Raw genomic sequence first — 57,671 nt, forward strand, 5'->3', positions numbered from 1 at the left:
TGCGCTGAATTTCAATTGGATCTAATACCTCAGATACAGTGGATTCAGAGACTGTCACATTAGGATACTTAACAGGAGAAGTACCATTTACAGCAGCAGAATTCTTTGTAGTTTCAGATACATAAACATCTGATACCTCTGAATTGCTCTGAACTGCATAGTTCATGGGCTGAACACTTGCAACTGGAGCATATGTATTTAATCCACTAATAGGTGCAATAGCCATACTCTACCTCCCGAATGTAAGTCCATGATATCATGAATCCATCTTGGAAGGCCAAAAATCACAGATAATTCAGAGAGATACAAAATGTGCAAATTGGAGATTAAGACTCTAGTGTTTCTTTCATATTAAATGTTTATTCATCAAATATTATTACAACTTCAACTTCTTCAAATACCGTAAATAATCCTCAGCATAAGGATTTATGCATTTGGTGTTATCCCAGATAGCGATGTAGTCAGATGTGAAACTAAGTTTATAGGTGACATGACTTTTGGAGTCTAATAGGGAGCTAAATGCATTGGCGATAGTAAAGCACCTGCCTGAACGAAGGAAAAGCTCTACAGAATCCATGCTGTCTAAATACATGATTTCCACAGGCATGTCACCTATAGTAGCTTTTAAATTAGAAAAATATTTCTCTTTTAAGGTATTAGGCAAATTCTTTGGGAGAAAAAGGGTAGTGTCCTTTATTTTTTGTAAATTTATGTGCCCATTTTCAAAGCCTGGATGAGTGTTTTTTGCCACAAGATAGTAAGGGGTAGGATTTGCGGTAAGTTGAAGAGAAGAGTAACCTGTTATTTTTTCTGCAAACTCCTTCTGACACACCACAACCTCGCCATTTTCAAGGGCTTTCACGAAATCTGTGGCCTCAATAAAATTGGTGAAATGATGAAAATTAGGGTGAGATTCCATGTAGCTTGCAGTCGCTTCAACTATAACATCTGGTATTCTTATACCTCGCATAAAGTTGATAATGAGAGGCTTTTCGGCTGATTTTATATTAATTGAAGCCAGAGTATCCTCATAGATTTTTTTACATTTTATAAGACCATCATAATAGCTCTTACCTGTATCGGTGAGAGTTATTTTTCTTTTTACAGAGCGGTCGAAAAGCTTGAAGCCAAGCTCTGCCTCCAATGAATTAATATGTCTGGTGACAGCAGGCTGAGAGATGAAAAGCTCCTCTGCTGTTTTTGTATAGTTAAGAGTCTCTGCCAGAATTAGAAAGCAGGTTATGTCTTGTATAGTCATTTTTAAAACCTCATAGTTTGATATAACAAAAACATTATAACAGATTCATTATCGGTATTGGAATACAAATATCCACTCCACATATAATAAACATAGTTGATACGAAATCTAAGGAGGATATTTATTATGTCAAGAGAGGAACTTATAAAGAACTTAATCCAGTATGCAGCACTTGCTTTCAAGGTAGATGCTTCAACACTTACAGAGGATACAAACTTAAATGAACTTGGTACATCATCTGTTCAACGTGTGGCTATGTCTGCAGCTATCGAAAATGAGTACGATGTTATGATTCCAGTTGCTCGTTTTGGAAACTTTGAAACTATCTCAAAGCTTGCAGATTTTGTAATGGATGAGGCAGAGTAATTACAACACTATTAAAGGGGAAATTATAATGGTACACAATGTAAAATTGGGAAAAAACATGAGAAGTGTTTCCATCGTCGGAATCGGTGCTACACCTTTCATGAACACTATAAAAAATGATACCTATCATGGCATTACAAATGGTGAGCTTTTTGGCCATGCAGCTTTAGATGCCATGAAAGATGCTCACGTAGAGCCAAGGGATGTACAGTATTTCTTCCATGGTTCGGCCAATCCACATGTTATGTTTCATGCAATCACTCCAAACCTTCAGGTAGCTGACTGGTTTGGTATGAGAGGAAAGGGGTCAATCTCTCATTCAGAAGGTTGCTGTACAGGTTATATCGCACTTGAGGAAGCAGTATTTGCAGTTGCTTCAGGTGCATACGACATCGTTCTTACCGGTGCCTGCGACATGGGTACTGGTATGCCAGATGGCAATACACCAGACCACATGCGTGTAGAGCTTTCAACAGAAGTCCTCTTCCCTGATTTGGATTCTATTTTTGATAGAGCTTACGGTCGCTACTTGGGTGGGGGGCCAGGTATGAACCATGATGATTGGATTAACCTCTACGCTCATGAGAATAATCTTACACCAGATCAGATTGACGATGTGTTAAATCACCAGTCATATCACATGAGACGTGCAGGCGCTCTTTGCCCACGTGCAATCCGTAGAACTACATTTGACGATATGGCAAAAGAGGCTGGATATGATGATGTTTGGGAGTACATGAAGAGCCCACACAATCCAAAAATGACCCAGTACTTAAGAACAAGCTCTGATTCCTGCGTTGCCGATGGTGCAGCAGCATGTATCGTAGTTCCTACAGAAATTGCTCATCAGTTTACAGATAAGCCTATCGAGGTTCTTGCAACAGGTGCATCTGTACTTGATGCTATTGTTCCACACCTTGAGAAAAAGGCCACTGCGGAGGCAGCCCGTCAGGTATTTGAGGCAACAGGTCTTACAGCTGATGACATGGATCTTGTAATGGTAAATGACTTTATTGGTTCATCTGCATTCCTTGCAGCAGAAGAAATCGGATACCTTCCAAAGGGTGAGGGCTGGAAATACGTTCTTGAAGGACGTACAGCTTTTGATGGCGACAAGCCAATTAATACAAACGGCGGACGTACATCCTATGGTCACGCTTTCGGTGCTTCTGGTCTTGCGGATGTATTTGAGGCTGTTACTCAGATGAGAGGTGAAGCAGGTCTTCGCCAGGTTAAGAAGCTTCCAAAGCACGTATTTTTACGCGGATTTGGTGGCGCTCAAAATGTACGTGCAACAATTCTTAGGGCAGGATTTTAAGGAGGAGCAAAATGGAAAATCAAAATACAATTAAGACAGAAGACTTCTGGAATCCTGAACACATTGTTGAGAAATTCTGGAATGGTCTTGCAGAAGGAAAGGTTTTAGCAAGAAAGTGTAAGGAATGTGGTGCTATCGAATTTCCTCCACATCTTGCATGTAATGAATGTGGATATCATGAGACAGAGTGGGTAGAGCTTAGTGGAAAAGGTACTCTGAAAAGTTTTGTATTCACAGGTATCTTAAATGCCAGACTGGAGCTTGAGGACAAAGGTCTTAAGTACGTGTGTGGAGAGGTTCAGCTTGAGGAAGGACCTTCAATCAACGCTGTAATCCTTGGAATTTCTAAAAAGAAGGGTCGCGAAATTGAGCCAAAACTCCCTCTTCCAGTGAAGCCGGTATTCTACGATATGGGTAGATACACTACACTATTTTTTGAACTGGATGAATAAGAGACATGAGTAAAAAAGTAAGATTATATATATCGATAGCGTCAATCTCTTTGATTCAGGGATTGCAGATAGCAATGTCCCCCATGATTGGCGCCATCGGAACTCACTATTCAAATATTGATGTGAGTTTGGTGCAGATGCTTATTACAATTCCTGCATTTGTATGTGTGATATCATCCATTGTTTCAGGATGGCTTGTGTTAAAGGTCAGCAAGAAAAATCTTCTGCTTTTTTCATGTGCCATCGCTGGAATAGCAGGCTTGCTACCGCTTGTTGCAGATGATTTTTACCTGTTATTTGCGATGCGTGCTATTTATGGAATTCCACTTGGAATCTGTACTGCACTTAATACAGCTGTAGTATCAGAATTCTTTGAGGGTGATGAGAGAGTATCAGCTATGGGCTTTCAGGCCGCCAGCGTAGGTGCTGGAATGATGGTGCTTTCAGCTATAACAGGTTGGCTTGGTAAAACATATTTTGCAAATTCATATTATGTAAATATAGCAGCTTTTATATCACTGGTAGCCATACTTGTTTGTCTTCCAGACACAGGAAAAGCTGTTGAAACTGAAAATGAAAAGGTAGCCCTTAATTCCAAGGTGGTTCCTGTATATATCTTTGCATTCTTGGAGATGTTCTTTTTAATTACGTTCTCTACCAACATTGCAATGCATATCGGTGGAAGCCTTGCCGGGGACAGTGCAGTTTCAGGAATGCTTACAAGTGTTTTTGCAGGAGCTCAGATTATAGTGGGACTTATCCTTGGAGTAATCACAAAAATTACAAAAAAGATGGTGCTACCTACAGCCATGCTGAGCTTTGCCATCGGAGCAGCACTTCTTGTAATGTTCCCTGAAAACTATGGGATGCTTATTGTAGCTGCTTTATTTTGCGGTTTTTCGCAGGGAATATATATGCCATCAGGATTTGTTGAGGTAAGTAATGCAGTGCCTCCTGTTGCAGTTGCTCTTGCCAGTGCAGGCTTTACAGCAGCGGCAAACTTTGGTCAGACCGTATCACCATATATCACAAATACTTTGTCAAAGGTATTGTTTGGAGATGCAACCACAACTGGCGTCTATATTATTTCCGCTATAGGAATGACATCGTCTGCAATCGCTTATGCTTTCGTAAAGAAAAAATTAAATTAAAAATGAAGAGGGTTCTCAAAATGAGAGCCCTTTTGACGTATTAGGACATTTGAAGAATTATTTTGTCAGGGAGTTTTTATGGGAAAAATCAATATTCCTTCAAGAGAAAAGAAAATACTGTCCCTATTGAATTCTAAGCATGGGATAGTCACGGGAAAGGAGCTTTCAACACTAATAGGTGTCAGTGAGCGTACCATTCGAAGTGATGTAAGTCATATCAACACTGCACTTAGCCAGGCAGGTGTACAGGTGGTGGCTGTTCATGGCAAGGGCTACACCATCCAGGTGGATGACAGGAATGTTCTGCTTCAGATTTTTTCAGAGGATCAAAACTACATCACCAAGGAAGACAGGTTAAATACACTACTTCTAAAGCTACTGCGATATGATGGCTGGTATGATTTGGGAATTTTAGAGGATGAAATGTATATCAGTAATACCACTCTTGAGAAGGATATCAAGATTCTTGGAAAAATGATATTTTCACAGCATCCTTATTTGAAAATTGAGCGAAAGGACAATTCTATTCGTCTGGCAGATGAAGAAAAAAAGAAACGTGATTTATTTGCCAGATTTTATGCAAAAAACTGGGATTACGATTCCAAGGAAGGTATCGTTTTAAAGCATGAAGAGTTCAAAGAGGATTTGCTTAGAGATATTCAAAAGCAGGTAAAAAATACGCTTTTTGAGTCTGGCACACATCTAGATGACTATGCCTTTATTTATCTTACTTTGGCTATTGCTGTCATGCTTTTTAGGGTAAAGAACGGACATACTATAGATAATTACGATGATGATGTTCAAATAGACCCAGATATAAAAATAGTTTTAGATACTCTGGCATCTGCGCAGAATATAGTTTTATCCCAAGGTGAATATTATTATCTGTCTCAAATAAAGCAGCAGCTGGAATTCCTTTGTCTTAAGACTTATTCTAAAAACTATGTTTTAAATAATACGGATATACGATGTCACGGAATAGTAAATGATTTGCTTGCTGAGTTGTATCGTATATACGGTATTGATTTCATGGAGGATGACAAGCTTTTTGTGGATCTGACTCGTCATGTTCAGGCACTTGTCAGTGGTATTGTGGCACCTCATTTACAGAATCACGTTTTGGGCGATGAGCTAAGAAAGAAGAATCCATTTTTAGGTGATATAGCCCATTACATGGGTAACTATCTTTCAGAAAAATGCCAAATTGCTCTTGGAAAAGAAGAGGAGGATTATCTGCTGCCATTTATCATGCTTTCCGAGGAAGCACGCTACAATAAAAAACGAGGGCAGGGAATACCTACAGCTGTAATCAGCCATTACAACGAAAGCATGACCCACTATCTGATGGAAGAATTGCGTCGCTACTATGGTGGAGTACTGGATCTGCATGGACCATATTCGATGCACAGTAAAGAGCAGATTGAAAAGGATAGTATTCAGTTTGTACTTACTACAGTAAAGATGGATGATTTCAGAAAATATTTTAACACCCCTGTTTTGACAGTATCACCAATTCTTTCGGAAGATGACAGGGCAGGAATTGAGTTGTATCTGACCAGCTTGAAAATAAAATATTTATACCAGGAACCAAAGCTTCAGATGGACAAATATTTCCTGCCAGAGCTTTGCTACAGACTGCCTGATAAGAGTAATCTAAATACTGCTTTTTTCTATATAGAGAAAACATTAAAAGAACAGACAGGAATAACTAGCCTTAAATCTTTTGATTTAGACGAGGATTACTACTGTAGCTTGAATAATGGATTTTTATTTTGCTATCAGGTTTGCAATGAGATAAAGCAAACTGTGGTCAGCCTGGTAGATTTGGGAAAGGATTTGTCTTGCAAACAGCGTAGAAATATAAAGACAGTGATGTACGTGCTGATGCCAGCAAAGGAAATGCACAGCCTTGGTCGATTCTATTACATGGCCATGGCCTTCGCCCAGTACCAAAAAGAATTGAAATCTCTATTTGACGGGACTTCCATTGAGGATTTGACTTTTAATATTAGCAGAGGATTGGAATAAAATAATTAATGCCCCCATTAAGGACAACATCTTTAACGGGGGCAAATATATTTTATGAATAGATTTTAAAGCAAAGCCTTTGGGTTTACCATACTGCGATTCTGTCAGCAGGTGCAATATACATTCCGTCAGTGGCTGTGATTCCGTAGGTATTTAGGAATTCGTCATACTGAGCCAGAACAAGGTTTGTACGCAGGTAAGAAAGAGGATGAGGATCCTGTGACATACGATATAACTCATTTTCTGATGTCATTAATCGACGCCACATTACTGCATAATTGGTGAAGAATTTATTGTAGTCAAAGTTTGGTTCTTTTGCAGCAAGGCTAAGCATACATTTTACACCAGCCATGTCAGCGATAGCTTCGCCGCTTAACATTACACCATTGCAGTTGCCCATTGTATCGCTTACTTTGAGATTATCAAAATAAGTAGTTAATTTCGAAACTCTGCCATTGAACGCAGCTTTGTCTTCAGCTGTCCACCAGTCAGCCAGTGCACCAGAGGCATCAAACTGTCCGCCTCTTGAATCAAAGGCATGAGAGATTTCATGGCCTATAACCGCACCAATGCCGCCGTAAATTTCTTCTTTTGTCATATTCTCATTGTAGAACACTCCACCACAGATACCAGGAATAATATTGATTGAGTTATCTGTGAAGCTGTAGTATGAGTTAACCATATACATGATGCTGTAATCCCAGTAATTACGGTCTTTTGTTGTTTTATATTTTTTATAATTGTCCTGACACCAATATCTCATGGCTATTAATGAAGCTACAACAAGGTTGCCACCTTCAGATTTTGGTATTAACACTAAACCGCTGTGGTCTATGAGTTTATCAGGCTTTACTGCATGTATAACCATAGAATCTAGCTTGTGTATAGCGGCATCTTTTGTTTCCTGAGACATCCACTCCTCATTTGCAAGCATTGTTCGGTAGTAGGCGATAGAATCCTTGATGACGCCCTCAATATCTTTTTTCATCTTGTCAGATGTGAAATTGTTAATGTAAACGTTATCAATAACTGTAGAAAGGTTATTTTCAGCTGTGTCTAAATAGTACTGATCATCAGATTTCATACCAGACACACCAAAGGCGTCATTTTGTATTTTTTGTGTTGTCTCATAGGTCTCCCTGTCCAAAATATCACTAAAGTAGACAACAGTATGAACTATAAAATAATTCTTCATGAGAGATAAGTTCTTTTTGTTGTAAAGCTTGCCTACAGAAGCCAAATATTTTGGGTTTTCGGCTACGACATTGTCTATATCTGTAAAGCCTACACTATTAAGAATACCCTCAATAGGGTAATTTCCCAGGAGTGCTTTAGCATCAGCTAAAGGGATAACGTTGTTGATTTTTTCATAATAGTCAAGTGCGTTCTGGTCGTCTTGGGTATACATGTTTTTGGCAAGAAGGGCTTCATAAGCAAAACAGTCCTTTATGATTTTCTTTGTTTCCCTTGACGAGTATCCCATACGCTTTAGCATATAGCTGGCTATATCAGTGTACATATCCTTATAGATGGAACCTAAATCGGACAGTGTAGTATAGTCGTTTGCATCAGGTAAAAATAATACACCTTCAGAAATGTTTAAAGCATATTTCGTTGGATCATCAAAGGAAACAGTGCTGTAGTAGCTAACTATTCCGTTTTCAAGTACGTTTGCATCGGGATTTACAAGAAATTTGTTCATCTCATCCAGGGAAGAAATGTTGCGGATAGAATCAATAAAAGGGATTATTGGTGCATATCCTAAAGCATTTCTTGTATCCCAGTCAGAGAGAAATTCATAATAGGTATGAAAAAGCTGTTGGTCTAAATCGTCTGAATCAGACTTTTTCATTATTTCAATTAAATTTGCATCATTTTGCTCCTGAAGAATACCAAACTCTCCATAGTTGTCTTTGCCGGCAGGAATTGCAGTCGATGTAAGCCAATCGTGATTTACTGTAGTGTAGAAATCATCCTTGATATTGTAGGCTTCGGTTACTGATACACTTCCCATCTGAGATGGATCCTTCCAGGCATCAGGGGCTGCTAAGGCTGTAACACTGGATTGCAATGCCAGCGCTAAAGCAATAGCAATAGAACAGGTCGCTCTAAAGTATTTTTTGATTAGCATGTATGTAGTCTCCTTTGTAGTTTATTAATAGACTTTATCAAAAATCTGTGAATTAAATATGAAATAAGTGTGAATGGGTGAACAGCTGAAGGGACATACTTTAAAAATTAAGGCTTTAATTTTAATTAAAAAACACAAAAGGTGTCCCAAATCTGAGGGGCACCTTTTGTGTTTAGAAACTCGCTATCGTATTCTGAAGTCTTGCCAAATCACCATCCAAATGCTTATACATTTCGATATAGTAAGGATATAGCTTGTCATAAGCTTCTTCCCACTCAGGGATAGGCTCTATGACTTCTTTTATTTTAACCATTTTTTTAACAGCTTCTGAAAGGTCAGGATATATTCCTACAGCGTGACCTGCTAAAAGAATATCTCCGAAAGGAACATCTCCTGAAATATCATCTAGCACATACACCGGCATGTGAAGCATGGAAGCTTTTATTTTGTTCCAGGTTTTAGACTTAGAGCCACCACCTGTAATACGTAGGTTTTCAGCTACACCACCTGCATCTTTGATGGAATCCATTACATGGCGAAGTGCAAATGCAGTGCCTTCAAAAATAGCGCGAATGATGTGAGCTCTATCTGTTGTGAGATTAAGTCCGATAAACATTCCTCTGGCGTGAGAGTTCCAAAGTGGCGCCCGCTCGCCACCAGCCATATACGGGTAGAAGAACAATCCGTCTGAGCCTGGATTCACTTTCATTGCAACTTTATTCATATAATCGTAGATGTTTTTTCCTGCTTCGATGGAGCTTGCTACATCGGCCTCACCCATTTGCTCCACGTACCACCTGATGGCAGCGCCAGTAGTTCCGATAGGACCATCATAGACGAATGGCATAGTCTCAAGGCCAACAGGTCTGGTGACAACAGGAACATCGCAGGCACTAGCATTTGGAGCGCTGGCAAATATAAGTGAGGAAGTGCCTGCACTTTCGCCAGCATCACCAAGCTTTGAAAGGCCGATAGCATACATGGATGCCATGGCATCGGAACAACCAGCCACCACAGGAGTGCCTTCTGCAAGACCAGTTTGTGATGCAGCTTCCCTTGTAACATACCCAATTATCTCAGTACAGTTTTTGACTGGTGGCATAATATCAGAAAGTGAAACTCCGATAGCGTCACCCACTTCATCTGCCCAGTCAAGGGTGGTTAAATTCATAAGCTGAGTTCGGGATGCAGTATCTACATCGATAGTAAGCTCCCCCGTGAGCTTATAGTTAAGGTAGCTGTTGGCCTGCATGATGGTGGCAGTTCTTTCAAATTCCTCTGGCAGATTTCTCTTGAACCAGAGAATTTTTCCAGGAAGAAATGCTACGCTTGGCTGTCCGCCAACGATTTTAACGAAATTATCATATCCAATTTTTTCAGTAACCTCATTTGTTTCTGTCACTGAACGGCCATCGGCATAAATGATGGCATTGTGAACAGGTTCACCATTTTCATCAAGTGGTAGAAGAGTAGGACACTGCGAGCTGATAGAAATTCCTTTGATATTGTTTACCACATCGTCCCCTGCCAATGCAGTCATATATTTAAGGATTGCAATGGTGCTGCTCCACCATTTATCAGGATCCTGTTCAATCATGTTTTGTCCTGGAAAAATTTTCCCAAGTCTGCGAGATGCAGTAGCAATTAAATTGCCATCAGTATCCATAATATTGCCCTTGACATTAGTAGTTCCAAGGTCAATACCTAAAAGATAATTCTTTTCTGAATTCATTCCCATTCCTCCCAATTATTACTTTCTCCTAAGGGTAATTTATCACTGTCAATCACAACGGTTCAATTTCACGATTTCCGCCAACGAGCGGAAATAATAAAATTGCGTGGGAGTTTTTTCGTGGGTAAAGTGAGTACATAAAATAAATTGTCAGCGAGTGCGGCTTCATAACCTTGGCAAGCGCGAGGAGGGGGGCCCCATACCGAGTGAGGACCCACTGGACCGCAGCGAAAGTATGGGAGGTGACCTCCGGGAGCATGAAATACTTGGAGGCCGCACATCTATAGGGAGGTATATATGTCAACACGATACCCAGGTAAGGATCTATATCCAAACTTATTTAAGTCTATAAGAGTAGGAAATTTAAAACTCAAGAACCGAATCATCGCGGCTCCAACCAGTCCAAGCATGATTACAACAGAGGGTCTGTTTACCCCAGAGATGGCAGCCTACCTAGAGGAAAAGGCTTTAGGTGGTAGCGCAGTTGTTACCTATGGTGAGGCAATTCCTCATTCTAAAACAGGAAAGAGCCATAACAAGCAGCTTCAGCTAGATGCCTTTGGTGTGCGTCAGGGACTGACTGAGTCTACTAGAATGATTCACAATGCAGGAGCACTTGCAAATATTCAGCTTTCTCACGGTGGAATGTATGGTGGCCTTGCTTCTGTTGGTGGGGATATCGGAAAAACTGAAAAAGCCTATGGTCCAAGTGAAATGGACATGCCAGCAGGTCACGTATATGAAATGCCAAAGGAGCTTATATATGAAATCATCGAATCCTATGGAAAGGCTGCAAAGCTTTGCAAGGATGTAGGGTATGACATGGTTCAGGTTCATGCAGCCCATGGATGGCTTTTCAACCAGTTCCTTTCTCCGATTTTCAATCACAGAACCGATGAGTTTGGTGGCTCTTTAGAAAATCGTGCAAGATTTTTATCACTTACTCTTGATGAGGTAAGAAAGAATCTTGGTCCTACAGTTGCAATCGAGCTTCGTATGAATGGTGATGATTTCCAGGAGGGTGGACTTACACTTTCTGATTATGTGGAAATTGCAAAGATGGTTGAGGATAAGGTTGATATGTTCAACATCTCTTGTGGAAATCATGAGGATCCTGCAATGTTCTGCCGCACTCATCCAAACTCATTCTTCCCAAGGGGCGTAAATGTTTATCTTGCAGCTGAAATTAAAAAGCATGTGAATAAACCTGTTGCCTGTGTTGGTTCTTTGAACGACCCAGCTCAAATGGAGGAAATCATCGCAAGCGGTCAGGCTGACATGGTGGAAATCGCACGCGCTCTTGTGGCAGATCCTTACTTGCCAAAAAAGGCTCTAGAGGGTAGAGCAGATGATATCAGCCCATGCTTGAGATGCTATGAATGCTTTGGGGCAACAGGCCAGCTTGAAATGATTAAATGTACTGTAAACCCAACTCAGGGTCAACAGCTTGAAGAAAAATACGGTGTTCCAGCACCTGAATTTAAAAAGAAAATTCTTGTTGTGGGCGGTGGACCAGCAGGTATGGAGGCCGCTATCACTGCAGCAAATCGAGGACATGATGTCACTCTTGTAGAGAAGGATTCTCGTCTTGGTGGAAATCTTCATCCAGCAGGAAGTGCATTCTTCAAAGAGGATATCAAAAAGCTTTGTGGCTGCTTAGAACGCAGAGTTGAAAGAGCCGGTGTAAAAGTGGTCTTAAATACAACAGTAGATGTGGATTATGTAAAGAAATTTGCACCAGATACACTTTTCGTAGCAATCGGCTCAAACGAGCTTAAGCCACCAATCAAAGGCATTGACGGTGATAACGTAATCATGGCCATCGATGCTGAGCTTCATCCTGAAAAATTGGGCAAGAAGGTTGCCATTATGGGTGGTGGACTTGTAGGTGCTGAGGCAGCATGCTCATTCAAGGCTGAAGGCCATGAAGTTTCAATCATCGAAATGAAGCCAGATGTAGCAATGGAGGTTAACTCATTCTATCGTGGTGGTCTTATGCCTCACGTACATGAGAGCGCAACCTGCTACGTAAATACGAAGGTAACAGAAATCACAGACAAGGGCGTTATGGTTGAGAACGCAGATGGTAGCTTCCTTGTAGAGGCTGACAGCGTAGTGTGTGCATTTGGTTTTAGACCTAAGACAGCAGAAGTAGACGCACTTTGTGATTGCGTAGATGAGTACTACGTAATAGGCGACTGCAACAAGGTTGCCATGATTTACCAGGCAATGGATGCAGGATATCACGCAGCTAGAAGAGTGTAGTCTTTGTAGATAAATTTTTAAATCAAGTCTATGACTGCTCAATCCAAGTCTCTTTAATTGAGATATGGATTGGGCGGTCTTTTTTTGTGTGTGACACTATTGTGATGAGTAAACTATTAATATTTGCCATGTAAAAAAACAAGTGCTTGGAAAACGTTGATGAAGTTACATAGGGTAACTGAGAAAAGGAGTAAAGAATTATGAAGAATAGAATGAATCATGTAAGAGTATTAGCAGGTGGTCTTGCAGCCATTATCACAATGTCTAGTATGTCATCAATTGCATTCGCAGCTGAAGCTGAACACCTGGAGCAGCCTGTGGAACAGATTGTGGAGAGCTCAAGTGAAACACCAATTGAAACACCAACCGAAGAGATAATGACAAATGCAGTGGATACTGAAAATAGTGACACTATTGAAAAGATAGCAAAGGCTAGGACTGTTGAAAATAGTAATGATGAGGTGGTAGCTGAAGCTGGTTCAGAGCAGGAAGCTGGTTCAGAGCAGGAAGCTGCAAAGGCTAAGACTGCTGAGACTATAATGATGGAGCTGAATGAGGATGCTTCAGAGCCAGAGGCTGTAATTGTTGAGAGTGATGAGACTGCTGAGAATATCAATAATGAGGTTGTAACTGAAGATTCAATTGAAGATGTAGTTGAAGAGGCAGTTGAAAAGGTAGCTGAAGAAACAGTTGAAGAAACTGCAGAAAAAAATGAAGTAGCACCAGAAGTTACTGCAGAGAAGTCCTGGGATGAGCTTGTAAAAAAGCTAGATAATATTTTTCCTTCAAAAGAAGATTACACATTCACAAATGAAGAAGAAAGTGATGGCGTATTAGTTAAGTATTACAAGGACGCTAGTAACAGAACAATTGCAAGAACTTATTACGCTGATGGAAGCTTTTTTGAGAAGGTATATAGCCCAGAAATGCATGTGGAAGCACCTACTGTTTATGGGGCAACAAGTTCAATTGGAACAATCGTACAGCCAGAGTGGATCTATGAGACTATGTCCTGTGATGCAGATGGAAACTGGAAATCAACTGTGTATGGAATATGCAATCAGGTAGAGTCAGAAACAACCTATACATCTGTAGAATTGGAAAAGAAGCATAAGGATGCAGATAGAGAAAAGAAGCTTTTAGAAGAAGCAAAGAACATAGAGGAAAACGCAACTTTAGACGATATCCTTGACTTTTTCAATAAAATGGATACAGAACCAGAGGCAACTAAGGCCTATGGCGAGTCTGGTGCAACTGAAAAGGTTGAAATGGATAAGGTTAATGGTGAGGTGCCAGAAATCATTAAGTTTGCCTATGATAAGGCTTTAGATAAAGCGTTAAAGACACTCCCAGGTTCATCAATCTACGCAGATAAGGCTAAAGGTCTTATTATGAAGGCTATGGGATTGGATAGTAAATCAACAGATATAGCCAAGACAATTAAAGACAGAATTGACGAATCTGACGCTAAGACAGGTACTCTGATTGCATCTGTAAAGAGACTTGAGCCAGTAGTGGATGCTTTAAATAGTATAGGTCATGATTTCGATGAATTTACAAACAGTACTATGTTGGCAGCTACTTTGATGAATTCATGGGTAGAAGATACAAAGGTTAGTGCTACGAAGAAGCTCATCGAAATGGCATCAGTAATTGGTACAGGTAGCGATTGGCGTGCTGGTAATTCTAGCATCTTTAAGGACATGAACAATGCGGCACTAGCTCTTAGATCTAAGAATGGAGATGGTCCGCAGGCATCTATCGACTGCAAGAATCTTTATGAATTGTTCTATGATTATCATAAGGAAACCTCTATGTTTTCCGGAGAGGCAATCGATAAAGCAGCAGCAGACATCCAAAAGAGAGTTCAGAATTTTGCTGAAAACTGCAGTCTAGTGCTTGATATTCTTAAATTACAGGATCAGGTTGTAAAGCTTTCAGATGAAGAGGTGGCTTCTTTAGACAAGACTACAAGATCAAAGTATGAAAAGATTATGGAGGACAAAGATTACATTCAGTCATACAAGAAGAGTGTTGCCACTATTTTCACAGGCGATAAAAATTCAAACGTTGAGAAGTGTAAATATGGTGTTATTCAGGCAGTTAAGGATTACTCAACAAAAAACAGACTCGTGTTCTTAGAGCAATCTGAAAATGGAATTAGCGAGACAAAGCTTAAGGCGCAATTGTATACTCAGAAATCTGAGGTTGCAAAGCAGAGCACTCTCAAGTCACATTCAGCATTAACAGAAAAGCAGATTTGTAAGCTCCAGGAGCATGTAAATAGCATGGATATGACTATGCAGGATTATCTGGAGAAGATGGGGTTTGATATGACACCTCTCAAAAACACAGATAGAACTGGATACTTATCAACTCTTAAGGTAAGCACATATTCGATGCATTCTGGAAAGAATGGCGGCGGAACTAATAGTAAAGATTACACAGCCATCAACATGACACAGAAAAATGCCAAAGAGGAATCAAAGGAATCATACTATCATTACAAGCATCACTGGTTCTGGGAAAAGGATGTTGATAGAGTAAATAGAGATGGACTCCTTGTTGTTCTACAGAAGGCAAAATAATAATCAGTGTAAAACAGATCCAGGTCAGAGTGGCTTGGGTCTGTTTTTTTTGCTATAGGTTTCCGAATGCAGATTATCTTCCTGAAGCTTTTGAAGAGGCAAGGCAGCTTATCGAGAAGGCAAAAGAGCGGAAGGGTTATATTTGATTTTTATTACATGTGGGGTTATAATGTTCTCAACCGACAGGGTGTCGGTAACAAAATGGACCTTTAATATGAGAACAGTTAAGACAGCGGAAGAGAGAAAAAACGAAATACTGGATGTGGCGGAGGAGCTCTTTGTTGAGAAGGGTTACGATAGTGCCAGCACCAACGATATTATAGCCAGGATTGGCATTGCAAGAGGCACACTATATCATCATTTCAGTTCCAAGGAAGAGATTCTTGATGCCATCATAGACAGGATGACCAGAGATTCCATTGGAGCAGCACGAGTAATAGTACATGATAAGAAAAGACCTATTCTCGAACGGCTGACCCTAGCTATGGTGGCGTTGAATTCTGTAGGCAGCGCAAAGGATGTTGTGATGGAGCAGATGCACAAGCCACAGAATGCCCTCCTTAATCAGAAGATGCAGGACAAGCTCATAAGCGGAGTTGTACCGATTTTTGCAGAGCTTATAGAGGAGGGAAACAAAGAGGGATTATTTGACTCCAAGTATCCTTTGGAAGCATCAGAGATGATTATGATTTACTCCAATATAGCCTTCGATGACAATGAAAACCTGACTCCAAAGCAGAAAAAAGAGAAGGGCAAAGCTTTTATTTATAACATTGAGAGGATTTTGGGAGCAAAAGAAGGTACACTAAACAAAGCACTGGCACAATTTTTTTGATAACTAGGGACCTACCGTGATAGGTGGTCCCATTAATTAAAAGCAACGACAGACAATCTGTCGGCAGGGAGACGAAATGAATACAAAAAGCAACTTTGGAAAATTCTTACTTTTATGGACTGGGGAACTTATATCATCAGTTGGTGGAGGACTAACAAGCTTTGGTCTTGGAGTGTACATCTTCAGACAGACTGGCAGTGCTGCCAGCATGGCAATGGTAACTCTCCTTGGATTTCTTCCTACATTACTGCTGTCAGTTCCAGCAGGAGCACTTGCGGACCGTTACGACAGACGACTTCTAATGATGATTGGAGATGGATGCTCTGCCCTTGGAGTAATTTATATCCTGCTTTGCATGATTAAAGGTCAGGCTACTGTCACCCAGATTTGTATAGGCGTATTTATTAGCGCATGCTTCTCGGCACTTCTGGAACCGTCATTTAGAGCGACGATTACAGATCTTCTAACAAAAGAAGAATATTCAAAGGCCAGCGGACTGTTATCTTTAGCAGGTAGTGCAAGATATCTGTTGTCGCCTATTATTGCAGGCTTCCTGCTGGCAATAAGCGATGTAAAGCTGCTCCTCATCATCGATATCTGTACATTCTTCTTAACCGTAATAAGTGCAGCAGTGGTACGCCGAGGAATAGGAGCAAAGGTAATAGAAAAGAAGGAGCCTCTTATACAGAGTATGAAGGAGGGGTGGAATATTCTCTGCGCCAGAAAAGGAGTACTTACCTTAGTTGGCATTTCTGCTCTAATAACTCTTTTTATGGGAGTATTTCAGATTTTGGCTGAGCCTCTTATTCTGGCTTTTGCAGATGCTAAGACCCTTGGTGTTGCAGAAACCCTCTGCGCCAGCGGAATGCTTGTAAGTGGAGTATTGCTTGGCATTAAAGGAATTAAGAGAAACTATGTAAAGATACTAGGAATAGCGTTGATTGTATCCGGATTAGCTATGTTGGGATTTGGCCTGTTGGAAAACATCTTTGTAATCTGCATTTTTGGATTTATGTTTTTTGCTACCTTGCCTTTTGCCAACAATTGCTTGGATTATCTGGTCCGCACCAACGTGCCAGATGATGCTCAGGGCAGAGTCTGGGGACTTATAGGTTTTATTTCACAGATGGGATATGTGTTAGCTTATGGTGTTTCCGGCGCAGCTGCAGATCTTATTGGCGAGAGAACTGGCTGTGGCGTAGGCCGAGGAGCTGCCATGGCAATTATTATTGCAGGAATTTGCTTGTCCCTGTCAGCTCTTTTAGTTTTTGTCTCAGGAGATGTAAGAGAATTGGAAAATGAGGGTAATTATGTACCAGAGACTTATTCTTAATGATTTAAAAAATAACAAGTTTACAGCCATTGCTACCTGCGTTTTTATGTCAGTTAATGCAGCCCTTTTGGGTCTTTAAGTGCTGCTGTTTGTAAGTTTATCTGGTTCCATTGACAATCTGATGAATGTGGCAAAGAGTCCAGACTTTCTTCAGATGCACACTGGGGAGATAGATGAGAAGGCTCTGTTGGATTTTGCGAATCAGCGAAGCGAAATAGATAAGATGCAAATTTGCAGATTTCTAAACATTCCAAACAGTCAGATACGAATTGGTGGGAAATGCCAGAGGATACTCTATATTCTTGATGGCCAGATAAAGGGTGAACTTAATCTTGGAAAATATCAACTGAATAAAGAGAAAGAACGAGAACAACAGGTGGCTGAATGGCTATCTTCTCTTGGCTGGTAGTGACAGTCCCAAATCTTTTTAAGGTTTGGGGCTGTTTTTTATTTCCGTTACGATGCGGCAATTTAGAAATTGATGATGTTGTCGGAAGAAGGTAAGGTTTATGTAGACAAAATTAGTAAAGAAAAAATTGGGAGGAAACATTAATGTCTTATAATTTTTTTGTACATAGTGATTTAACATTTGGTAAAGATGCAGTTCAGGCACTTCCAGGAATCATCGAGGCAGAAGGCCTTAAGAGAGTAATGGTAGTTTATGATGGTGGCGTTAAGGCTGCCGGCATAGCTCAGAAGGTTCTTCAGGAGCTTAACAAGGTATCCGGCCTTGTAGTTACAGTTTTTGATGGTGTTGAGCCAAATCCTTCAAATGAGCTTATCGAGAAGATATACGGCATCGCAAAGGCTGAGGAGGTTCAGGGCTTTGTAGCAATAGGTGGTGGTTCATCCATCGACTCAGCAAAGGCTGTCAATATTCTTATGACAAACGATGGTCCGATCGGTCAGTATGGTGGAATTGGCATGGTGAAAAACCCGGTTCTTCCACTTATCGCTATTCCTACAACAGCAGGCACATCAAGCGAGATTACAAACGTAACAGCTCTTACAGATACAAAGGCTGTTTGCAAATATGTAGTAATCGACAACAAGATTACACCTTCACATGTAATCTGTGATCCAGAGTTTACACGCACAATGCCAAAGTCTGTTACAGCAGCAACTGGTATGGATGCAATCACTCACGCTGTAGAGTCATACATTTCAAATATGTCTAACCCACTTACAAAGTACAACTCTATCGAAGGTCTTAAGATTTTCCACAAGAACCTTCAGAGAGCAGTTGAGAATGGTGAGGATATGGAAGCAAGAGAGAACATGATGCTTGGATGTATCATCACAGGCTTTGGCTTCTCTAATGCAAACCTTGGTTTTGTTCACGGGATCGCGCATACACTTTCAGCTCACTTTGGCCTTCCACACGGTATGGCAAATGCTTGCGTACTTCCATATGTAATCGCTTACAATGCACCTAGCTGCAAGAAGGAAATGATTGAGCTTGCAAAGGCAATTGACCTTCCTCTTACAGGAAATGAGGATGAGGATATTTTAGCCTTATCAAAGGAACTTCTTAACATGACAAAGGCACTTGGTATCAAGAGTCTTTCGGAACAGGGCGTCAAGGAAAGCGATTTTGACATGCTTGCAGAAGATGTACTTAAGGAGCCCGTGCTTAATTTCAACCCACGCCAAGGCATCACAAAGGAAGATATCATTTCCATATTAATGCAGGCTTTCTAAACTAAGTTCCTAAAGACTAAAAAAGTTTTCCGCTACCTAACGGCAATACCAAGTTTGTTTCCGCTAGGTGGCAAGGCTAAGATAATTATAGAAAAAGCAAAAGGAAGGTATGAAAAATGAATTACGAAAATACAAGACAGACGGTACTTGAAGCAATTCTTGAGGCTGTTGAAAAGGGACTTATAAATGGTACATCAGGAAACATCTGCATGAGAACACCTGAGGATCCAACAATCTGTTGCATCACACCATCAGGTATTTCTTATACAGGTATGACAGCAGAGGATATTGCAGTTGTAAAAATGCACGAGGACGGAAAGAACGAATGGATAGAAGGAAATTTCAAGCCATCTTCTGAGCTTCCAATGCACACAGCAGTGCTCAGAAATCGTCCAGAAGTAAATGCTACAGTTCACACACACAGCATGTATGCCACAATTTGTGCTATGGGAGAAAATCCAGAGCTTCGTCCAATTACACCACCACAGTGTGAGTTTACACCAGTAGGAATTGTTAGCTTTACAATGCCAGGTTCAGATGAGGTGGCTGACAAGGTTAAAAATACACTTGGAGATAAAGGACTTGTTTGCCTCATTAAAAACCACGGAATGTTCTCTTGTGGAAAGAGCATGAAGCAGGCAATGCATGCCACAATCTACACAGAAGAGATGGCTCAGACAACAGTTATCGCAAAGACTCTCGGCACATACGAGCCAATGTCATCTGAGGCAGAGAAAGCAATGCAGGATTTAATTGCAGCCGATCAGGCTGTGTAGCGTAAAATAAAATGGAGGTTTTTACAAAATGAGAAAATTAGCTTTATGTACAGCTCTTCCAGAGGAAGAACTTGAGAAAATAAAAAAAGAGTGTGAGGTTACCATTTGCGGTGAGTTAAAGCACGGCAAGGGTAATGTCACAGAAGATATGATACGTGAAGAATGCATTGGTGCAGAAATTGTAGTGCTTGGTGATGAGGTTGCCGGCACAGATACAATAAATGCATGGATTGAGTCAGGAATGAAATTCATCGGCGTTGCCAAGGGCACACCAGTTACTGTGGACAATGAGGCTCTCAAGGCTGCAGGTATTCCACTTACCTACACACCAGGCAGAAATGCAGTGGCAGTTGCAGAATACTGCATGGGTATGATGATTGCATCAACACGCTTCATGACAAGAGCAGTTGCAGGACTTCTCATGGGTGAACACCTTGGTGCACCTGTTGATGACATCTATGATGTTCCAGATGTAAAAAATGTTATCTGGGGACCACTTGATGAGAATCATCCATACACAGATTACGGCATCGGTTTTGAGCTTTATGGCAAAAAGCTCGGCCTTGCTGGCTATGGTGCAATAGGTCGTGAGGTTGCAAAGCGTGCTATGGCATTTGGCATGGAAATCCTTGCTTATGACCCATATCTTGATGCAAAGATTATTGAGGAGACAGGAGCTAAGGCAGTTTCACTTGATGAAATGCTAGCTGAGTCTGATATCATCAGCATCCACCTTCCAGTAGTACCTTCAACTAGGGGCATTGTAAATAAGGACTGGTTCTCAAAAATGAAGCCTACAGCCTTTGTAATCAACACAGCTCGTGCAGCAGTTATTGATCAAAGGGATTTTGTAGAGGCACTTGAGAACAAGACTATCGCAGGTGCAGCAGTTGATGTGTACTGGCAGGAGCCTGTTCCAGCAAATCATCCACTTCTCAAGATGAAAAATGTGCTTTGCTCACCTCACTTCGCAGGTCTTACAACAGACGTTGATGGATGGTCAGGCCGCAAGATGTCTGAAAACGTAAATGCGTACCTCGCAGGCGAAAAGCTACCTTATGTTTGGACAAAGTAAAAAAATAGCAGGACATTCAAAAATGTTATGAGGCTCTCACTATTAATGTGGGAGCTTTTTTATGTTCAATGCTTTTAAAGGAAAATTCTTTATTTTATCGGTGATTTTTTAACATTTAACTCTTATAATTATTATTGAGCGAAAATGTACTAGTCGAATGGAGGCAACATGAAAAAATTCAGAGATCAGCCATGGTACTCTTTAGCGGTTTCAATATCAATAGGAGTTATTCTGTTTGTAGTTTTAAGTAATATCAACCATGTTATTGATGGAATAGGAACTTTTCTGGGGTTCTTTTCCACAGTATTCTTAGGAGCAGTGATAGCCTACATCATAAATCCTCTTGCAATGCTGTATAGAAGAACGATTTTTGGAAAAATAAAAAACGAAAAGATTAGAGCCACTCTTGGTAACACATTTGGATTTATTTCTGTAATTCTATTGCTAACTTTTATAGGATTTTCCATTGTTCCACAGCTTATCGAGAGTGTTAAGACTTTTGCAGCAAACTTTAATGGCTATGTGAGAGGTTTGCAGCATACTCTCAAATTAATTGGGGTTTCCAGTTCAGTGGTGGATTTAAGTGAACTAATTGATTCCTCTAATGATTTGTTGAATCAGATACAACAGCTGGCATCGGAAAACATGGATTTAATTATGTCTACAACGGCTGATTTGGGAAAGGCTGTAGGACAGGGATTTGTAGCTATTTTATTAGCTATTTATTTCCTTGCAGAAAAGGATAGACTTAAGGATAGCGGCAAAAGATTTTTAAAGGCTGTATTTAAAAAGCAGTATAAAAAGGTGGCCTATATCATAGGTAGAAGTGATGTAATCCTTAATAGATATATAGTTTACAACCTTATTGATGCAATGATAGTAGGAGCTGTAAATGGCATATTTATGACAATCGCCGGACTTCCTTATGTAGGACTGGTATCTGTAGTTGTTGCTATTACAAACATCGTTCCAACCTTTGGTCCTGTAGTTGGTGCTGTGATTGGCGGTTTCCTTTTACTTTTGGTCGAACCTAGATATGCAGCAATATTTTTGATTTTCACCCTGATACTTCAGTTGATAGATGGCTATATGATAAAGCCAAAGCTTTTTGGAGATTCACTTGGGGTTTCAAGTCTTTGGATTTTAGTTGGAATCGTAGCAGGGGGAAAGATGTTTGGAGTAATTGGAATTTTGCTTGCCATCCCAATGGTGGCCATTATAGATATGCTTTATCATGATTTCGTACTTCCGTTTATGGAAAAAGAATAACCTGAAGGAGCAAAAAAACTAGATGGAAATTTTAGACTCAATATTAGCTATAACAAGTAATCCAACCTACAGAAAAATAATTTTTGCGTATCTTATTTGCATTAATATAGCTGGTTTTGCTGTGATGGGAATAGATAAACAAAGAGCCATCAGAGATGAATGGCGCATCCCAGAGAGAACCCTTTTTGCATACAGTCTATTCGGCGGCAGCCTAGGTACCTGGGCAGGTATGTATTTCTGGGGTCACAAGACCAGAAAGCTTCCGTTTATTATTGGCATGCCTATGATACTTGGTATTCATGCAACGCTTTTTTTTATTTTGATGGCAATGACAGCTGAATATAGGTTTTAGGAGAGCGGTGGCTCTCCTTTTTTTTGACAAAAAATAAATTTCAAATAGATATTGCTTTTTGATTCATTAATGATATATTCTTAAAATTGTTTGTTGTTATATAAAAAATACACATAGCAATAAAAATGACAAATATAACTCATTAACAGCAAATTAGTGGAATAGGAGTGACTATCTATGGAAGAGAAATCTGGAAAATTAATGCTTTTTGAAAGGATAATATTATTTGCAGTTATGCTTGTAGTATTTATTAATTCTTTTTTTATTTTTCAGAAAAAAGAAGGTTTTTATATGGATGAGGCATGTACATTTATGCTTTCAAATAACACGGTTGTGACAATTCCTGAAATAATAGAAGTTATGACAAAAGAAACAACATTAGAGGAATTGTATCATACTGCATTTGGAAGAGCATATTCTATTAATGCATGGGTTTCTCATGAAGACATAATGAATAAGTATACGGTTTCACCTGAAGACCGATTTTCTTACCTGAATACTTATTTATTACAAGCTAGTGACGTACACCCACCATTGTACTACATGTTTATAAGAACAGTCTGCGCGATATTTCCAAGTTTAGATTTAATGATAGTGGGGTATGTTGTAAATATTATCTTCCTTTTGGGGACCTGCTATTTTCTATATAAATTAGGCAAAATTATTTTCGGAGGTAATATCATTGGTGCAATAATAGCTGTTATGTATTATGGACTGAGTTTTGATTTTGCAAATAATGTCACTTATTACAGAATGTATGCAGCATTAACATTCTGGTTTGTCTTTCTTCTTTACCATACTATAATATGGGCGGGTGATGGTTATGAGGATGATAAAAAGACTATAAAAAAACTATGTGTTATTGAAGCTTTAGCCATGCTTACACAGTATTTTGCAGTGTTTTTTATTCTACCTATGTTTGTTTTGAACATATTTTTTATGGTCTACAAAAAGAAAGAAATAGGTAGGTATTTAAAATATAATGTTATTACAGGGGTTATATATATTGTAGTTTGGCCATTCTCCATTTTTCATATACTATTTACAAATAGAGGCTCAGAGGTAAGGGCAAATTTTTCTGCATTAAGCCTATTTAGAAGAATACATGAATTTAATAGTTGCCTAATACCAAGTGTGTTCTCAAATAGTAGGCGATTTTTCATTGCATTTGGTGTTATAACTATTATGCTTATTACATACAAGTGCATTAGGCATTGCATGGTGGATAATGATATAAGAAAATGGGTCACAAGTACTCATTTTATGAATATGATATATTTGTTTGTGGTAGCTGTATCATATTATGTAATAGCAGCTGTTGCATCACCATGGGTAACTCCTCGATATGAAATGCCGGTAATGCCATTATTTAGTTTAATAATAGTATTTATCCTAATCAGAATGATTACAATAGTAATACAAAATAAATATGTTATTGGTACAATCATGGCTGCCTTTATTGTCATGTTGACCGTTCATTGGCAGGATAAAATACAGCCGACGGCATTATATAATTCTTCTGAAAGAGTCAAATATATAAATGATTATACAAAATATGATGCAATTTTAATCGATTCTAGTGGATATTTTATTGAAGTCGAGTTGAATTTCAATCATCCTAAGCTTTACGAAACTGATAATGAAAACTATGATAACTTAGATACCGTTGTAGATTCAAATAAGTCATATATTCTTTATATATCTAAGGACAATTATATGGAAGGAATATTAAAGAATCTTGAATCCAAAGGCTTTAATATGCAGAAGTTAGATTTTGAAGCCGACTATTTTAAAGTGTATATATTAAGTAAATCTTCAGTTTCAAATAATACATATTAAGATAATGGAAAAAATATTATAGGAGAGCGGTGACTCTCCTTTTTTTGATCCAAATTCTAAATTATGTTGACTATTAGAATTTTATTTGAAAGATAATTATGTTATAATTTGCACTAAAATGTCTTGAGAAATAAGAAAAAAAGAGGAGAGTGAAAAGAAAACTGATGATTAAATGTAATAAAAACATTGATTTGAATAGGATTTTATTATTTATTTGTCTTGTAATAATATTTATCCATTCTTTTTTTATTTTTAGGCAAAAAGATGGATTGGATCTCGATGAAAACGCATCTTTTCAACTGGCAAACTGGACCGTAGTTACAATTCCTGAGGCTATAAGTGCAGTAAAAAATGACAATGTAAATGAAAAAATCAATACCATTGAAGCCATGAGAAATCCAAATAATTGTTGGATTACAGAACAAGACATAATGAGTAAATATACAGTTCAGCCTGGAGAAAGATTTGCATATTTTAGTACATTTCTTTGTCAAGCCTTTGACGTCCATCCGCCGCTGTTTTATTTGGTAATAAAAACTATTTGTTCTTTAGTACCTAGTTTAAATTTATTGATTGTAGGTTATATAATTAATATCACATTTCTTCTGCTAGCATGTTATTTCATATATAAGATAGGGCTGATTCTATTTGATGATAACAGTTGGGGCGCTCTGGCTGCAGTTCTATATTATGGGCTAAGTTTCGATTTTGTAAATAATGCAACTTTTTACAGAATGTATGCAATCTTAACATTTTGGTTTGTTTTTTTGTTGTACAACACTTTGAAATGGGCTAACGATGGTTATGCGGATGACAAGAAGGTGATTCGAAAGCTATGTATTATTGAAGCATTGGCCATGTATACTCAATATTTTGCAGTGTTTTTCATTTTTCCAATGTTTGTTTTGAATCTTGTTTTCATGATAATAAAGAAGATTAAGATTCGTAGATATTTAAAATATAACATTATTACTGGCTTGATATATTTGTTAGTTTGGCCATTTTCAATTGTGCATATATTATTTACAGACAGAGGAGCAGATGTTAAGGGAAATCTTAATGCTCTAAATATATTTGGTCGTCTCTATGAATATAAAGACAATCTATTCAGGAGTATATTCTCTGGAAGTAAAAAATATTTTTTACTTTTTGCTGTTGTAGCTATCTGCTATATTGCATACAGGCTGATTAAACATAAATTTATAGAAAAAGATGTTAAAATGTGGATTGGCAGCATCCACTTTTTGGATATAGTATATGTATTTGGTTCTGCTATAGCATATTATGTGGTAGCTGCTGTTGCAGCTCCTTGGGCTATAGACCGTTACGTAATGCCGGCGATGCCTGTTTTATCTCTTATTATTACTTTTATAATTATCCAAATGATGTCAGTTGTAATAAAAAACAAATATATCACCAGTGGAATAATGTGCTTGCTTATTATTGCTCTTTGCTTACATTGGCATCAAAGAGTTCAACCGTATTACTTGTTTAATTCAAAGGATAGAGTTGAGTATAAAAAGACTTGCTATAATTATGATGGTGTTGTAATTGATTCAAAGACTATAAGATTACTTGGTGATATAGAATTAAATTATAAGCATCCAAAGCTATATGTAACAGATGAAGTGAACTATTACAATTTAGATTCTGTACTAGATGATAATAAAACCTACATGGTGTATATGAACAAAGATATTGATAATGATGAAGTTATTTCTACTCTAGAGTCTAAAGGATTTAAGCTTGTTAAAAATGACTGTGAGGCAGATCATTTTTACATATATACGTTAAATTAAACAATATAATAGGTGGCAAAAGATAGCTTAGCGAGTTAAGCGAATCATATAATATAAAGAGAGCCAGGATATTCGATGTTTTCGAATAGCTTGGCTCTTTTGCTATAATAAATATTTGTTATCTTGCAGGTGAAATATTAAATTGCTTATTTTTTTCATCAGATAGCTTTAAATCTTTTACTGTGATATATGTGTCCAGTATATTATGTCTTTTTAATACTTTAGACATTCTTTCACCTACGTAGTTTGCTAATGGCCAATTATCGTCAGAATCAAATTTAGGAATGACTAAAACAATCTCTTGCTTCCCATTTGCTTCAGCTTCTTTGAATTGACTGATTATATCATTCATAACATCATTGCATTGTTCATATGAAAGATACGAAAAATTATATGGATAAAAAATTCTTCCTGGATGGTTTAGCAACAATAATATAGTTCCGCAAAGAAGTAAAGGCAATTTTTTATAGCGTTTATCTTCTTGAATAAGCTGATTTAAACAAAGTAGTAAAGCAATAAATAGATAAAAATAGTTTCCAATTGTGACTTCAGTTCGGTATGCATAACTAACTTCAGTAGCTGAACTTAATAAAATTATATATAAAAGCTGTAACCCAACGCATACTATAAAAAAAACAGATGATTCAGAAAAATGCTTATATAATTTTTTACATTTATAAAAAATGATTATTTCAAAAATAAGGAAGAATAAATTAATATAAACAAAACCTGATAAAGTGTATACAAATGCGATTGGGATGTTAACGATAGCATTACCATGAATATCACTTGCTCTTCCTCCGGTAGCCTCAAATATATTAGCAGAGAACCAACCAACAATGAGTAGCAGGTTAAGCCAATTGTTAGCACAATATTTTTTTAGGTTAAAATCCTTTGACTTGATTTCTTTTATAAGGATTAATAGTAGTTCTGTTCCAAGGTAGGTTGCCAATACAACTGACGAGAAAAGGTTTGAATAAATAGCAAAATAAGCCCATATAGCTACAATTATTTTATGTATAATCGAACTGTTCTTAAACCAGGCTCTAGGGCCACCGAATGACATAAAGTGCATTACCAAGGAAGCGTTAATAATTACAGCGAGTACGTAATTGTAAAAGCATGTAACGTTGGTAGCACCTAGTAAAAAGAAATTGTCATATCCCTTTTGAATATGTGAAATAAAATGTAATAACACAAATAGTAAACCATAGGCTATGCTGGCAGGTGCTGATGCAATTTTTTTCTTATAAAACATAAGAGGAAATTCAACAAAGTATAAAGTAATAACAATGCTAGCAAATAAGCCATGTGCTAGAGATAGTGATCTAAAGTAATCATTAATAATTGGGTTGATTATAAATGCACCGAAATATGAAACCAGCGGCATAAATGTTTCAGGAAAAATCTTTGCGGGATTCCAAGCGTGCAAGATAGGAATAGGCTTTCTTAATTCAGAAATGTACATCCAATCATCTGCATCATATATTGTGAGTGGGTTAATACATGTGAAAAAAATCAACAAACCTGCAAAAACAAAAAAAACATAAAGTATAAATATGAGATTGGTGTTTTTCTTATCCATCAGTTGCCCTCTCTTTCTACAAAATAATAATCTGATATTTTTATAAGTACTTCGTCACCATTTTCAACAATGGAACCTTCATTTGGATAACAAGGCATATCTTTTAATGCTTCACTTTTTACATAGCTTTCATAAATTTCTGAGCCTGCTATGTTAAGTTGTATTCCTATATGATTTAGCAATCCATTATATGTATTGATAGTGCAGTCATAGTTTGGCCAAATATCACCAGTCTTTGCATATGGACTAGCCTTATCCCAAAGTTCATTTTTTTTAAATAGTTCGTTTTTACAAGGTGAACCAATGAACACATATTTTTTGCTAGTATCAAAGGTATCTTCCATTTGTAGTGATGTAATAACTCTGTTCATAATTGCTTCCATCGACTTATGCCCCTGAATCATAGCATCTTCGTCAGTGCCAACGCAGTAAATATTTCCATACAATAACAATGCAATAGAACATATTAAGAACTTTTTAAATAATGAAGTATATTTTTCAACAAAACATAATGCAATGATTCCTGAAAAAAGAAGAGGTGCTGTCATTTGCATCGACATGTATTGAACACCAGGAGTAAGAAGGAAACAAATATTTGCCGCTACTGGAATGAGTAATAAGGCAATAAAATACCATATCTTAGCTTTTACATTCTTTATTTTAGTTATACCAGTGTAAAGAAATAATCCGAATATAAATACATATATAATTAGTCTAATAGGTCTGAAAATGTAGTTACTATCTATTAGCAGACGTTTTGATATCCAGTTGACATATGCATTGGTAATACCAAGCGGAATGTTGATTATTATTGAAGATAAAGAAGAATTTGCTCCATTATAGGAAGAAGCTTCTATACCTTTAATTTTTAAGCATATTTCCCAGAACACTTTGTAAATAAGGCATGAAGTAATGCCAATTAAAATGGCTCTAATAAGAAATTTTAATGCATAGCTTAGTTTATCATCTAAGATAAATTTCATAAAAAGAAAGACAGCAAAGACGCAAAATATACCCAAATTGGCTTGGTATAATGCAAGGGTAAGTACGATGAGAAGTGTAATAATAGAATTGATAATCCATACTTCTCTACCTGTGAAATTATCTTTACTAATTAGAAATGCTGCTATGACAGGCAGGAGAGTTGCCATGCCAAAGGAAGGCGACTGAAATCTGTAGGATAGATAGCAACAGGTAGTGGTACTAACAGTTATCAGCAAAACATACATATAGTGTTTTTTTGTTAAATTTGAAAGCAACTGTATTGTTAGCCATGCAGCAGTTGTTATAAGAAGTAGGGCTAAAAATGAATTGAATGGATCCGCGGCATACCCCATTCGAAGTTTATCGAGAATTGGCCACGCCCATCGACCAACTGATATTTCTGTGTTTGCTGCTTGAAAATAGGTTGGTTGCCATAAGCCATCAGCCGAGTTAGTAACTCCATTCGCAATCATCGGTAAATAACACAAAACCGATAAAAGCCAACTAATAAAAATAAATTTTGCATTTTTCTTGGTAAGAAGTTGTTTAAAACCACTCTTATCCCAAATAGTCTTTATCATAATCATTTCTCCTTAATATGTATTGCTTTTGGCAATAAGCCAACAAACATTATGCCATATTTGTAGAGGTGATGATATACGAAAATTACAGGATGTAACACATTTAGATAAGCAACTTGACTGCTAAAATTGAGAAGATTATCTCAATATATTCACACATATATGGTATCGTATAGTAATGGTGAACTGATGGAGATTCACCATCTGTGAATAGATTCAATAGAATCACAAAGTAGGAGGAAAATAAAATGAAAATTGCAATGGCAAATGATCATGCAGGAACAGAAATGAAAAATGAGATAAAGGCCTATCTCGAAAGTCAGGGGCACGAGGTAGTGGATTTTGGAACCTACGATAATGAAAGCTGCGATCTTTCGGATTTTGTATATCCAGCTGCTCTTGCAGTGGCAAAGGGTGAGTGTGATAGAGGAATATTCTGTGATGGTGTAGGCTATGGTAGTGCCCTTATCGCAAATAAAATTAACGGTTGTTATGCAGCAGTGTGCCAGGATCCACTTTGTGCTACACTGGCACGTCAGCATACAGATTCAAATATCCTTTGTCTTGGCGCAAAAATCATTGGTGGCCTTATGGCTATGGAAGTTGTAAAGACCTGGCTTACTACTGATCCTCTAATGGAAGAAAAATATCGTCGTCGTGTACAGAAGGTTTGTGACATCAACGATAAACATTGCGTGCCAGTAAAATAAGCTCTATTATATTGTAAGTAGGGAAGTAGATTAGGAGAATACTTACAATGAAAAAAGGACTGGTTATGGAAGGTGGAGCCATGCGCGGCATGTTCACCTGCGGTGTGATTGATGTATTGATGGAAAATGGTATTGATTTTGATTCAGCGGTTGGAGTATCAGCAGGTGCTACATTTGGATTGAATTTCAAATCAAAGCAGATAGGAAGACCTCTCAGATACAATAAAAAATATTGTAAAGATAAACGATATTCCAGCTTTCATTCATTAATTACAACAGGAGATATCTACAATGTAGACTTCTGCTATGGCACTCTGCCTTATGAGCTTGATATTTGGGACACAGATACTTTTTACAGTAATCCTATGGATTTCTATTGTGTTGCTACCGATGTTCATACCGGAAAGGCGGTATATCATAAATGCGACAATAAAAGCAGTACCCCATATGGAGAGGATATCAGCTGGATTAGAGCTTCAGCCTCAATGCCTGTAGTTTCCAGACCAGTAGAAATAGATAATGAAAAGTACCTTGATGGAGGTATGGCAGATTCAATTCCACTTGAGTTTATGGAACAACAGAACTGTGACAAGATACTTGTCATTGAAACACAGCCAAAGGAATATGAAAAAAAGCCACAAAAATACATGTGGCTTGTAAGGTTTGCTCTTCGTAAATTTCCTAGAATGGCAGATATAATTGCGTGCCGCCATGAGATGTACAACAAGCAAAAGGCTTATGTTAGAAATCAGGAGGCGGCTGGAAAAATATTTGTTATTCGCCCAGAAGCACCTCTTAATATTGGCGCGGTGGAAAAGAATCCTGATGAGCTTCAACGTGTTTACGAATTAGGCAGAGTAGAGGCTACTAATAATTTAGACCGACTGAAATCATATTTAATGGCCTGATACCTGATTAGATTCTCTTTTTACAAATATCTTCAAGACAGCATCTGTCACAATGCGGAGCTGTTCTTGCAGTACATATAGCACGACCATGATCCACCAGTCGATGGCAAAGTTCATTGCCTTCCTCTGGTGGTATTATTTTTCTGAGGGCCATTTCCACCTTGGTTGGTTCTTTTATATTGTCCACAAGTCCTATTCTATTTGAAAGACGAATGGCATGTGTATCTGTAACTATGGCAGGTTTTCCAAATACATCTCCAAGAATAAGGTTGGCAGATTTTCTGCCCACACCCGGAAGCTTTAGCAAATCATCCATAGTATCAGGCACCTTGCAGTCATATACATCTCTTAACATTTTCATGCAGGCTACAATATCTCTAGCCTTTGATTTTCCAAGGCCGCATGGTCTGACAATAGCTTCCACGTCAGCTACATCGGCCTCAGCGATGGCTCCGATGGTAGGAAACTTTTCATATAATAAAGGAACAATTTCATTTACTCTGGCATCTGTACACTGTGCAGCCAGTCTGACTGATACCAGCAGCTTCCAGGCATCGTCGTAGTCCAAAGTGCAGTCACTGTATGGATATTCCTTTTTTAGTCTTTCTATTACTATAAGAGCTAGTTCTTTTTTTCTCATTGTTGACTCCTAAATATAATTTGACATCATTTTACCATCTCAAATCTGTAAAACACAAAAAGATTTTAAATCTTTTGCATATTTCTAAAAAATGTGATGAAAGTGTGAATTTTATATTGAAAACACTTTAGTGAAATGATACGCTAAAGTTATACAAAATAACGATTTGAAAGGATGTTCTATAAACCAATTAATCTGTCTAATTTTACGAGTGATTGGGGACTGGGATGTCCTTTTTTGTCGTTTTTTGTAAAAAATAAAAGGAGGAGAGAATAGATAAATGAAAAAAATGGCTCGCCAAGGGCTATCTTTAGCACTGTCTTTTTTGATGGTGGCTTCTACCGCATTTACGGATGTTTCATTCGTTTCTAATGCAAAAGAATCACATCATAAGTGGGCTAAAGTTAGTCTGTCGGAAATCACTGCAAGTGATTCCATTGCCATCACAATGACCACAGCTGATGGCACCACCTATGTATTGCCGAACGCATCCGCTACAAATGCCGGCCCGGTTGCAGTAGTTGGAACTGTTGAAGACGGTTCCCTTACCATCGCCGAAGGTAGCGACAATGAATACGCTTGGACAATCACCAAAAACACTGTTGAGGAAAAAGTGGTTAAAACTGTCGAAAAGAAAACAGAAGCAGAAGTAACCACAGCTACAGAAGCAAAGCTTTCTGAGGACTCAGCAGAAAAAACAGAAGAGGCTATTGAAACAAAGCAGGAAGCAATTTCAGAAAAAAATGATTCTTCATCAGATAAAAAAGAAGAATCAACAGAATCGGTTTCAGAGGATAAAGCTTCAGTTGAAAAATCATCTGAGGAAAACTTATCTGAAACAGTAAAAGAAGATACTACTGAAAAAGATGCGGTAGTAGATGAAAAGGCATCAGAAGATGACAAGGCTTTAAAGGATGCTGAAACAGAAGAGGATAAAAAAGAGACAGAAGAGGTAGAGGAAACCATCACACATGTTTTCTACACCATCACAAATGGCTCTAATTACCTCTATACAAACGCTGCAAACAGCGGTGTTAGAGTTGCAGCAGCCCCAGAGAATCTGGTCGGTGCACAGTGGAATATTGAAGATGGTTATCTTGCAGCGAAGGATTCAAAGGATGCCACACGTTACCTTGGTGTTTATACATCAAAGCCTGATTGGAGAGCATACACAAACACCACTGGCAACACAAAAAATCAGGCACTTGCTTTCTACAAGCTTACAGGAGAAGCTGTCGAGACTGAAACAAAGCTTGAGGCACCAAATGCATCTATCGAACCAGGTACCGTAGTAGCTGGAACAGAGGTTGAACTTACCTGTGACACAAAGGATGCAAAGATTTACTATAACCTTACAGGCGATGATAGTCAGTACAAGCTTTACAAGGAGGCTATCGTCCTCGACAAGGATACGACCATCTATGCTTATGCAAGATTAGATGATTTAAAGAGTGATGTAGTTTCGTTTGAATACAAGCTTGGTAATCAAAAGCCAACAGGAAACACTGTCGGAAAGCTTCTTACAAGAGAGCTTTACAATGGAGATCAGGTAGTTGTTTACTATCCAGCAGGCAAAAAGCTTATGACATCTGAAGCTACCACAAATGGTAAGCTAAAGGATGTGGCAGCAGAGCCTAAGGATGGAACACTTGAAACAAAAGATTTAAACGCAGCAGTTCTTAATGTTTCTCTTGATGAAAATGGATATTATTCATTCGAGACTGAGGATGGAAAATACCTCACAGGTACTGTTGAAGTAAAAGAGGTAAATGGAAAGAATAAGACCTATGCAAACCTTATTCTTGCCGATGAAAAAACAGATAACAGTCTTTGGACAGAGGAACCAGCCAGCGAGGATGGCAAGTATTATTTAAAGAACGCCTTTGCAAAATCTGGTTCTTATGTTCAGGCACTTGAGTACTACAGTGGATTTTCACTTTACGGCTTCAAGGAAGACAAGGCTTACGAATTCAGTTTCTATGCTCTTGAGGAAGGTGAAAAGGTTACAAAGCTTGAATACGAGACAGACAAGCTTACAGTTGCTCAGTGGGCTGGTAATGCACACTATGATGAGATTGAAACATCTAATGAGTATATCCGTGGCGATAAATTTGCTACAAACGATATGCTTGATACAGAAGCTAAGTATTCTGTAGTAGTAGATGGTAAGGCATCAAAGCCATGGACTTCTGCAAAGAGCTCAACCACAGGCTCTACAAGCTTTTACATGGGTTCAACAGGTGTTGCTACAGAGTCTGACTACATGCAGTTTGCCCTATCAACATTAGGCTATGGCAACACAGAGCTTTCATTTAGAATGAGAGCTTCAAATACAGCGGCTGGTGCATTCCAGATGCAGTATTCTATAGATGGAGAAAACTTCACGAACCTTAAGACAGGTACATATTCATATAAGTACACTGCATATAAAAAGACTGATGAAGTAGATGAAAACGGCAAGGCTGTAACAGAGCCATTTGAGGTAAATGGAAGTGGTGATATCACAGATGGTATCGCAAAGACATCAATTGCCCCAACCTACTATGTAAACTTCACTTTTGAGATTCCAAATGCAGCAGCAAATGCTGAAAAGGTTTATATCAGACTTGTACCAACAGGCGGTCTTTCAGCAAAGGGAGACAAGGCACCTGCAAAGGGCGGAGTTATTCGCATCGATTCAGTAAAGTTTGAAGCAAACCCAATTAAGGATCCTTCAATTGTTTCATTGGTAAAGGCTACTCCAGAAGCTGGAGAGGTTGCAGAGGGAGAAAAGATTGCACTTTCTACAGACACTGAAGGAGCAGACATTTACTATTCTGTAAATGGTGGCGATTTTGCAAAATATGATGCAAATGAGCAGGTAACACTTGCACATCTTCCAGCTACAGTTTCTGCATATGCTACAAAAGAAGGTTTAAACAAGAGCATCACGGTAAGCTATCAGTACACTCAGGCTGAGGTTGCAGCTGTAAAGGCAGCGCCAAACGGTGGCGCAGTATTTGAAGGTCAGCGTATCACATTAAAGTCAAAGACTGAGGGCGCAAAGATTTTCTACAGATATCGCACAGAGGAAGAAATCGCAGCTGATGGCGCCAACTCAGATGACACTACAGCAGAAGAGTCTGTGGCAGAAAATGCTGAGGAAACTTCTGAAACAGTAAATCAGTCAGAGGAAGAAATTCATGACGACTGGAATGAATACACTAATTCATTTGAGCTTTCACAGCTTCCATGTGAGCTTCAGGTAAAGGCTACAAAGGAAGGCTACAAGGATAGCCCAGTCTCAACACTTAAATTTACAAAAAAGACAAACGATAAGTACAACATCTACTTTGGTCAGATTCATGCCCACACCAACATCTCTGATGGTGCAGGCTCACTTGAGGATGCGCTTAAGCATGCATCAAATGTAGACAATCTTGACTATATCGTAATTACGGATCACAGTAATTCAATTGACAATGAAAAGAATTCAAAGATTACTGAAAATGTTGATACAAGTGCTACAGACGAATGGACTTATGCTCATAATCTTGTAAAACAGTATTCAACAGACAAATTCACATGTGCTTATGGTTATGAGATGACCTGGTCAAATGGTCTTGGTCATATCAATACCTACAACACACCAGGCTTCCAGAGCCGTACACAGACAGAGTACAGCACGTACTCAACTGCATTACAGAATTATTATGCAGCACTTAGAACTGTTCCTGATTCAATCAGCCAGTTCAACCACCCAGGTACAACCTTCGGTGACTTCCAGGATTTTGCATACTACTCAGAAGAGAATGATGCCTTAATTACAATGATTGAGGTAGGTAACGGTGAAGGCACAATCGGTTCATCAGGTTACTTCCCTTCATACGAGTATTACACTCGCGCCCTTGATAAGGGATGGCATGTTGCTCCAACAAACAACCAGGATAATCACAAGGGTAAATGGGGCGATGCCAACACAGCTCGTACAGTAATGCTCTCAGATACAAACGATGAGAATGCTATCTACGATGCAATGCGCAATTATCGTATTTACGCTACTGAGGATAATGACCTTAGCATTTACTACACACTTAATGGAAATGTAATGGGTTCCATCCTTGAAAAGGATGTGGTAGGTGATACTGTAGAAATCAAGGCTGACATCAAGGATCCTACAGACAGTGCAATTGGTCGAGTAGAGGTAATCGTAAATGGTGGCCAGTCAATTCGTATGGAAAATGTTTCTACTAATGAAGAGACGGTTACATTCGAGATTCCTTCAAGCTATTCATACTACTATTTAAAGATTACTGAAGACGATGGTGATATCGCTGTTACAGCTCCAGTTTGGGTTGGCGACGTTGAGTCTTGCGGTATCAATAAGACCTACACCAACACAGTTCTTCCAGTAAAGGGAGAAAGCCTTGATATCAATGTTGATTTATACAACAATGAGTCAAAGCCTTTTGATATCACTTACATCGATGTGGTACTCAAGGATGTAGATGGAAACGAGACAGTAGTAGCAGGTGTTTCAGGTGAAGAGGCAGGTCTTGCATCAATCCCTTCACAGAGCACAGGCACCTTCAAGACAGACTTTGTTTATAATGAAGCAGGTCAGGTTACCTATGAGGTTACTGTTCGAGGAACTTTGGATGGAATGCCAAAGGTTTATACAGATAAGCTTCAGGTAAGCTATGCTGTGCCTGAAATGGTTACAGACGTAATTATCGATGGTACACACTATAATGACTATGTTACCGGATACTATGGTGGCAACATGTCAGCCTTTATTTCAATATGTGCAAAGAAAAATATTCGCGCTCAGGTTGAGACAAAGGAAATCACACCTGAAATGCTCGACAAATGTTCACTCCTTGTGCTTGCCGCTCCTGCAAAGAAAACAGGTACAGCAAATGCAGGGGATTATACAGTAAGCCACTATACAGATGAGTTCCTTGAAATGGTCAAGAATTACGTGGCAAAGGGTGGCTCTGTAATCGTATGTGGTCTTGCTGATTATTCAGATACTAAGGACGGACAGACAGTAACAGAGCAGAACAAGCTTCTTTCAGCTATCGGTTCTACAATCCGTATGGGTTCAGATGAGGTTTGTGATGATACAAACAATGGTGGTCAGGTATACAGAATGTATCCAACTACCTACAACATGGATTCAGCTTTATTTACAGGACTTCGTGATGGTCAGAAGTACAGCCAGTACTCAGGATGTTCAGTAGATATTTCAAATGCCAAGGCTACTGATTTTGTTGATGAAGCACAGTGGCTTGTAAAGGGATTTGATACTACATACTCTGTAGATTGCAAGGATGACTCTGGTAATTCACAGCCTGGAACACTTGAAAATGGTGTAAAGGGAATCAAAAATGACAACCTTGGTGATGTAACATTCTTAGCAACACAGCACACAAAGGCTGGTGGAAATATTTACGTAGCTGGTGGTGTATTTATTTCAGACTTTGAAGTAAAGGCAGAGATGGATAATAATGATTCTCTTCCATACACTAACCACACTATCATTAATAATATCCTTGATGGTGTTACAGTAGAGCTTCCTACATCAACAATCGCCCAAGCTCGCGCCGGCAAGATGAATGAAGTGTTTGCTGTTGAAGGTTATGTAACTTCTGGTACAGACAATGCAAATACAACCTTCTTCGATACAATCTATATTCAGGATGAGACAGGCGGTATCGACATATTCCCATATGCTACACCTGGTCTTGTAATCGGTACAAAGATGCGCATCGTTGGATATGTGTCACAGTATCAGGGAGACAAGGAGCTCAAGATTATCTCATCTAAGATATTAGATGCTGATCCATATGTATGGGCTCCAAAGGAAGTAGACGCAAAGGCAGCAATGGATTATGATGCTAATGGTGGTTCACTTCTTAAAACTACAGGTAAAGTTACACGTGTAGAGTTTAATGATGATGGCACAGTTGCAGAGTTCTGGCTTGCAGATAATTCAGGCTTTGAGGCAGCGATATTTATCGATGGTTACATCAAATCAGCTACAACTGGCGTTAACAGCCTTGGAGATTTTGTAAAGGTCGGTGCTACAGTTTCTGCATCAGGCGTGCTTTACATGCATCCTGAAGAGGGCAATGACACACCGGTTCCGGTATTTAGAGTTCGCAATTGTGATGACATTACTCTTGTAAAAGAAGCAGAGCCAGAGATAGAGCCACAGCCTGAACCAAAACCAGAACCACAGCCTCAGCCTTCAAATGAGACTATCAAAAAGATTGGCAAGATTGTAAAGGAACAGGTTGAAATCGCTGAAAAGGTAATAGAAAAAGTTGCCGAAAAGGATCCAATCTTTAAAGCAATTGTTGAACATCCTGTTGTAAAGACAGTTGTTTCTTCAATAAAGAGCTTCTTTGGAAGAATATTTGGATGGTAATTTAGGAAATAAAAATGAAAAAAGAACTGATAATTAAAATCCTATCAGTCCTTGTATTCATAGGCTTAAGTGTTGGCGTAATTATTTATGCCAACACTGACAGGCCTAAATACACTATCACAGAGAGCTCTGGCGTCGAATACGAAACCGCTAGAGTTCTTTCTGTAATAGAGGACAACATAGTCGTTGATAGGGAAGTTGAAAATGTAAAAAAAGGGGACACACAGCTAGAACTGGAGCTGTTGTCAGGAAGATATAAAGGTGACATTTGTAAGGTCACCAATTTTTACAGCGCACTTTATAATGTGGATGTTGCAAAGGGCGACAAGGTAAGTGTCAGGGTCGATACCACAGATGTGGGAGTTTACAATGTAAGTATTTACAACTACAACAGAATTCCACTTACAATCGGTCTTAGTGTGGTTTTCTTTGCTGTTTTACTCTTGCTTGGTGGAAAACAGGGCGTGAAAGCATTCATTGGGCTGGTTTACACAGTGGTTGTGATTGTGTTCGTGCTATTGCCTTTGACTCTAAAAGGAGTTTCTCCTGTGCCACTTACTATTGCAATTGTATTTGTCACCTCAGCTGTTTGCTTTTTGCTCATAGGAGGCCTGCAAAAGAAAACAGTTGCAGCAGCACTTGGATCTCTTGCGGGAGTTTTGATAGCAGCCATGCTTGGAGCAATCGCAGCAAAAATTGGTGGAGTTACAACCTTCCAGATGGATGAAGCAGAGGCTCTTTTGCTTGTCAAATCTACAAATCCTATCAAGCTTAGAGGGCTTTTTATCAGTGGTATTTTGATTGCCGCGATGGGTGCAGTGATGGATATTTCCATGTCCATAGCATCTGCCATAGCAGAGGTCCATGATGCCAATAAAAAGCTAGGATTCAAGGCGCTTTTTACAGCCGGCATGAACATCGGCCGCGACGCCATGGGCACAATGGCAAACACCCTTGTGCTTGCATACGTAGGTGGTGCTCTGAACATGATGGTTTTGATTTACAGCTATGGTGTTTCCTTCACCCAGCTTGTAAACACAGATTTCGTTGCAATTGAACTAATCCGCGCCATCGCAGGTTCCGTAGGAATCATCGGCACCGTACCATGCGTGGCCGCCGTGGCAGGGTATTTATATTCGAAGGAATAGAAGCTGGCGAAGCTAATAAGTCATTGAAATGAAATCCTTCTTATGTTACAATCTGAAAGGTTTTGAAAATCAATCTGGTTGTAACGAAGGAGAGTCGTTTATGGAAAGCTACAAGTCAGAATTTATAGAGTTTATGGTGGAGGCAGACGTCCTAAAGTTTGGTGATTTTACACTGAAGTCAGGGCGAAAGTCTCCTTTTTTTATGAATGCAGGAGCATACGTCACAGGTAGTCAGCTGATGCGACTTGGCGAATATTACGCAAAGGCTATTCACGATGCCTACGGCGAGGATTTTGATGTTCTTTTTGGCCCAGCATACAAGGGCATTCCTCTTGCTGTAATCACAGCAGAGGCATTTCACAGATTATATGGCAAAGAAATTAAATATTGCAGCAATCGCAAGGAAGAAAAGGATCATGGCGCAGACAAGGGCGGTATCCTTGGCTACAAGATTCAGGATGGCGACCGTGTGGTTATGATTGAGGATGTTACTACCTCAGGAAAGAGCATGGAAGAAACAGTACCTATCGTGCGTGCACAGGGTGATGTAACTATCGTAGGTCTTATGGTTTCCCTTAATCGTCAGGAGTTTGGTCTCTCAGGAGACAGAAACAAGACAGCCCTCGATGAAGTTGCGGATACCTACGGCTTTAAGACTGGTGCTATCGTTTCTATGGACGAGGTTGTAGAACATCTTTGGAATAGACAGTGCCAGGGTCGTGTAGTTATCGATGACGATATGAAAGCACGTATTGACGCTTACTATAAGGAGTATGGAGTTCAGTAATGGCTAGAGGTCGACGTAGACACAGCTCTTACAGCAATCAGTTAAAGGCATTACCAGTTGAGGCAATGTATGCTGCAGGAGTTTCTATTTTTTCATTAGTTATATTTGGCGTGGTACTGGGCATTGCAATATATATGTCTGGGGAAACACCAAAATTCGTTGGCGGAATAGCGATGCTCGGCTTTTTTGTGGGACTAGTGGCATTCATTTATAATATACGCCAATTGAGCACTAAAACAGAGTTGAAATACAGACTTATATGCTTTGGCATTAGCACATTTTCAATGATTGTTTGGGGTGTTCCTTATATTCTTGGACTTTTAAACTAGGAGTAAAATATGAGTAGTACTTTTTATAAAGAAACAGATGATATTTTAGAGCGCTATGAGCTTGCTAGCGAGCGCATAGCTACCATTAAAGAAGACAAAGAATTACCTGAAAATCTTCAGGCGTTTTTCAATCAGGTGACTGATTTTATACAGACAATTATTCCTATAATGAACAAGGCTACAGCAGATGAACTGGCAAATAGAAGCCTTGCAGAATGCGAAAAGGATGCAGAGCTTGTCTTTGCAATATACAAGGAAGAGCGTTACAGCAATAGCTTCCTGTGTCCTACATATGCAGTGGAACAGCTTGGTGAGGAGCTTGGTGGAGTTTTATCTTCAGTATTTTATAGACTCACCAATATGATTCATGTTGCTTTCGCTGGCAGACTTGATATTTTCACTATTTACCTGGAACTTTTCCTTCAGGTATATGGTGAGTGTCAGATGGAGACAGAGGATAAATATCGCCGTGAAGGAGTGGTCAGCGCGCTTTACTCTTTCCAGCATGACTATTGCAATATCTTCACATCAGAGTCTTTAATCACAATGATTGACCCTGAATATGATTTCTATACAGATATTATCGTAAATGCGGATTTATCCGATGATAGATATATGTATCGCTACGGTATGTATATCGGAGATAATGAGCGCGGTATCGCAGCGCATTTACGTAGCCTTCCTCATGAAGATGTAGTGGCAATGGCTCGCACATACGTAGAGGGCTACATCAAGGGCTTCGAAGTTACAGGCAAAGACATCTCTAAAAAGGAGACAGTTTGTGTAGAGTCTCCAGTTGGATTCGAGCTTATGGCTAGAGAAGCTATTCGCCTGTTCAATGAAGCAGGTCTTGCCGCTACAGTTCGTTTTGGTGGCACTAGTGGCCGTAATCTCTATTCTACAGTTCCAAACAAACAGTGTGAGTATGACCACAAGGATGATAGAGCTTATATCTGGGACAAGGGTCTTGCAGATAGAATGCTTGAGGTGGAAAAAAACACACTTGAAAAATATAAGGATTTGGCTGCAGCCCATGGTGGCCCAGCCGTTATTGAGACCTTTGGAGAGGTTCCTTTTGAACCAAAGAATTTCCCTGCAAATGCGCAGTATTCAGAAAAGCAGGATGAGCTTAATGTGTACTTCATGAGTCAGTGGGGACAGATTATGAACCAATATGTAAAGGGCGAGGAGCGCAGCTTTACAATTATCGCATATCCGATTCCAGAAATCGGCAAGGATTTCAACGCAATCTTTAATGAGACTGTTGCTGTCAACACTATGGACTACGAGCTTTATAAGTCCATCCAACAGCACATCATTGATGTTTTGGACAAGGGCGACAGAGTTCATGTTACAGGTCGTGGGGACAACCACACAGATATTACTGTAAAGCTTCATCACCTTGATGATCCTACAAAGCAGACTAACTTCGAGAACTGCGTAGCTGATGTAAACATCCCTGTAGGTGAAGTATTTACATCTCCAGAGCTTGAGGGTACAAATGGTGTGCTTCATGTTACACAGGTTTACCTCAGAGAGCTAGGATACAAAAATCTTGAGTTAAAGTTCGAGGAAGGCAAAATTGTATCTTATACATGTAGCAATTTTGATTCCGAAGAAGAAAATAAAAAATATATATTTGATAATGTTTTATTCAAGCATGAAACATTGCCTCTAGGCGAATTCGCTATCGGTACAAACACCAGAGCATTTGTTATGGGACAGAAGTATGGCATTGCAGATAAGCTTCCAATCCTTATTGCAGAAAAGACTGGTCCACATTTTGCAGTAGGTGACACCTGCTATTCACACGCCGAGGATGTACCAATGTACAACCCAGACGGCAAGGAATGTATAGCTCGTGATAATTCATGCTCATTACTTCGCAAAACAGATATTTCAAAGGCATATTTTAACTGCCATACAGATATAACAATACCTTACTACGAGCTAGGTGATATCACTGTAATCACAGAATCCGGCGAAGAACTTCCAATCATCGTCGAAGGCCGCTTCGTAGTTCCAGGAACCGAAGTACTTAACGAAGTACTAGATGCGTAGCAGCGTGTATCGATGTCGTCTGCGTTTAGATGACATAACATACAAAGTGTAAAAATAGCACATGTACACAACCTTGGCGAGCGCGAGCAAGAGGGCCCCGGCTCAGGTTCTTTGACATGGGTTTAGTCAAAGGTTCTGAGTTGGGAGATGGCTTGCTTGAGCACGGAGTACTAGGAGCATGTGCGAGAAATAAACCTTGGAGGATCGTATTATGGCAAAAGTAAGTGTAGTAATGGGTAGCGACAGCGACATGCCTGTAATGTCAAAGGCTGTTGAGATACTCGAAAAATTCGGCATCGATTATGAAATCCGCATCATCTCAGCTCACCGCGAACCAGACATCTTTGTAGACTATGCAAAGACTGCAAAGGACAGAGGTGTTCAGGTGATTATCGCAGGCGCAGGAAAGGCAGCACATCTTCCAGGTATGTGTGCGGCTATTTTTGAGGGGCCAGTTATCGGCATCCCTATGAAGACCAGCGACCTTGGTGGAGTGGATTCACTTTATTCTATTGTTCAGATGCCTACAGGAGTACCTGTAGCTACAGTTGCTATTAATGGTGGAGCCAATGCAGGTATCCTTGCAGTTAAAATGCTTGCTATGACAGATTCTGCTTTAGCGTCAAAGCTTCACGATTTTATCGTTGAACAGAAAGAATCTGTTGAATCAAAAGATACAAAACTTCAAGCAGAAGGCTACAAAGCTTTCTTATCGTAGATACGTAGAAGGAAACTCTTGTTAATCGAGGGTTTCCTTTTATTTATAAAAATTAAAATGAGCCTGTTTAGAAGCTTTTTAAATAGCTGATAGGCATCAAGCACTTGGGGTTCTCAAGGGAGGCATCCTAAGCCGAGTGGAGAACTCCAAGGGCTTGTAGCCGTAATCAGCGGGTGAATAATTAGGTTAACAGGCGGACTAAAAGTAATAAGTGTATAAAGGAGAGAAACATGGATTACAAGAGTTCAGGAGTAGATATTGAGGCAGGATATGAGTCAGTGGAGCTCATGAAAAAGTTTGTAAAGGGTACCATGCGCCCAGAGGTACTTGGCGGTCTTGGCGGCTTTTCAGGGGCCTTCGACCTTAGTGCAATTAAAAACATGGATGAGCCAGTGCTTTTATCCGGCACAGATGGTTGTGGCACAAAGGTTAAGCTTGCATTTTTAATGGACAAGCATGACACAATCGGTATCGATGCAGTTGCAATGTGTGTTAATGATGTAGCTTGTGCTGGTGGCGAGCCACTATTCTTCCTTGATTATATTGCCTGCGGCAAAAATATCCCTGAAAAGATTGCAACAATTGTCAGTGGTGTAGCAGAGGGCTGCAAGCAGTCTGGATGTGCATTGGTAGGTGGCGAGACAGCAGAACACCCAGGTCTTATGCCAGAAGAAGAATATGATCTTGCAGGCTTTGCAGTTGGTATCGTAGATAAAAAGGATATCATCACAGGTGAGAATCTTAAGGATGGTGATGTTCTTATCGGTATGGCTTCAACTGGTGTTCATTCAAATGGTTTCTCTCTTGTTCGTAAGATTTTCGATATGACAAAGGAAAGTCTTGATACATATTATGATGAACTTGGCACAACTCTTGGAGAGGCTCTTATTGCTCCAACACGTATTTACGTCAAGGCTCTCAAGGCTGTAAAGGATGCAGGAGTTCGCGTAAAGGCTTGCTCACATATCACAGGCGGTGGTTTCTATGAGAACATTCCTCGTATGCTTCCAGAAGGTAAGCGTGCCATCGTTGAGAAGAATTCTTATGAGGTTCCAGCTATCTTCAAGCTTATGGCTGCAAAGGGTAATGTTGATGAGCAGATGATGTATAACACATACAACATGGGACTTGGTATGATCGTTGCAGTAGACCCAGCAGATGTAGACAAGACAATGGAAGCTATGCGCTCTGCAGGTGATACACCTTACGTTGTTGGTAAGATTGTTGATGGCGAAAAGGGAGTAGATTTAGTCTAATGAAAATTGCAGTATGTGTGTCTGGAGGAGGAACCAACCTCCAGGCAATTATTGATAAAATAGGCTCAGGAGAGATTCACAATACTGAAATAGCAGTTGTAATTTCTAATAATAAAAATGCATACGCTCTTGAGCGCGCTGCAAAAGCTGGGATTGAAGGTGTATGCATTAGCCCAAGGGATTATGAAACTCGTGATGAATTCAACAAGGCATTCCTTGAAAAGCTTGATTCCTACAATGTTGACCTTGTCGTTCTTGCAGGATTTTTAGTTGTAATTCCACCAGAGATGATTCGTAAATACGTTAATAGGATTATTAATATTCATCCATCATTGATTCCAAGCTTCTGCGGTACTGGTTATTATGGCCTAAAGGTTCATGAGGGAGCTTTAGCCCGTGGTGTAAAGGTTACAGGTGCTACATGTCACTTCGTAGACGAAGGTACTGATACAGGCCCAATCATCCTACAAAAGGCCGTAGAGGTTCTAGACGATGACACACCAGAAACACTTCAGCGCCGTGTCATGGAACAAGCTGAATGGATAATAATGCCCCGCGCCATAGACCTCATCGCGCGTAATCGTATAGAGGTCACCGATGGCAAAGTAAAGATTTTAGAAGCGTAAAACATTTAAGTGAGCTAGACCTACATAACCTAGGCGAGCGCGAGCAGGAAACGTGTGATATTTTTCGGAGAAAAATATCGCGCTAGTAAGCAAAGCTTACATTAGGCTCCGCACCGAGTGAGGACCCACTGGACCGCAGCGAGAGTGTGGAAGGTGGCATGCGGGAGCATGAAGCACTTGGAGGTCTAGCGGACTAAAGGAGGATATACTTTATGAAAGTTTTAATAGTTGGCAGCGGCGGCCGCGAACATGCAATTGCCCTTGCAGTTTCTCGTAGCCCACAAGTAGATAAAATTTACTGCGCCCCAGGCAACGCAGGCATCGCTCAGCTTGCTGAATGCGTAGACATAAAGGCTATGGAGTTTGATAAGCTCGTAGCTTTTGCAAAGGAAAAGGAAATTGACCTTACTGTAATCGGTATGGATGACCCGCTTGTAGGTGGAGTTGTAGATAAATTTGAAGAAGCCGGACTTCGCTGCTTTGGTCCTAGAAAGAACGCAGCTATTATTGAAGGCTCAAAGGCATTTTCAAAGGACTTAATGAAAAAATACAATATTCCAACAGCAGGCTATGAGAATTTCACAGACCCAGAGGTTGCTCTTAAATATCTTGAAACAGCAAAATATCCAATCGTGCTTAAGGCTGATGGCCTTGCTTTAGGAAAGGGCGTTCTTATTTGTGAAAACCACGAGCAGGCTGTAGCAGGTGTTGCTGAAATCATGACAGATAAAAAGTTTGGTGATGCTGGTAACACTATGGTTATCGAGGAGTTCATGACAGGCCGAGAGGTTTCTGTTCTTTCATTTGTAGATGGAAATACAGTTAAAATCATGTCATCTGCTCAGGACCATAAGCGTGCAGGTGATGGAGACACAGGTCTCAATACCGGTGGTATGGGTAATTTCTCACCATCTCCATTCTTCACAAAGGAGATTGAGGAATACTGCCAGAAAAACATCTTCCAGGCAACAGTTGATGCAATGAAGGCAGAAGGTAGAGAGTTCAAGGGAGTCATCTTCTTTGGACTTATGCTCACAGAAGATGGTCCAAAGGTTCTTGAGTACAACGCTCGTTTTGGCGATCCAGAAGCACAGGTTGTTTTACCAAGACTTGAAAATGATATCATCGATGTTTTCAATGCATGTATCGATGGCACATTAGACCAAATCGATTTGAAGTTCTCAGACGAAGCATGCGTATGTGTAGTTCTTGCTTCAGATGGATATCCAGTTTCTTACGAAAAGGGATTCCCTATCACAGGCTTTGATAAGTTCAACAACAAAGACTATTACTGCTTCCACGCAGGCACAGCCTTAAATGACAAGGGCGAGATTGTAACAAACGGTGGCAGAGTTCTTGGAATCACAGCCCTGGGCAAAGATTTAATAGAAGCCAGAGCAAAGGCGTACGAGGCTACAGAATGGATTCATTTTGAAAACAAGTACATGAGACACGACATTGCTAATGCAATATTAAAATAAAATCAAAAATCACGAAGAAGGAGCATCGAATGTTTTACTGATGTTCCTTTTTTGGTGGGAAATTTAAAGACAATGTAAAAATCTAAATCAAGTGATATAATATAATCAGATAATTCATCAGGAGGTAATACCATGGCAAAACAAGAAATTGAAGTTGCAGGTGCTCAGAGACAGATAAAGATTACCCCTTTTGAGCATCACACAAAATATCACGAAACAGATCAACAGGGCATTATTCACACATCCAATTATGCAAACTGGATGGAAGATGCCAGAATGAATTTAATGGAGCAGATGGGACTCGGCTTTAAGCAGATGCTTGAAATGGAAATCTCAAGTCCAGTTGTATCTCAGACAATTGAACACAGAAGTGCTGTGAAATTCGATGAAACAGTAATTGTAGATACTAAGCTTTTATCCTATGATGGTCATGAAATGGAAATAGCATATCGTATATACGATAAGGCCACTGGCGAGGATAGAGCGGTAGCCAAAAGTGTACACTGTTTTATGAACAAATCAGGTATCCCTATTTCTATGAAGAGAGCATATCCTGAGCTTGATACAAAATTCTTTGAATTTAAATAAAAATAATATATTTTACTTGCATTCGACTCAATAATTGTGATACCATAGACGAGTCGATGAGCCGACATCGAGGTCGTAGATTTTTAGTCGAAAACCTTGAGTCACGCGGGTGTGGCGGAATTGGCAGACGCGCTAGATTTAGGTTCTAGTGGGCGACCGTGCAGGTTCAAGTCCTGTCACCCGCATTTTTATAAAGTCCTTGAAATTATTTGATTTCAAGGGCTTTTTTGTTGTTTGAACATACTTGGTTGAAATAAAGTAATTGAAGCAAATAGTTATTAGTGATACAATAAATATTAATTGATAATTATTTAACGAGCGGAGGTTATTATGGATTTTCAAGCTGAATACAAAAAAAAGCTGACTACTGCTGAAGAAGCTGTAAAGGTAGTAAAGAGCGGTGACTGGGTAGATTACGGTTGGTGCACAGGCACACCTGATGCCCTTGACAAGGCACTTGCTGCTCGCACAGATGAGCTTACAGATATCAAGGTTCGCGGCGGTATTCTCATGAAGCAGCCAGCTATCTTTGATCGTGAGGATGCAGGTGAGCACTTCACATGGAACTCATGGCACATGGGTGGTATCGAAAGAAAGCTTATTGCAAGAGGCTGTTCATTCTATGCACCTATCAGATACTCTGAGCTTCCTAGATACTATAGAGAGCACATTGAGCCAAACGATGTTCTCATGATTCAGACTACTACAATGGACAACCATGGCTACTTCAACTTTGGCCCTAACGCATCACATCTTATGGCTGCAGTTGAAAAGTCAAAGCACATCATCGTAGAGGTTAATGAAAACATGCCTCGTTGCCTTGGTGGTTTTGAAGAAGGCATCCACATTTCAAAGGTTGACGCTATCGTAGAAGGCGAAAATCCAGCAATCCTTGAGATGGGTGGCGGCGGAGCTCCTACAGATGTTGATAAGGCCGTAGCAAAGCTTATCGTTGAGGAAATCCCAAATGGTGCATGCTTACAGCTTGGTATCGGTGGCATGCCAAACACTGTTGGTGCTATGATTGCAGAATCAGATCTTAAGGATCTTGGCGTCCATACAGAAATGTACGTTGATGCATTCGTAGACATTGCAAAGGCTGGTAAGATTACTGGTGCAAAGAAGAACATTGACCGTTTCCGTCAGACATATGCTTTCGGCGCTGGTACTAAAAAGATGTACGATTACATGGACGAAAACCCAGAGCTTATGAGTGCACCAGTTGACTACACAAATGATATCCGTCAGATTTCAGCTCTAGACAATTTCATCTCTATCAACAATGCAGTTGATGTAGATTTATTTGGTCAGATCAACGCTGAGTCAGCAGGTACAAAGCACATTTCAGGTGCAGGCGGACAGCTTGACTTCGTACTTGGTGCTTATCTTTCAAATGGTGGAAAGAGCTTTGTATGCCTTTCATCAACATTTACTACAAAGGATGGCACTGTAAAGAGCCGTATCCGTCCAACACTTGCAGATGGTTCTATCGTAACAGATACTCGTGCTAACACACATTATCTCGTTACTGAATATGGTAAGGTTTGCCTCAAGGGTCTTTCAGCTTGGGAGAGAGCAGAAGCAATCATCAGCATTGCACATCCTGATTTCAGAGATGAGCTTATCGCAGAAGCAGAGAAGATGCACATCTGGAGACGTTCAAACAAATAATAATAATTTCAGGGAGGAATCATTCAGTGGTTCTTCCCTTTTTTCTTTAAAAATCTTAAACAAATCTTAATAATTTACCCCATTGGAACTTAAGAAAATATACAATATTATATTTATAAGGTTTTACTCATAAAGCAAAACATGTTGATTAATCAATAGACTTATAAGTCAATTTACAGGGAGATAATATGAACAAAATTTTAATATGCGATGATGAACCAGATATAGTTTCAGCTCTAAAAATCTATCTGGAGAGCGAGGGTTTTTCGGTGATAAGTGCTACAAATGGAAAAGAAGCTGTGGATATTATTGAAGTCCAGACGGATATTAAGCTGATCCTGATGGATGTAATGATGCCGGTAATGGATGGCATAGCAGCCATGGCTAAAATCAGAGCTTTTTCCAATGTTCCAATCATTATGCTGACAGCAAAAAGCGAGGATGCTGATAAAGTAATGGGACTTACAATTGGTGCCGACGATTACGTGACCAAACCATTTAATCCAGTGGAGTTGATGGCTAGGGTGAAATCTCAGATTAGAAGATACACTCTTCTAGGGGCATCTGTTGGAAAGGTTGTTGAAAATGAAAGCACCTTTATGATTGGCGGTATCGAGCTGAATGATAAATCCAAGGAAGTAACTCTTGATGGCAATCTGGTAAGCCTAACGCCATTAGAATATGAGATATTAAAGCTTCTTATGACACATAAGGGGGAAGTTCTTTCACCACGTGACATATATGAGAGGGTCTGGAATGATACAGTGATTGGAGCTGAAAGCACAGTGGCTGTCCATATCAGACATCTCAGAGAAAAAATTGAATATGACAGTGCAAACCCAAGATATCTAAAGGCAGTCTGGGGGCACGGATATAAAATTGATGATTGATTTCATCAGGAGGATGATTATGAAACGATTATATAACAACTTTAGTAAAGCGATGCTTGCAATTGGATGTTCCGTATTTGCTTTTATTTGCGTTATATCACTTATCGTGTGCGCATTTTTTCAGGGGTGGAATATTTATTCAAGTAACAGAGATGATTTTTCAGATTATGTAAACAGGTATGCCGGCACAAGCTATGCCACACTTGCACTTTCTGATTACCAGAATGATTTTAACAAAGATAAGCTCAGTGAGATGAATTGCTACTATGGTATCATTCAAGGGAAGAATAGTGAGGATGTAAATATAAATGATGCTGATGCATATTTGTATAAAAACTTTGATGTCGCTAAGGTTCCAAATGATGCTTATATAGGCAACTACAGAATAAGTCCTAATACAGAGTTTGTTCTTAGTGATAAATTTTTAGACTTATGGGGTGGCAATCAGGTAATAGATCATTATAGCGAGCTTTATAACACATATAATGTAAAAGGAATAGGCTATGATCCTATTAGTGATAAGGCATACGTGTATAGTAATGGGCAGTTTTACTTGCTAAAGTCAGATTACTATGAATATATGCAATCCACATATCCCGATGAAGAATCAAAAGAGTGGGCTGTTAATTCATCTGTGAATACAATTTACAAAAAAATCTGGGAAGCAAACAGGCCTGATGTAGTGGACTACTACACTCAGTTAGAAGATGGAGATAGTGATGAGACTACATATACGATTGAGAGTTCTGAAGAAGATACGGAAAAAATTACTGAAGAATATATGGTAGATTATTTGCCTTCTGAGCAAGCGGTGCCTAACGCAACGGTGAATGACGACTCCATTTTATATATTGAGGACATGGCATTTGCACCTTTGTCAAAAAGTTTTCCTGATACAGAGATAGACATCATTTCAGATTCCTATGAGGAAGAGCTCCTTTTATCGGATTACGTGGCTGATTTAACACCTTTGCATGACAAGTTGGTTGAGATAAATGAAGAGAGTGCATCCTTTGATAGCCTATCAACAATAGGTGTGTATGAAGATAATCCTGATTCAGTGGCATACACCTTCGTATGTTTCCCTAAGGACACAATCAATGGCACATATGATTTCTATGCCCAGGCCAAATGGTTTATAGGTTTCGCGCAGAATTTGAAATACGTATTTCCGATATTGGTGGTACTTTCTTTTGTAATTTCAATCCTTTGCTATATATTATTCATGTGTGCTGTCGGTCACAAGAAGGACTTTGCAGAAATCTGTGTAAACTGGTTAAGCAAAATATGGACTGATGTAGCATTTTGGAGCTTTGTATTAATTGAATATATTATTTTTGCATGTGTTTATAGTTTTACTGTATATATGCGAGAAAGTAAATTGTCTTTAGGTATTACAGTTGTTATATATGGTCTTTTTGAAGTAGTGATGATGATGGTAGGACTTATGTGGTCTGCAAATCTGGCAGTCAATGTAAAGCTACATAGATTCTTTAAACACACCTTTGCTTACCGTTTCATAGTTTGGATAAAGGGTCAACTTGTTGTATTACATCAGGTTTCAATAAAGATTCGCAAGAATATAAAATGGACAAGACGTATATGGATTATCTTTATCGTAATTACGATAATTGAATATTTCGTAATCATGATGTCCTACAGCACTAGAGAGATAGCTCCATTCTGGGCACTTGAAAAGGTGGCATTTGCCATAGCACTTTATAAACTTTTATACAGCTATGCCCGCATAAAAGAAGCCGCAACCTGCCTTGCTGCAGGAGATTTGACAGCTAAAGTTGAACTAAAGGGAATGCCATTATTTTTATCGGAGCATGCTATTGCTATGAATCAAATCCAGGAGGGAATCAATGTAGCACTTGATGAACGCACCAGAAGTGAGAGAATGAAAACCGAGCTGATTACAAATGTCTCTCACGATATTAAGACGCCTCTTACATCTATCATTAACTACGTGGACTTGCTTAACAAAGAGGAAATCAATAACGACAAGACGAAGGAGTACTTAGGAGTACTTAGCCGTCAATCAGCCCGCCTCAAAAAGCTTATAGAAGATTTGATAGAAGCATCAAAGGCATCTACAGGAAATATAAAGTTTAATATAGAACGCATCAACGCTGGCGTTTTATTAAATCAATCCATTGGAGAGTTCTCAGATAGACTTGAGGCTGGAAAAATTACTGTAGTAACTGACTTACCAGATGATGACATTTACCTGATGGCAGACAACCGTTACCTATGGAGAGTTTTCGACAACCTTATGTCAAACATTGTAAAATATGCCCAGCCAGACACCAGAGCCTACATTGACTTAAAAAAGGTTGATGGCAAGATCCGATTTATTTTTAGAAATACATCAAAAAATGAACTTAACATATCCGCAGATGAGCTAATGGAACGTTTTGTAAGAGGCGACAAATCCCGCTACACAGACGGCAATGGCCTAGGCCTTTCCATCGCCAAAAGCCTGACAGAATCCATGGGAGGTTCTTTGAAGCTTGATATAGATGGGGATTTGTTTAAGGCTATTGTGGAGTTTGAGGAGATAGAAGAGGAATAAAATGCTAGAATAACTAAGTGTCATTGAAACTGACAAGAGACAAGTAAAGACAGATTAATTAATACAATTTGTTGCATTGTCGGAAGAAAAACAGAAAGAGGGATGCATTTTATAGATGATATTGAATCCTGATTGGCAGAAAGGAAAACTCTGTGAACGTAAAGCAACTGTTATTAAATTATGGTAAGAAAACGATAACTCTAGAAGATATTAAGAACATTATAAAAATAGACATAATGGATGAAAAAAATGCATATGAACAGATTTCGAAGATGATAGTGGATGAAATCATTGAACCCGTCAAAGCTTCTGGGATGAATGGAAACTTTAGTTATCCCTTATATAAGAAATACAGGATTTTGGTAAAAGAAGAGGCTGATAAAGGTACTATAGATGAAATCAAGACACTTCATCCGTTACTGCTAAGGAGTGGATACCTGTCGTCCCACCCATTGGAATTCCAAAGAAATAGAGCTGTAATCGAAGGGATGAGCATATATTTATTTGGAGATAATGACGAGACTTTTGTATCCAGAAAAGAGCGCTCTTTTGAGATATTTGGTCATGAAAAAACACTTGATGACAGTATGGTTAAAGCCCTCTTACATAAGTTGCAGATTACAGAGTCTGAGCTTAGATTCTATGATACTCCTGAGTATTGCTTCCACGATTATATCCCTGTCAGGAAGGAGCATATGGTGCTTCTCATATGCGAGAATAAAGATATCTGGTTTAATATCCGAAGGCGTATGTTTGAGGATGGCATAAGGAGTTTGTTTGGTATAGAAATCGATGGAGTCGTTTATGGTGAGGGCAACAAGGTCTCTGACAGAACGGGGGCTCTCGAAGAATATGTTAAATTCATGGGTAATCCTGATGTGAAATTTTTTTACTGGGGAGATATAGACAGAGAGGGCTTTGACATATTCAGAAGAGCTAAAGATGCCAATGGCAGACTTGATATATCTTTATTTGTGCCCGGATACAGGAAAATGATAGAAAGAGCAAGGAATATAGAAATCGAGGATAGTCCATCTTCCAAGAAGCAGGGCATGCATTTCGATGATCTTACCAATGTTTTCTCTGGCAGTGAACAGAAATTTATTGCGGACATATTTGAGAATAATAAGCTTATTCCCCAAGAAATAATATCATACAAATATTTGAATGGAGGTGAAGGTTGATGCTTCGTTCTGACATAAAAGAGATGCTTTCGGATTTTCAGAACAGAATGAAGTTCATTGATATTGTAAGGAGTATCACTGTTACAAGCTATCCGGATGAGATAAAGAAAATGTTCGCGGGAGACTATGATTATATAAACAATATTGTGGTTGCCGTTCTTTTGTATATCAAGGAGCGTACTTTGAGTGATAGGCAGTCCTGTACACTTAAGGATATTGCCGGATTTCTTGACAGCATACTCCAGATAATTCCTGAAGAATATGAAATTGACACATATAAACTCGCCAGTTTCATCGTTGTCAATGTTCTTCAGAATAATGGGAAACTCATTGAATATAATACCTTTTACGCAGATTCGGAAAGCTTTAAGAAGATGCCGGTTCGTCTTGTTAATGAAGAAAAGGGCTCTTATCATCTGACCGACGATGTTTTTGATTTTCTGTATAGATCAAAAGAAATAGAATCTGAACTGGATTACTCTGTTACACGTTTTAAGATGCAGGAATACATGAAACGCAAAAACTATTCCGAGGCACTTTCCCAAAGCAGGGAGCTGGTTGCAAGGCTCCGCAACATGAGTCACAGCATGGATGATTTTATTTTGAGATGCCGTGAGAATATTGCAAAGATAACGGTAGATGAGTACGAGAGAATAGTAGGACAGTTCAGAAGCCTTATGTTTGATGAGCAGAAAGAACTGGAGGAAATACAGAAGAATGCCCGCAAGGAGGCGGAGGCTATAAGAAGCGCTCTTGATAATGGTGCAGACACTGAAGAAGCCAGGAAGAATTTGAAGGCGCTGAGCGAAATCAATATGAATTTGGATATTACCATATTGGAGCAGCGTTCCCTCATAAATGTTAAGAGTTCTGTTTCAGAAAGCTATAAGCAGATGTTACGGGATAGTTTTGTAATAAAAAGCTTTGAGCGTATGAATTTCGAGCAGGATATCATGTATAAGCTACGCAGGATGGGTGATGGGCTGGGAGATGCAGTATACACCATCATGGAACCACTGCTTAGTCCTGAATTTGACAAGAGATTCAGTATTGAAAATTTCTATGCAGCTTGTGGGATTATCAGTAATGAAGAAGAGGACAAGGGACTTAGCATTGAAGATGCTGACATAGAAGCTGAGGAACTGGGCAGAAAAAGAAACGAAACATATATGGAGATATGTACGGCGTTTTTTTCATTTCTTCAGAAGGAAAGCTCTTTTGACATCAAGAAGTTCATCAAGACACTTTCGATGGATGAGCTTATGAAATGGAATAAGGAAAGTGCTCTTCCCAACACGCTTATGACCATATATCAGAAAAAAGAGATTGATATTGAGGCGCTCAATGGAGATGAGAGTTTGCTTGCCAAAGAACCACTTGGTGAGTTTGACCTGTTGTGGGTTCTCAGCAATATGCCTCAGAATTATCTGAATATGAAGAGGATAAGATTTTCTACATCTGATCAGAAATGCGAGTTTACTGTGGATGATGGGGAAACGCAGGTGACAATAGAAATGACTAATTTTACAGTTGAGGTAGAACGATGAATAAAAGTGCGCTTAAGCTTTATCATGAGCTTATGAAAAAAGGGTGGATTGATCGAGATGATAACAGCATATTATGGAACCTTGTGGAAGATCCAGAAGCAAGGGACGAGCTTGATCAGATGGGGACAGAACTTGGGTTTGAAATAGTTCCTGCGCAGAACAGGATATATATTGTTCCAACTCAGGATAATGATTTATTTCTTAAAAATAATATTGATTATAGGTCAGATATTAAGGCCAGTAATGATGTGAGGACAAGGGATCTTTACCTGCTAAATTATCTTGCTATTTACATTTTGTACATTTTCTTCAAGGGTGAGGGCTCAGAGGCGCTTGTCAGAGATTTTATTACAAAAGAAGAGCTTATTAAGGAGTTCACAGAACATTGTCTTAACGTGACACAGAAAGGTGTAGATGGTGAAGATAAGGCAGAAGATTTCAGTGAGAGTTTTTATATGTTGGCAGAAGATTGGCTGGGCAAAAAGGAAGGTGATCCGGCAAGCAGAAGAGTGGATGACCGTTACGGTATTGTAAATAAGATTATTCTAAAGTTTAGGGCAGATGATCTTTTTGTAGAGGGGGACGATGGAAGAGTGGCTCCAACAAAGAAAACAAAGGATCTTATGCCATATGTGCTTAGAAAAGAGCGAGTCCAAATAATAAACACATGGATTGAGGGGGATGAAGATGCCGCAGATAAATAAGATCAGAATTGTAAACTTCAATTATAATGATGGCAACCGTTTTATCCCAGATGAATTATATGATCTTTCCTCAGACAAGGGAGAGGCCCTTAATTCACTGTTTAATCTGAACAATGGTGGCGGCAAGACGGTTCTGGTTCAGCTTATGATGCAGCCTGTGCATCCCAGAGCCATGGCGGGTGGAAGACATATCGAGGATTATTTTGGTCGTCCAGGAGATCATTCTTTTGTACTTATTGAATGGAATCTGGACGGAAGTGATAATAAGCTTCTGACAGGTATTGCAATAGCCGGAAGCGCTAGCGAGAATAATGATGAAAACTTAAGGGGCAATACAATCAGGTATTACACCTTTAAGACTGTTTATGAATACAGTTATTCTTCATACAGCATAGCTGCGTTGGAACTATCTAAAAATGAAAATGGAAAATATGTACCTGCACCTTTTTCTTATGTTAGGGATAAGGCTAAAAACAGTAGAGGTGTTTTGGAAGTATATTCATCTGATGAAAGCACTAAGTGGACGAAGGAACTTGCCGAATATGGTATATACAGGTCGGAGTGGGAAACAGTAATAGAGACACTCAACAAGGATGAAGGTGGACTGAACCAGTATTTTGATGATGCAAAAACATCGGACAAACTAATTGCCAAATTCTTTATTCCAGCAATTGAAAATAAAATGAAGAGTGTGGTTTCTAATGGGACGGATTCAACCCTTGAAACCATGCTTATCAACTATGCAAAAAGAATTTCAGAGAAAGAAGCTGTCATCAGGGAAAGAGACACGAACAGAAGGCTTATTGCAGAATTATCTGAGCTTGGGGAGATTAGCGACGATTTGTATACTGCCGGAGAAAAGCTATCAGATAGTATAGGAGAGGTCTGTGGTTTTAAGGCCGCTATTGGCAGGAAGATAGGGGGAATAGATGAAAGTATAATTGGAACTACAAATGAAATTCAGAATGTGTATTCCAGAATCAGGCATATTGAACACGAAGAAAAGTCCAAAGAATACTATGATGCCCGCGGCGAATATGAAGTAGCTACTAATGCGCTGTCTGACGCAGAAGAAGCTCTTGACCAAGCAAGGGAGGAAACCAAAGAAAAAAAGCACGAAGAAGATATACTGCAATCAGCAAGGCTTTATAGGCAGATTGTAGAGGCTGACAGCCAGATAGCAGCATATAAGAAGATTATTGAAGAAAAAGAGAATGATTCCGAGGATGCGGAAGCTGTTAAAAAGCTCAAATATTCATGTATGATGAAAGCAAAAAGCGAGAGTGAGGCTCTATCACAGAGTATCGCCCAAATTGATGACAAGATCCAGGGAAAAAAAGGTGAACTGCGTGATAAAAAAGCTGATATGGAAAAATCTGAAACGCTATTAAATGATGCCAGACAGAAGCATACGCAGATTTCTGCGAATCTGAACGCTTCAAAAGATAATACAGACGCAAAAGTGAATACTTTAAAAATAGAAGCAGTACGAATGCTGGATGGATTCTATTCTGAAAAAGATATAGATGCCGAGCAGAGAAGACAGGCTGAAAACAGTGAAAAGGCAGCAGCCTTAATAGCAAAGATTCAAAATGAACTAAAGGCTCTCGATGAAAGGAAAAATGCAATCCCTGGAGAATTGGCTGATGTCAAAATTGAACAGGACAGTCTGGCAAAGGAAAAGAAAGCTGCAGAGGAGACTTTATCTGAATACAGAGCATTAGTGGATTCACTTGAGTCTATCTGTAGTAAATACAGTCTTGAGAATAGCTCGATTTTTTCCGGCAGACTAAAAAGTGTACTGCTGGAAGAAGTAGAAATGAATGGGGCAAAGCTTAGAAAGCATCAACAGGACAAGCAATCATTAGAAGAAAGGCTTAAGGCGGCTAAAGAAGGCCATATTCATATCATGCCGGATATCATGAAATATGTGGTGTCTACAGGAGCTAACTGTCAGACTGGCGAAGAATATATTACAGGTCTTTTGGAAAAAGGCGCCATTACACAGGAAAAAG

The 57,671-nt window shown here is 39.2% G+C and carries 43 protein-coding genes and 1 tRNA gene (2 of these 44 running past the window's edge); 37 read left to right on the forward strand and 7 right to left on the reverse strand.

What is annotated here, in order from left to right; all coding sequences use genetic code 11:
* Together BLV53_RS06495 and BLV53_RS06500 are read right to left on the reverse strand one after the other, a co-directional pair.
* Window positions 1-226, reverse strand: the 5' portion of a protein-coding gene (locus BLV53_RS06495; RefSeq protein ID WP_090298821.1) for a hypothetical protein. 131 nt of this gene lie to the left of the window's left edge; only the first 226 of its 357 coding nucleotides appear in the window; its start codon is at window positions 224-226; the stop codon falls past the left edge of the window.
* Window positions 227-376: 150 nt separating this feature from the next.
* Window positions 377-1,258 carry a LysR family transcriptional regulator gene (locus BLV53_RS06500; RefSeq protein ID WP_090298822.1) on the reverse strand — a complete coding sequence of 294 codons (882 nt, stop codon included), beginning with the start codon at window positions 1,256-1,258 and terminating at the stop codon, window positions 377-379.
* Between the two features lie 126 nt (window positions 1,259-1,384).
* On the opposite strand from BLV53_RS06500, the gene BLV53_RS06505 reads away from it, so the two are divergent.
* From BLV53_RS06505 to BLV53_RS06525, 5 genes are all read left to right on the forward strand, one after another.
* Entirely contained in the window at window positions 1,385-1,624 is a 240-nt protein-coding gene (locus BLV53_RS06505) for an acyl carrier protein (RefSeq protein WP_090298823.1), read from the forward strand.
* A 28-nt stretch (window positions 1,625-1,652) separates the two neighbouring features.
* Window positions 1,653-2,942, forward strand: a complete 1,290-nt coding sequence (locus BLV53_RS06510; RefSeq protein ID WP_090298824.1) for a thiolase family protein — start codon at window positions 1,653-1,655, stop codon at window positions 2,940-2,942.
* Window positions 2,943-2,953: 11 nt separating this feature from the next.
* Window positions 2,954-3,394 carry a Zn-ribbon domain-containing OB-fold protein gene (locus BLV53_RS06515; RefSeq protein WP_090298825.1) on the forward strand — a complete coding sequence of 147 codons (441 nt, stop codon included), beginning with the start codon at window positions 2,954-2,956 and terminating at the stop codon, window positions 3,392-3,394.
* A gap of 5 nt (window positions 3,395-3,399) precedes the next feature.
* Complete coding sequence (locus tag BLV53_RS06520) at window positions 3,400-4,545, forward strand: MFS transporter (RefSeq protein ID WP_090298826.1); 1,146 nt, start codon at window positions 3,400-3,402, stop codon at window positions 4,543-4,545.
* Between the two features lie 78 nt (window positions 4,546-4,623).
* Window positions 4,624-6,573, forward strand: a complete 1,950-nt coding sequence (locus BLV53_RS06525) for a BglG family transcription antiterminator (RefSeq protein WP_090298827.1) — start codon at window positions 4,624-4,626, stop codon at window positions 6,571-6,573.
* A gap of 85 nt (window positions 6,574-6,658) precedes the next feature.
* On the opposite strand, the gene BLV53_RS06530 is transcribed toward BLV53_RS06525, so the two are convergent.
* The gene (locus BLV53_RS06530) at window positions 6,659-8,704 is read right to left on the reverse strand and encodes a M13-type metalloendopeptidase (RefSeq protein WP_090298828.1); all 2,046 of its coding nucleotides are present in this window, start codon (window positions 8,702-8,704) and stop codon (window positions 6,659-6,661) included.
* A gap of 172 nt (window positions 8,705-8,876) precedes the next feature.
* Window positions 8,877-10,436 carry a xylulokinase gene (locus BLV53_RS06535; RefSeq protein WP_090298829.1) on the reverse strand — a complete coding sequence of 520 codons (1,560 nt, stop codon included), beginning with the start codon at window positions 10,434-10,436 and terminating at the stop codon, window positions 8,877-8,879.
* Between the two features lie 297 nt (window positions 10,437-10,733).
* On the opposite strand from BLV53_RS06535, the gene BLV53_RS06540 reads away from it, so the two are divergent.
* The 12 genes from BLV53_RS06540 to BLV53_RS06595 all read left to right on the forward strand — a co-directional run bounded on the left by BLV53_RS06540 (window position 10,734) and on the right by BLV53_RS06595 (window position 26,268).
* Window positions 10,734-12,701, forward strand: coding sequence for an oxidoreductase (locus tag BLV53_RS06540; RefSeq protein WP_090298830.1), 1,968 nt, complete (start codon window positions 10,734-10,736; stop codon window positions 12,699-12,701).
* 200 nt (window positions 12,702-12,901) lie between these two features.
* A complete protein-coding gene (locus BLV53_RS06545; protein WP_090298831.1) occupies window positions 12,902-15,289 on the forward strand; it encodes a hypothetical protein in 2,388 nt (795 codons plus the stop codon).
* A 142-nt stretch (window positions 15,290-15,431) separates the two neighbouring features.
* Window positions 15,432-16,124: a TetR/AcrR family transcriptional regulator gene (locus tag BLV53_RS06550; RefSeq protein ID WP_242879040.1), complete on the forward strand. Its 693-nt coding sequence runs from the start codon at window positions 15,432-15,434 to the stop codon at window positions 16,122-16,124.
* A gap of 76 nt (window positions 16,125-16,200) precedes the next feature.
* Window positions 16,201-17,457: an MFS transporter gene (locus BLV53_RS06555; RefSeq protein WP_090298832.1), complete on the forward strand. Its 1,257-nt coding sequence runs from the start codon at window positions 16,201-16,203 to the stop codon at window positions 17,455-17,457.
* A gap of 79 nt (window positions 17,458-17,536) precedes the next feature.
* A complete protein-coding gene (locus BLV53_RS06560; protein WP_090298833.1) occupies window positions 17,537-17,866 on the forward strand; it encodes a hypothetical protein in 330 nt (109 codons plus the stop codon).
* A gap of 143 nt (window positions 17,867-18,009) precedes the next feature.
* Window positions 18,010-19,158, forward strand: coding sequence for an iron-containing alcohol dehydrogenase family protein (locus tag BLV53_RS06565; protein ID WP_090298834.1), 1,149 nt, complete (start codon window positions 18,010-18,012; stop codon window positions 19,156-19,158).
* 116 nt (window positions 19,159-19,274) lie between these two features.
* A complete protein-coding gene (locus BLV53_RS06570) occupies window positions 19,275-19,934 on the forward strand; it encodes a class II aldolase/adducin family protein (RefSeq protein WP_090298835.1) in 660 nt (219 codons plus the stop codon).
* A 28-nt stretch (window positions 19,935-19,962) separates the two neighbouring features.
* Complete coding sequence (locus BLV53_RS06575; RefSeq protein WP_090298836.1) at window positions 19,963-21,009, forward strand: NAD(P)-dependent oxidoreductase; 1,047 nt, start codon at window positions 19,963-19,965, stop codon at window positions 21,007-21,009.
* Window positions 21,010-21,177: 168 nt separating this feature from the next.
* On the forward strand, window positions 21,178-22,278 hold the full coding sequence (locus tag BLV53_RS06580) for an AI-2E family transporter (RefSeq protein WP_090298837.1): 1,101 nt from the start codon (window positions 21,178-21,180) through the stop codon (window positions 22,276-22,278).
* Between the two features lie 22 nt (window positions 22,279-22,300).
* Window positions 22,301-22,630, forward strand: coding sequence for a DUF1294 domain-containing protein (locus BLV53_RS06585; RefSeq protein WP_090298839.1), 330 nt, complete (start codon window positions 22,301-22,303; stop codon window positions 22,628-22,630).
* 177 nt (window positions 22,631-22,807) lie between these two features.
* Window positions 22,808-24,469 (forward strand): glycosyltransferase family protein, encoded by a 1,662-nt coding sequence (locus BLV53_RS06590; RefSeq protein ID WP_090298842.1) that lies wholly within the window; start codon window positions 22,808-22,810, stop codon window positions 24,467-24,469.
* 269 nt (window positions 24,470-24,738) lie between these two features.
* Complete coding sequence (locus tag BLV53_RS06595) at window positions 24,739-26,268, forward strand: glycosyltransferase family 39 protein (protein ID WP_139298929.1); 1,530 nt, start codon at window positions 24,739-24,741, stop codon at window positions 26,266-26,268.
* A 118-nt stretch (window positions 26,269-26,386) separates the two neighbouring features.
* On the opposite strand, the gene BLV53_RS06600 is transcribed toward BLV53_RS06595, so the two are convergent.
* Both BLV53_RS06600 and BLV53_RS06605 read right to left on the reverse strand, forming a co-directional pair.
* Complete coding sequence (locus BLV53_RS06600) at window positions 26,387-27,853, reverse strand: hypothetical protein (protein WP_090298848.1); 1,467 nt, start codon at window positions 27,851-27,853, stop codon at window positions 26,387-26,389.
* On the reverse strand, window positions 27,853-29,418 hold the full coding sequence (locus BLV53_RS06605; RefSeq protein WP_170830771.1) for a glucosyltransferase domain-containing protein: 1,566 nt from the start codon (window positions 29,416-29,418) through the stop codon (window positions 27,853-27,855). Before BLV53_RS06605 ends, BLV53_RS06600 begins: the two co-directional genes overlap by 1 nt.
* Before the next feature lie 248 nt (window positions 29,419-29,666).
* Between BLV53_RS06605 and BLV53_RS06610 the strand changes: the two genes are divergently transcribed.
* Together BLV53_RS06610 and BLV53_RS06615 are read left to right on the forward strand one after the other, a co-directional pair.
* Complete coding sequence (locus BLV53_RS06610) at window positions 29,667-30,128, forward strand: RpiB/LacA/LacB family sugar-phosphate isomerase (RefSeq protein ID WP_090298854.1); 462 nt, start codon at window positions 29,667-29,669, stop codon at window positions 30,126-30,128.
* A gap of 47 nt (window positions 30,129-30,175) precedes the next feature.
* Window positions 30,176-31,036 carry a patatin-like phospholipase family protein gene (locus BLV53_RS06615; RefSeq protein WP_090298857.1) on the forward strand — a complete coding sequence of 287 codons (861 nt, stop codon included), beginning with the start codon at window positions 30,176-30,178 and terminating at the stop codon, window positions 31,034-31,036.
* 7 nt (window positions 31,037-31,043) lie between these two features.
* On the opposite strand, the gene BLV53_RS06620 is transcribed toward BLV53_RS06615, so the two are convergent.
* On the reverse strand, window positions 31,044-31,676 hold the full coding sequence (locus BLV53_RS06620) for an endonuclease III domain-containing protein (RefSeq protein WP_090298859.1): 633 nt from the start codon (window positions 31,674-31,676) through the stop codon (window positions 31,044-31,046).
* A gap of 280 nt (window positions 31,677-31,956) precedes the next feature.
* Here BLV53_RS06620 and BLV53_RS06625 point away from each other — a divergent pair, with 280 nt between their 5' ends.
* The 18 genes from BLV53_RS06625 to BLV53_RS06710 all read left to right on the forward strand — a co-directional run.
* Window positions 31,957-38,088 carry a CehA/McbA family metallohydrolase gene (locus BLV53_RS06625; RefSeq protein WP_090298861.1) on the forward strand — a complete coding sequence of 2,044 codons (6,132 nt, stop codon included), beginning with the start codon at window positions 31,957-31,959 and terminating at the stop codon, window positions 38,086-38,088.
* 14 nt (window positions 38,089-38,102) lie between these two features.
* Entirely contained in the window at window positions 38,103-39,236 is a 1,134-nt protein-coding gene (locus BLV53_RS06630; RefSeq protein WP_090298865.1) for a YibE/F family protein, read from the forward strand.
* A gap of 100 nt (window positions 39,237-39,336) precedes the next feature.
* On the forward strand, window positions 39,337-40,023 hold the full coding sequence (gene pyrE / locus BLV53_RS06635; RefSeq protein WP_090298868.1) for an orotate phosphoribosyltransferase: 687 nt from the start codon (window positions 39,337-39,339) through the stop codon (window positions 40,021-40,023).
* Complete coding sequence (locus tag BLV53_RS06640) at window positions 40,023-40,352, forward strand: hypothetical protein (RefSeq protein ID WP_090298871.1); 330 nt, start codon at window positions 40,023-40,025, stop codon at window positions 40,350-40,352. The genes pyrE and BLV53_RS06640 overlap by 1 nt, the downstream gene beginning before the upstream one ends.
* 9 nt (window positions 40,353-40,361) lie before the next feature.
* The gene (locus tag BLV53_RS06645) at window positions 40,362-42,413 is read left to right on the forward strand and encodes an aminopeptidase (RefSeq protein ID WP_090298875.1); all 2,052 of its coding nucleotides are present in this window, start codon (window positions 40,362-40,364) and stop codon (window positions 42,411-42,413) included.
* 211 nt (window positions 42,414-42,624) lie between these two features.
* Window positions 42,625-43,131 carry a 5-(carboxyamino)imidazole ribonucleotide mutase gene (gene purE / locus BLV53_RS06650; RefSeq protein WP_090298878.1) on the forward strand — a complete coding sequence of 169 codons (507 nt, stop codon included), beginning with the start codon at window positions 42,625-42,627 and terminating at the stop codon, window positions 43,129-43,131.
* A gap of 230 nt (window positions 43,132-43,361) precedes the next feature.
* A complete protein-coding gene (gene purM, locus BLV53_RS06655; protein ID WP_090298883.1) occupies window positions 43,362-44,387 on the forward strand; it encodes a phosphoribosylformylglycinamidine cyclo-ligase in 1,026 nt (341 codons plus the stop codon).
* Entirely contained in the window at window positions 44,387-45,013 is a 627-nt protein-coding gene (gene purN, locus BLV53_RS06660; protein ID WP_090298886.1) for a phosphoribosylglycinamide formyltransferase, read from the forward strand. The genes purM and purN overlap by 1 nt, the downstream gene beginning before the upstream one ends.
* A 212-nt stretch (window positions 45,014-45,225) precedes the next feature.
* Entirely contained in the window at window positions 45,226-46,494 is a 1,269-nt protein-coding gene (purD, locus tag BLV53_RS06665; protein WP_090298889.1) for a phosphoribosylamine--glycine ligase, read from the forward strand.
* 132 nt (window positions 46,495-46,626) lie between these two features.
* Window positions 46,627-47,082, forward strand: coding sequence for an acyl-CoA thioesterase (locus BLV53_RS06670; protein WP_090298893.1), 456 nt, complete (start codon window positions 46,627-46,629; stop codon window positions 47,080-47,082).
* Window positions 47,083-47,187: 105 nt separating this feature from the next.
* Window positions 47,188-47,267 (forward strand) — tRNA-Leu (locus BLV53_RS06675).
* Window positions 47,268-47,412: 145 nt separating this feature from the next.
* Window positions 47,413-48,753 (forward strand): butyryl-CoA:acetate CoA-transferase, encoded by a 1,341-nt coding sequence (locus tag BLV53_RS06680; protein WP_090298896.1) that lies wholly within the window; start codon window positions 47,413-47,415, stop codon window positions 48,751-48,753.
* Between the two features lie 188 nt (window positions 48,754-48,941).
* Entirely contained in the window at window positions 48,942-49,643 is a 702-nt protein-coding gene (locus tag BLV53_RS06685) for a response regulator transcription factor (protein ID WP_090298898.1), read from the forward strand.
* A gap of 19 nt (window positions 49,644-49,662) precedes the next feature.
* A complete protein-coding gene (locus BLV53_RS06690) occupies window positions 49,663-52,221 on the forward strand; it encodes a sensor histidine kinase (protein WP_170830772.1) in 2,559 nt (852 codons plus the stop codon).
* Between the two features lie 152 nt (window positions 52,222-52,373).
* Window positions 52,374-53,405, forward strand: coding sequence for a Wadjet anti-phage system protein JetD domain-containing protein (locus BLV53_RS06695; RefSeq protein WP_090298904.1), 1,032 nt, complete (start codon window positions 52,374-52,376; stop codon window positions 53,403-53,405).
* Window positions 53,405-54,952 carry a hypothetical protein gene (locus BLV53_RS06700; RefSeq protein ID WP_090298907.1) on the forward strand — a complete coding sequence of 516 codons (1,548 nt, stop codon included), beginning with the start codon at window positions 53,405-53,407 and terminating at the stop codon, window positions 54,950-54,952. Before BLV53_RS06695 ends, BLV53_RS06700 begins: the two co-directional genes overlap by 1 nt.
* Window positions 54,949-55,656, forward strand: a complete 708-nt coding sequence (locus BLV53_RS06705; protein ID WP_090298912.1) for a DUF6063 family protein — start codon at window positions 54,949-54,951, stop codon at window positions 55,654-55,656. The genes BLV53_RS06700 and BLV53_RS06705 overlap by 4 nt, the downstream gene beginning before the upstream one ends.
* Window positions 55,640-57,671, forward strand: the beginning of a protein-coding gene (locus BLV53_RS06710; RefSeq protein ID WP_090298915.1) for a coiled-coil domain-containing protein. The gene runs 2,348 nt beyond the window's last position; only the first 2,032 of its 4,380 coding nucleotides appear in the window; its start codon is at window positions 55,640-55,642; its stop codon lies beyond the right edge, outside the window. The genes BLV53_RS06705 and BLV53_RS06710 overlap by 17 nt, the downstream gene beginning before the upstream one ends.

This window comes from Pseudobutyrivibrio sp. ACV-2, assembly GCF_900107545.1.
Lineage (GTDB): Bacteria > Bacillota > Clostridia > Lachnospirales > Lachnospiraceae > Pseudobutyrivibrio.

Coding starts and splice junctions, on each gene's coding strand:
- BLV53_RS06690 (WP_170830772.1), top strand. CDS start 49,663: ATGAAACGATTATATAACAACTTTAGTAAAGCGATGCTTGCAATTGGA.
- BLV53_RS06685 (WP_090298898.1), top strand. CDS start 48,942: ATGAACAAAATTTTAATATGCGATGATGAACCAGATATAGTTTCAGCT.
- BLV53_RS06500 (WP_090298822.1), bottom strand. CDS start 1,258: ATGACTATACAAGACATAACCTGCTTTCTAATTCTGGCAGAGACTCTT.
- BLV53_RS06625 (WP_090298861.1), top strand. CDS start 31,957: ATGAAAAAAATGGCTCGCCAAGGGCTATCTTTAGCACTGTCTTTTTTG.
- BLV53_RS06510 (WP_090298824.1), top strand. CDS start 1,653: ATGGTACACAATGTAAAATTGGGAAAAAACATGAGAAGTGTTTCCATC.
- purD (WP_090298889.1), top strand. CDS start 45,226: ATGAAAGTTTTAATAGTTGGCAGCGGCGGCCGCGAACATGCAATTGCC.
- BLV53_RS06525 (WP_090298827.1), top strand. CDS start 4,624: ATGGGAAAAATCAATATTCCTTCAAGAGAAAAGAAAATACTGTCCCTA.
- BLV53_RS06670 (WP_090298893.1), top strand. CDS start 46,627: ATGGCAAAACAAGAAATTGAAGTTGCAGGTGCTCAGAGACAGATAAAG.
- BLV53_RS06570 (WP_090298835.1), top strand. CDS start 19,275: ATGAATTACGAAAATACAAGACAGACGGTACTTGAAGCAATTCTTGAG.
- BLV53_RS06615 (WP_090298857.1), top strand. CDS start 30,176: ATGAAAAAAGGACTGGTTATGGAAGGTGGAGCCATGCGCGGCATGTTC.
- BLV53_RS06575 (WP_090298836.1), top strand. CDS start 19,963: ATGAGAAAATTAGCTTTATGTACAGCTCTTCCAGAGGAAGAACTTGAG.
- BLV53_RS06620 (WP_090298859.1), bottom strand. CDS start 31,676: ATGAGAAAAAAAGAACTAGCTCTTATAGTAATAGAAAGACTAAAAAAG.
- purE (WP_090298878.1), top strand. CDS start 42,625: ATGGCAAAAGTAAGTGTAGTAATGGGTAGCGACAGCGACATGCCTGTA.
- BLV53_RS06530 (WP_090298828.1), bottom strand. CDS start 8,704: ATGCTAATCAAAAAATACTTTAGAGCGACCTGTTCTATTGCTATTGCT.
- BLV53_RS06605 (WP_170830771.1), bottom strand. CDS start 29,418: ATGATAAAGACTATTTGGGATAAGAGTGGTTTTAAACAACTTCTTACC.
- BLV53_RS06630 (WP_090298865.1), top strand. CDS start 38,103: ATGAAAAAAGAACTGATAATTAAAATCCTATCAGTCCTTGTATTCATA.
- BLV53_RS06610 (WP_090298854.1), top strand. CDS start 29,667: ATGAAAATTGCAATGGCAAATGATCATGCAGGAACAGAAATGAAAAAT.
- purN (WP_090298886.1), top strand. CDS start 44,387: ATGAAAATTGCAGTATGTGTGTCTGGAGGAGGAACCAACCTCCAGGCA.
- BLV53_RS06540 (WP_090298830.1), top strand. CDS start 10,734: ATGTCAACACGATACCCAGGTAAGGATCTATATCCAAACTTATTTAAG.
- BLV53_RS06585 (WP_090298839.1), top strand. CDS start 22,301: ATGGAAATTTTAGACTCAATATTAGCTATAACAAGTAATCCAACCTAC.
- BLV53_RS06590 (WP_090298842.1), top strand. CDS start 22,808: ATGGAAGAGAAATCTGGAAAATTAATGCTTTTTGAAAGGATAATATTA.
- BLV53_RS06680 (WP_090298896.1), top strand. CDS start 47,413: ATGGATTTTCAAGCTGAATACAAAAAAAAGCTGACTACTGCTGAAGAA.
- BLV53_RS06545 (WP_090298831.1), top strand. CDS start 12,902: ATGAAGAATAGAATGAATCATGTAAGAGTATTAGCAGGTGGTCTTGCA.
- BLV53_RS06700 (WP_090298907.1), top strand. CDS start 53,405: ATGCTTCGTTCTGACATAAAAGAGATGCTTTCGGATTTTCAGAACAGA.
- pyrE (WP_090298868.1), top strand. CDS start 39,337: ATGGAAAGCTACAAGTCAGAATTTATAGAGTTTATGGTGGAGGCAGAC.
- BLV53_RS06640 (WP_090298871.1), top strand. CDS start 40,023: ATGGCTAGAGGTCGACGTAGACACAGCTCTTACAGCAATCAGTTAAAG.
- BLV53_RS06505 (WP_090298823.1), top strand. CDS start 1,385: ATGTCAAGAGAGGAACTTATAAAGAACTTAATCCAGTATGCAGCACTT.
- BLV53_RS06565 (WP_090298834.1), top strand. CDS start 18,010: ATGTCTTATAATTTTTTTGTACATAGTGATTTAACATTTGGTAAAGAT.
- BLV53_RS06535 (WP_090298829.1), bottom strand. CDS start 10,436: ATGAATTCAGAAAAGAATTATCTTTTAGGTATTGACCTTGGAACTACT.
- BLV53_RS06705 (WP_090298912.1), top strand. CDS start 54,949: ATGAATAAAAGTGCGCTTAAGCTTTATCATGAGCTTATGAAAAAAGGG.
- BLV53_RS06600 (WP_090298848.1), bottom strand. CDS start 27,853: ATGGATAAGAAAAACACCAATCTCATATTTATACTTTATGTTTTTTTT.
- BLV53_RS06520 (WP_090298826.1), top strand. CDS start 3,400: ATGAGTAAAAAAGTAAGATTATATATATCGATAGCGTCAATCTCTTTG.
- BLV53_RS06515 (WP_090298825.1), top strand. CDS start 2,954: ATGGAAAATCAAAATACAATTAAGACAGAAGACTTCTGGAATCCTGAA.
- BLV53_RS06645 (WP_090298875.1), top strand. CDS start 40,362: ATGAGTAGTACTTTTTATAAAGAAACAGATGATATTTTAGAGCGCTAT.
- BLV53_RS06555 (WP_090298832.1), top strand. CDS start 16,201: ATGAATACAAAAAGCAACTTTGGAAAATTCTTACTTTTATGGACTGGG.
- BLV53_RS06580 (WP_090298837.1), top strand. CDS start 21,178: ATGAAAAAATTCAGAGATCAGCCATGGTACTCTTTAGCGGTTTCAATA.
- purM (WP_090298883.1), top strand. CDS start 43,362: ATGGATTACAAGAGTTCAGGAGTAGATATTGAGGCAGGATATGAGTCA.